The organism is Nitrospira sp. (genome assembly GCA_029194675.1).
Classification (GTDB): domain Bacteria; phylum Nitrospirota; class Nitrospiria; order Nitrospirales; family Nitrospiraceae; genus Nitrospira_D.
Genome location: JARFXP010000001.1, coordinates 171949 through 229619, shown reverse-complemented (window position 1 = coordinate 229619; position 57671 = coordinate 171949). Strand labels below are relative to the sequence as shown.

Genomic DNA, 57671 nt, shown 5'->3' with positions numbered 1-57671 from the left:
ACGTGCCATGGCTCCCTGATAGAACTGGCATTGATAGTCTCGCAGTTGCCGTTCCTTGTGCTTCTTGCTCAACACCTTCCGAAGCTGATCGCCGTCTTCCACCGAGAATCCACCCAGAGCCACCGCGACCTTCATGACATCTTCTTGGTAGACCATGATGCCGTGTGTTTCAGAGAGAATCTCATCAAGGATGGGATGTGGAGAGGTGTAGTGCTCGCCGTGAGCGCGTCGAATGAAGTCTTCGGTGAACGTATTCGCCGCCGGACGAATCAGGGAGGACACGACAACAAGATATTCAAAGACATCCGCAACGGCTCGTCGCTCTGGAGGCATCCCTCCCCAGAGCTTCTTGAGTAACAGCCTGGTCGCGGGAGACTCCACATAAAAGCAGCCCATCGTCTCACCGCGCCGAATTAGATCATTGCTGGCCGGATCAGTGATCGGATCCCAGGTCGCATAGTCGATCACATGTCCCGTATTCCGGGCGACGGCTGCGATGGCGTCACGGATGACGGCGAGCGAGCGATTGCCGAGGAGGTCGATCTTGACCAATCCAGCCTCTTCTGCCTGGTCCTTCTCCCATTGAATCACCGGCAAGTTGGAGGCGGAGATCTCCACCGGGACATAGCGCCGGATTTCATCCGGAACCAACACGACGCCACCGGGGTGGAGTCCCAGATTTCGGAAGTGCCCGTCCAACTGTGTCGACCAGTAGAGGATCTCCGGCCAGGGATTTCTCAAGTTCAACGCCCTGCAGACATCCCGCGCCCAGTCTTGCACGGTCTTGCCTGGTTGCACCTCGACGAAGTCGGCTCGACGCTGGAGAAAGTTCAACGCCTTGCCGATCTCAGCGGCTGGCAGGCCATAGACCTTTGCAATCTCGCGTAAGGCGGCACGGGTAGCTAGCGTGTTCTGATTCGCCACCATCGCGGCATGCTGATGTCCATACTGCTTGAATACCCATTCCAGAATGGCCGGCCGTTCGTCCCAAGGGAAGTCCACGTCGATGTCAGGTGGATCGTGACGGCCAGGATTGAGAAACCGTTCGAACAAGAGGTTATGTCGAATGGGATCCACATGCGTGATGCCCAGACAATAGGACACGATCGAGGCCGCAGCCGAGCCACGGCCACACGTTCTCGGCGCTTGGCGGACAATTTCATCCACCACGAGAAAGTAGTCGGCGTAGCCCTTGTCACGGATCACCGTGAGTTCCTTTTCGACCCGCTGTCGGATTGTCGGAGACAAAGTCCCATAGCGCCAGATGGCGCCTTCGTAGGTCTTGCGGTGCAGCGTCTCAAAGGCGGTATCCGAGGACAGCTGACGGAAGGAGGGAAAGATGGTCTGTTTGAAGTCCCAGTCGGTGTGGCACTGTTGGGCAATCTGTCGCGTGTTGGTGATAGCTTCCGGAACATGTGGTAGATGTCGCGCAAGCACCGATTCAGGCATGAGCCACTGAGAGGGGAGGGCACAATGATCGGCCTTGAGACGTGAGAGCGTCGTGTTCTCCGCAATAGCGCGTAGCAGCCGATGGGCCTGATAGTCTGCCGGCTGGATGAACGCCGCGCGAGTGGTGGCCACTGGCGGCAGTCTGAGTCGGCGGCTCAACGCGACCGCATCTTGGAGAGCTGGCCCTGGCGTGAGCTCGACGTAGAGATCGTCTGCTGACTCCGCCTGCCAAGCGGCCAACGCAATAGGATCATCGGACAACATCACCAGTCCGCTTCGATGTTGCGCAACGGTCTTGATGACATCAAAGGACGCATCACAGTGACGAGCCGACAGAATCCGACAAAGATTGCCGTACCCTGTAACGGTCTTTGCGAGGAGCACGGCCCGGTGCTGACCGGAGACGAGCTCCGCGCCCAAGATCGGCTTGAGTCCATGCTCGCGCGCGACATCGAGAAAGCGGATCGCGCCGTAGAGCCCGTTTGTATCCGTAAGGGCGAGAAAGTCCTGTCCTTGCTGTTTGACTGTCTGACAGAGGGCCTCCACTGTCGGGACGCCCCACATCAGAGAATAAGATGAATGTGTGTGAAGCTGGACGAAGGCCACTCAGCTACTCCTGCCATACCGAATGACCTGCTCACCAAACCGGGCATGCAGGGTGTCCAGGGCGACAGACAGTTTCTTCGCTCGGTCCTGTTTGCGCTGCTCATCAAGTGGTCGAGCATCGAACAGCACGCCTTGCTCGGCATAGCCGGTGAGACCCGCCATGCTCAGGATCATGGCTCGCAAGCGAATCCGCCGACGCATGCATTTCTGAAAGAGTGAGAGCACCACCTGTGACAGGTCACATTCCCAGCAGGTCTCGGGAGTGACACGCTCGTGTTTCGTGACTTCGAGGTGATCGCTGTACCGGATCGTGAGGGACAGACGGCCACAGACACGACGCTGACTCCGCAGCGTCCGGCAGAGCCGTTGCAGCGCATTGAGCAATTGACCGGTCAGCACGGGATCATCGATTTCATCTGGATCGAGGAGGACCGTCTCTTCGAGATGAGGCTGACTCGCCGGCGGCGACACCGGCAATGAATCGATCCCTTGTGCCCAGCGAGAGAGCTGGCTCGCATAATCCCCTAACGCGACCTCTAGGGCATCAAGAGGATTCTCCGCCACGTCGCCAAGTGTGTCGAGGTTCAGGTCATCCAGCCTGGTCAACACCTGCCGCATGCAGGGTCGCTGCAAGTCTGGGAGGGTACGTACCGAGAGCGGGGCCATGAAGACCGGCTCAGACCCAGGCCGAACATCGTATAGTTCAGAGGGTTGAATCAGCATCGCCGCGGTCTGTGCCACGAGCTTGTTGCTGCCCACGCCGGCGACCCCGTCCAGCCGATACTGAGCGAGAATTTCGTGCTGGACCTTCGCTGCCACATCATATGCTGGTCCGAAGAGTCGTCCAGTCCCAGTCAGATCCATCACGAAGGAACCGGGCTGAACCGGTTCCCAGACCGGAGCATAGCGTCTCACGACCTGAAGCAGCGATTCCTCCGCCGTGCGGACGCGAGCAGGGTTTGGCGAGAGGACGTGCAGGGATGGACAGACCCGTCGCGCTTGCTCGACGGACATGCCTATCCCAAGGCCAGCACCTTCGGCTTCGGATGAGATTTCACACAGGATGGCACGGGACGTATTTAACGGAGCGATGGCCAGTGGTTGAGTTGAGAAGCTGGGATCATGCAGCCGCGCGACGGCGATTTCAAAGGCAGGAATTCCGAAGCAGACAATCTGGCGATCCATAGTGCCAACAGCCGAGGCCTCACTTTCGGAGATGGCGGATGACGCCGACGACGATGCCTTCGATTTGGAAGCTGTCCGACGGCTTAATGATGATGGGCTGCATGGCGTCATTGGCCGGATGGAGTTCCACCGTGCCCGCCTTACGGTAATACGTCTTGATTGTCGCCTCGCCATTCACCAGGGCAATGACGGTCTGCCCATTGCGGGCCGTGGCTTGCTTCTGGACCACGACAATGTCACCCGAGAAGATGCCTTCATTCTGCATGGATGTGCCTTTGACCCGAAGGGCGAAGGTCTCGCCACGCCCGACCATGCTTTTCGGTACCTCGACTCGTTCCATCTGAGGAATCGGTTCGATAGGCGCCCCTGCCGCGACAACACCGGCCAGCTGAATCTGGGAGGAGCTGAGTTGCATCAGGGCCAGTTCGACGGTGGTGGGGATCGGCACGATCTTCTGCTCGTACCGATTGATAGTCTGCCGCGTCACATTGAGGGTCTGCGCAAGGGTGTCTTGAGTCAACCCGAGAACGGTCCGCACCTGTTTGAGTTCATGAGGCTGCATGTAACAAAATGTTACATGGCTTATGAAGCGCTGTCAACTGTCTTCCCCCTACCTTTTCGGTATGGTCATAAATTCTGAACCCTCTCATAAGTGCCACTCCGGAGAGTTGTGTAGGTACGTCGATCAGTTCGATCGACCAAATGTGTCGTGCATGAGGAAGAGGGCTGTTGAAGCGCCATGAATAACCTTTTGACAATGGATGAGGCCGCGAAGTATTTAGGCATATCCAAATTGACCCTGTACGGATGGGTCTCTGCGAGGAAACTGGGGTACGTCAAAATCGGACGGCTGGTGAAGTTCAAGCAAGCTCAGCTGGACGCCTGGATCGATCAGCACACGATCACACCACGGAGAGACAGCCATGGGACTCACTAAGCGGCGCGATAGTTACTATGTGGAATTTCCAGTGATCGAAAGTGCGGACGGAAAATCGTTGGTCCTCGCGAGTGGTGTGCCTGGTGCCCGTTGGAAACGCTGGAAGGTGGGGTGTCTCAATAAGACTGTTGCCAAGGAGATGGAAGCCACCATCAGGACACGACTCCTCCTCGGCCACGAGAAGACCGAACAAGCCAAACCGATCCTCTTCAGAGAATGGGCGAAGGCTTACCTGGAGCTGGAAACCGTTCGAGGACTTCGTTCCTTCGTGGGCCGATCCCATAGCATCAACACCCATCTCATACCCTTCTTCGGTCATCGGATCCTCTCTGAGATCAGACCGGAAGACATAGAAGCCTTCCGCAGCCAAAGAAAAAAGCCAAACGGCAAAAGGGCCAGCACTCAGACCATCAACCATGATCACATCGCCCTGAAGCATTGCTTGAATGTGGCCATCAAGCGAGGACTACTCCAGGCTAACCCTGCTTCACGGGTAACCATACCCAACCCACAGAACGAGCGGGACCGAGTTTTGACCGAGGACGAATGGAGCCGGTTACATCACTCTGCAAAGCCACACCTCCGCCCGGTGCTGTTGACCGCCTATCAACTCGGCCAACGGTTCGGGGAGATTGTGTCTCTGACGTGGGACCGTGTTGATCTCCGTCGGGGATTCATCACCCTTCGAAGTCAAGACACGAAGACCAAAACCGGGAGGCGTATTCCCATGACCGCAGACGTTCGATCAACTCTCCAACGCTTGGCCAAAATTCGCCGTCTGACCAACAACCACGTGTTCACCTACAAGGGCCGACCGCTTCAACGTATCAGCCGATCCTTCAGGACCGCGTTGAGAGATGCCGGAATAACTGACTTTAGATTCCATGATCTCCGTCATTGTGCATCGACAAACCTACGACGCGCCGGTGTTGATACAGCAACCGCGATGAAGATCGTGGGGCACAAGTCTGAGAAGATGTGGAAGCGATACAACTCAATCGAAGAGAAAGACTTGACGGATGCTGCTGTGAAGGTGCAAAAGTACCTTGACGTTAACACCCTAATAACACCAAGCGACATGGCCGTTGAGGGTCATTCCTCCAAGTAGTTGAAATATTTGAGTGCGCCCGTAGCTCAGTCGGATAGAGCATCAGCCTTCTAAGCTGAGGGTCGCTGGTTCGATTCCAGCCGGGCGCACCAAACCGCACTTCGTGCGTACCGCGTGCTATTCATGGTTTTATCGTGATTATTGCACGCGGATAAACACCTCCAGTGACGAGAGGGTTCTAATTCTGCTTGCTCGACCCGGAGCCTATTCTTCTATTATGGCGACGGGATAAACCCCTCCAGCGCTTGATTCTATGCTTGATCGAGCCGAATCCTGTTCCCTAGCAACGACCCGGCTGTTTCTATCAGGAGGTCATAATCCTTAGTAAATTGCATGGCCTGGCCGGGATCTCCCAGTAGACATTCTGCGCTCGCGTCCCCTATAGTTTGAACATGATGTGATCTTCTTTTTGTCTTTGAAGAGGCTGATATTTCATGCGCCGAATCCTCCGACCCCAAGTCCTGGTAGGGACGTTGGTGGGACTGATTGCTCTGTACTCGCTTGTCGGGTTTGTTCTGCTTCCCTATCTGATTAAGTCGTATGTCATCCCCAAGGCCTCGGAACAGATCAAACATCCCATCGTTCTTCGTGAGGCCGCCTTCAATCCCTTTACGCTCTCACTTCGTCTCACCGGTCTGGAAGTGCGGGAGCAGAACCAAACGGCGATGCTGGGTTTTGAGGAGCTGTTCGTGAACATGCGCGCGACCACGCTGTTCTTTCAAAAAGTAGCGTTCGACGAAATCCGTCTCATCATGCCGTTCGTGGCGGCCAGGGTGAGCTCTGAGGGGAAGATGAATCTGATGTCGTTGGTTCCACCGCCGGATGAAACTGTGCAACAACCGACCCCTCCATCGGCGGAACCCAAAAAGATGATGCCGGTGGAGATCGAGCTGCTGGAGGTCAGTCAAGGCATCCTGGAGTACCGCGATGACTCCAAACCAAGACCAGTCTTGATCGATGTCGTGCCGTTTGGGATCGTGGTACGAAACTTCAGCACGGTTCAAGTCGAGGGAAGCGAGAATGCCGATGCCTTCAAGGCGGAGATCGGAAAGAGTGGAAAGATTTCTTGGGAGGGGAGGATGTTTCTGGAGCCGGTGGAATCCGACGGCCGGCTGAATGTATCTGGAATCAGGCTCAAGACGCTGTATCAAGCCGTGCAGGACCAGTTTCAGTTCGATGTCTCGACGGGCACCCTCGGCCTATCCGCCTCGTATCACTTTGATCTTCGCGGTCAGGCTCCTCAGGCAACGGTCAAGAACGGCAAGGTGTCCATTCAGGATCTCGCTATCGTGGAACGGGGTGGGATTGATCCAGTTGTGACTGTGCCGACGTTTAATGTGGAGGAGATTCAGCTGGATCTGCAAAAGCAGACGATCGATGTCGCCAAGGTATATTCGGCTGATGCCCGGTTCGAGGCCTGGATGGATCCAGGTGGGGTCATCAATTTCCAACCTCTGTTCACCCCTGTCGGTGGAGAAGATGACATCATGGAAAAGCCCACACCTGCGAAGAGCGAGCGAGCCAAGCCTGCCAAGCCCTGGTCGATCACGGTGGAGGAAGTTGCGCTGCGAAACTACGGAGCCGCCTTTGAAGACCGAACCCTTGAACGTCCTGGACATGTGGCTGTGGATGCGATGAATGTCACCGTAAAGGACATTCAGATCCCATTCAAAAAATCGTTTCCCATCGACCTGTCGTTGAAGCTGAATGAGACCGGATCCATCAATTTGAAGGGGAAGGTCGGACTTGCACCTCCGGCTGCCGATACGGAGCTGAATCTGAAACATGTCGAAATCCGTCCCTTCCAACCCTATCTGGATCGGTTTCTGAATGCCGATGTGCCGAAGGGGGCGATCGATCTCGCTGGATCGATGCATTTCTCCAAGGAACATGCGAACGAACCGTTGATGCGATTTCAAGGAAATCTGGCGGTGAATCAACTGGCGGTCGCGGACCGCATGGACCTCGACAATGTTCTCACGTGGAAAGCGTTGAATGTGAGCCGCATCGCGCTGGATGTGGAGCCGACGGCGGTGAAGATCGGAGAAATTATCTGGCAAGAGCCTTCCGTCCACATGGTGGTGGACTCCGAAGGCCGACTTAATCTCTCGCGTCTCGTCGTCACACCTCCGCCTGGCGATCAGACGGCGGGTCCAAGAGAATCTGAAGGGGAGAACACGCAAGCTAAGAAAGGGGATCCTGTGCCGGTCACCATCGACCAGGTCAAGATAGGCAAATTGGCCGCAACGTTTCAGGATGTGTCTATTGAACCACACGTGAGAACCAGCCTCACGGAGTTCGGCGGGACCATCAAAGGACTGTCGTCGAAGCAACTGCAGAAAGCCGACGTCAACCTGAGAGGCAAAGTTGGAAGAGCGGCTCCCCTAAAAATAGTCGGAAAGATCAACCCCCTGAGCGAAGATGCCTTCACCGATCTGATAGTGTCCCTTGATGGGATGGATTTAACGCAGGCCGGACCGTACATCAGTAAATATGTGGGCTATGGATTGTCGAGGGGGAAACTGTCGCTCGATTTGAAATACAAGGTGTCGCAAAAAGTATTGGAAGCGGAAAATCTTGTCCATGTCGATCAGCTGACGTTCGGTCAGACGACGAATAGTACGGACGCCACGTCGCTACCCGTTCCGTTGATTGTGGCGCTCCTCAAAGATCGGAAGGGCCTCATCGAAATCGATATGCCGATTCGCGGCGATCTTAACGATCCGGATTTCAAGTATGGGAAAGCGGTCATTTCGACGTTGCTCAATCTCCTTGGCAAGGTCGTCGCTTCGCCGCTCGCGTTAATCGGCAAGCTTGTGCCCGGTGGTGGCGAGGAAGATCTTCAATTTATCGAATTCCACCCCGGAAGCGCCTCGCTGGCTGACAGTGAGCTGACAAAGCTCGATGCACTGGAGAAAGCGTTGGATGAGCGGCCGGGACTCCGGCTCGATATCAAGGGGACGAGCGATTCGACGCGTGATGTGGCGGTGCTGCAAAGGAGGAAACTTCAAGATCAGCTTTTTGTGATGAGCAGCCGTGTAAAACCCGACCCGAGAGAGCTGTCGCCGAACGAGGAGCAACAGGTGGTGGAAAAACTTTATGCAAAACTCCCCACACTTGATCCATCAGCGACACAGGCCGAATTCACGCAGCTGACGGTGGAAGAAATGAAGAGAAAACTTGCGGCGGCCATCCACGTTTCCCCAAGCGACTTAGAGGCGCTTGCCCACCAGCGCGCCGAGGCGATCCGCCATCATCTCCTGGATGGTGGAAAACTCACAGAGGAGCGAGTCGCTCTTCTCGATCCGGGCGTTGCTGAGTCCGGTCATGAGAAGGTGCGGACTCAGTTGTCACTATCTGCCGGATCGCATGATCGGCCCGCGTCAATCCCTGAGATGCCTTGAAGTTCTATCGTGGTTCCAAACCCGGTTACTTCGCGCTGTACCGCATCCGCGTCCCGTGGAGAAGAGACAGTTCAATCTCAGAGGCGCTCAGTTCCTTTGGGAAGAGAGCGCCTGAAATTTTGCACGCATTGATACTGGCCCCATCCAAGTTGGCCTTGCTCAAGTCGATGCCTCGGAGATCGGACTGCCGAAAATAGCAGTCGCTGAAATCCAGCCCGTCGGCATCCAAGCCGCGAAGGTCAAGACCGCGCAGATCGCACCCCCGAAGATCGCATTGTTCTCCGGAAGCTTTCTTGGCGTTGAACTCCTTGACGCAGCCTTCGCGCAGCATGAGGTACATCGGGTTCTTTGAGATATGGAGTTTTGTATGCGATGTGTCTGCGCCGGCCATGTTCGGCTCCGTTGATAGGAGTTTCTGAACCCCCTATCGGCTGGAGAGGCGAGAAGCTTGAGCTAAGGTGAACCAAAGTCGCCCTGAGGTGGAGATCAAAGTTAAGGAAGGAATCAATGGCTTCATCTCGACCTTGGCCTCAGCCGTAACCTCGCGGGTGCCCCCTTGAACTCACCCGTTGAGGCACAGTATTGTACCGGTTGCAGTAGAATCTTGTTATAGGCGATCGCGATACAAGGAGGTATCCCATGGCTATACGATTGGGCGACGATGCCCCGAACTTTACGGCAGAAACGACCGAAGGCACGATCAATTTTCACGAGTGGCTGGGTAATAGTTGGGGCGTTCTCTTTTCACATCCCAAGGACTATACCCCGGTTTGTACGACTGAGCTGGGGACGATGGCTAAGATTTCGCCCGAGTTCAAGAAGCGGGGGGTGAAGGTCATGGCGGTCAGCGTTGATCCCATGGATTCGCACAAGGGTTGGATCAACGACATCAACGAAACTCAAAGAACGACGGTGAATTATCCCATCATCGCCGATCCGGACAAGAAGGTCGCCACGCTGTACGATATGATCCATCCCAACGCCATCGACAATATGACGGTGCGCTCGGTCTTTATTATCGGTCCTGACAAGAAGGTCAAGCTCACCTTGACGTATCCCGCCTCCTGCGGCCGGAACTTCGATGAGCTGGTGAGGGTGATCGATTCACTCCAACTGACATCGAAGTACAAGGTCGCTACCCCGGTGAATTGGAAGGACGGCGAAGATTGCATCATCACTCCGGCGGTGAGTGATGCCGAAGCGAAGGATCTCTTCCCCAAGGGATTCAAGACCGTGAAGCCCTATTTGCGCTATACCCCGCAGCCGAATCGGTAAACATCGAATTGTTTCCAGCTGAACCGGCAGAAGGTGCTGACGCGCCTTCTGCGCCGTTCACCTAACAATTCCTCTGGAACATACCTCTGCCGGTATTGCTGGTTCAAACGCACCGGGCTGGAAAAGATTCTTGACGTCTTTCGATGACCTAGGCATCCTCGTCATGCGGATACACTGGAGTCTGTGTTTGGCTGTCACCAAGCGATGAAAAGGATTAGAGAGTCATACGAGCACGAGGCCCGCGTCGCGGATCTTTTTCCACGAAGGGGTGCGCAGAAAGATGTTGAAGTCCGACAGCATCCCGGGAAATGAGTTACCGGCCTCCCGCATATGTGGATAGGTCTGAAATGCCTGTCGCGGGATGGCGTCTCTAATCAATTGCTCCAACCACCGGGCCTCCGGTTCCCGCAGAGAGATGATGTGATCCTGCCTGGAACCGGTGATAGTGAGGGTTGCTTTCTTTCCAACCGACTCACAAGCTACCGGTCCACCCACCCAGACCACACGCCGTTCTAAGTCTGAATGATCATCGATCGGCCGCTTGTTGAGCACTCGTCTCAGCCATGTGGGAGCTACATGAGGGTGTGGAACCTCGCCGTCGAACCACTGCCGAACATCGAGATCGAGTCCCCGTCGTTCAAGGTAATTCAGGAGCGATCGTCGCAGCCCCTCACCGAGCCAGCTCGGTGCTTCCCCTCTATCATCGTGATGCAAAAGGTCATTTTCTGCGAAGCCTCGAAATTCAGGCCCGAGAATGCGCAAGCCATGGGCCGTGGGATCCAGCCCCACCGGGCTGTGAGCGGTGACTGTGAAACGATGCCAAAAGGCCGATTGAAGGAGATCTGCCGCGACAAGCTGGCGGACTCGCTCAAGTGAATCGATGGTTTCCTGAATCGTCTCCGATGGACAACCATACATGAGATAGGCGTGGATCAGGATGCCGGCCTTTTTGAACCCGGCGGCGACCAGCGCGGTCTGATCGACGGTGATGCCCTTCTTCATGTTGCTCAGCAGCCGGTCTGAGGCCGCCTCAAGCCCCGCTGTCACGGCGATACAACCGGAGGCGGAGAGAAGGCGGCAAAGGTCCGACGAAAAAGCAGTCTCGAAGCGGATATTCCCCCACCAGGTGATACCGATCCGTCGCTCCAAGAGGGCAAGGGCCAGTGACTTCAATGCTGATGGTGGTGCGGCCTCATCAACGAAGTGAAACCCTCTGCGGCCCGTCTCGGCGACGAGTTGTTCGATTTGCTGGATGAGCCGCTCGGTCGGTGTCATCTCGTACCGACTAATGTAGGTGAGCCCTATATCGCAGAACGTACATTGTTTCCAATAGCAGCCGTGGGCCACGGTGAGTTTGTTCCAATGGCCTTCCGACCAGAGGCGATGCATCGGATTGGTACTGTCGAGAATGGTCAGGTAGCGATCCAGTGCCAGGCCTCGATAGGTTGGACAATCGATGTCGTTCATCGTGACGTCACGTGACAAGGGATCATCGGCATAGACCACGCGATCGTTCTGGCGATACATTGTGCGGCACAGCGATCGACGGGGACGCAGGCCGGAAATATGTTCGATTAAGGAAAGGAGCGGCCGTTCGCCATTGTCGAACGTCATAAAGTCGACATAATCGAACACACGAGGGTCGGTAACCCGGCGCAATTCCGTGTTCACATAGCCGCCGCCGATCGCCACAGGCAGGTCAGGGCGGTGCTGCTTGAGCATCTTTGCAATGAGGAACGTCCCATAGAGATTACCTGGAAACGGTATGGAGAGACCGACCAGCAACGGGTTGACGCGGTTGACGTGTTCCCAGAATGCCTCCAGGAGCCATTCATCAGTCAGACTCGGTGGCTCAGCCAAGGCGGTGGCGATTTGATCAAACGATGAGGCACTGCGCCCGATATGCTCTGCATACCGGCTCAAGGCAAAGTGCGGTGTGATGGTGGCTTGCACCAAATCGGCGAGATCTTCGAGGAAGAAGGTCGCCCATTGTTTGGCCCTATCAGTCACTGATACAGAGCGCGAGAATTTCCGACGACCTCGGAATCGCGGGCCCTGGGGCAACAGCCCGGGTTGAATCAAGCGAACGGCGTTGTCGGGCGTTTTGCCCTGCAAGAAGGCGACGACCGGTCCGATCATTTCCACGTAGGTCTGTTCATCCCTCATCATGGCGACGGCTTCCTTGGGGAGTGAGTCCTCCCGGCCGTGAAGTTGTCGGAAGACTTTCCGTAGCCCCTCTGGGCTGAATAGGCGCAGCACCATCTCGATGCCCAAGTCGGCTTGCTCCGCCTCGATTCCACGGGACTGCAGAAACCCGGTCAAATAGGCGGTGGATGGGTAGGGAGTGTTCAGTTGAGTCAAGGGAGGAATTACCAACAAGACACGAGGATAAACCATGGCCTCGACATAGCATACGGATCGGCGGGAAAGCTACGTCTAGCAGGTTGGGGAAAACTCGATATGTGTGCTTCGACAAGCTCAGCACGAACGGAAAACCTCAGTACATTCAAATGACCGCTCCGTTCGTCCTGAGGCTCTCGAAGGATGAACGGAGGGTTTTTCCGCAGCCTGCTAGAAAGGTGAAGGGTCCGGGATGCCACTTGACGTTTGACAAATGGGGGCAGCTATTTCTTTATGTCAAGAATACTACCGAGCAACGCATCTGCCGTTCGCAAGGTCTGGAGATTCGCTTGAAAGCTGTGTTGAGCCACGATCTGCTGCACCACTTCTTCACCCAGATCCACATTCGAGAGCTCGACTATGGTTTGATTGCCACCTGTGTCGCGAAGCACGCTTGGACCGGATGAGTCGTCTTTCTCAACAACAGGGAGGACCCCACCGCTCGGGATTTCGACGAACTCGGTTCTCGATTTCTTGAACCCGTCGGTGTTGACATTGGCGACATTGTGCGCCACGACCTCGATCTGTTTGCTGAAGGCAGTCAGACCTGAGAGTGCTGTATGAATGGCGGAAATCATGCGGCACCTCCATTTAATTGAGACTGAGATCCAGAGGAAGGCGCCGGGGGAATAGGAGAGCGTGACTGGTCAGATCATCGATCGTGTGGCAGCTAGGCTGACCCTGGAACATGTTCCGTCCCTGTTAAGGTCCCTCGGCTTTGCGTCCCACCCTCTCGGGTGGTTTGCCTTTTTCGCCCTGTCGAAAACTGTATCGGCGGTTTGATCTTAGACTTGAGCATGTGATTTAGGCCAAGTGTAGGAGAGACCCATCTACGGTAACTGCGGACGACCGCCACGAACCGGTAGAATCGAGCATATACGGTGCAGTCGGAATAAACCGTGATTGGCGTACGACCTTGGGTCCTTTGCAGCATGACTTGTTCAAAGTTCTCAATTTAGAAGATACACGTAGGTGCCGATAAGGTATGGCTGATAGACGGAGTGCTTTGTGGCTATGAGGCAACAGTGATGCAGGTCAACGGATGACGGTTCCTGCCGCACCCATTCCCGAGCATCCTTCCCATGGTGCGCTGGCTTGGCTGCCGACCCGAGAGGATATCTCCCTCATTCTCGAGACTTCGACCGAAGCGATCTTTATTACGGACCAACAAGGTCACATCCTATTTCTCAATCTCGTAGCCCAACAACTTGTCGGCAGAACACGTGATGTCATCGGACAGGGGTTTCACGGCCTTTTTACGTGCCTCACGACAGGCAAGAGTGATGTGGCCCAGTGTCCCTTCACTCGGCTCATGAACACCGGCGAGCCTGTCGTGATTCCTTCCCACATTTGGAATCGAGAGGATGGAACTCAATTCGAAGTATCACTCTCGTTCTGGCCGAGAACCCAACATGGAGTACCGGTCGGTGCTATGGTCGTGGTACGTGATGTGACCGATACCATGGAGATTCAACGGGATGTCCAGCGCGCTGCCCGGCTGGCCGAAGATGCGCCGAATCCTATCGTGGAGTTTGACGCGACGGGTGCCATGCTCTACGCCAACACCGGCATGCTGAATTTGATGGGGCAATGCGGACTGCTCGATGCCGGGATTGAGGTGATGTTCCCAGATAATCTATCGGTGATGCTACATGAGTGCCTCGTGACCAATTCCACGCTGTTGCGGGTCGAACATGTCGTGGCCGATCGAGTACTGGCCTGGTCGCTTTTTCCCCTGAGAGAGGTGGAACTGGTCCGCGCGTATGGCCTCGATATCACATCGGATGTGGCCTTGCGCCGTGCGAAGGAAGCCGCTGAAGAGTCTGCGCGGGCGAAGGGAATCTTTCTCGCCACGATGAGCCATGAGCTTCGAACCCCCATGAACGGAGTGCTGGGATGCACGCAGCTTCTCAAGGACACATCGTTAACAGGTCAGCAGCGTGAGCTGATCGAGACGATGCATCGCTCGGCAGAGGCGTTGTTGACGCTGGTGAGCGACATTCTCGATTTTTCAAAGATCGAAGCCGGCAAGATGACTCTGGAAGTGGCCGATGTCAATCTGCGCGCACTGATCCGAGACGTCACGACGTTGGTGGAGGGGTTGGCCGCCCAAAAGAGTCTCACTATTTCGGTGAAGATCGATTCCGATGTCCCGGATGAGTTTCGAGGCGATCCGATCAGGTTGAGACAGATTCTCTATAATCTCGTCGGGAATGCGATCAAGTTCACGAAACATGGAGGGGTCAGGATTGCCGTCTCGCTGAGGCCGGAACCGGCGGATAACTTGGAGACAGTGGTTCTGCATTGGAGCGTGCAGGATACGGGCATTGGGCTAACCCCGGAGCAACAAGGCCAGCTGTTTAAGGCATATGCCCAAGCTGATCCATCGACCGCGAGACGATTCGGGGGAACAGGCCTTGGTCTCATGATCTGTCGCCAACTCGTTGAGTTAATGGGAGGGACCATCACTGTCAACAGCCGGGTCGGTCATGGCAGCACGTTTGTCTATACTACCAACCTCCTTCCGGCCATTCATCGAGACTCCACGGCATCTTCGCTGAGCACGGATCAACGTGGCGCAGGAGAACAGGTGAGGGGACTGCGCGTCCTGGTCGCGGATGATAATGAAATCAATCAGGTTGTCGCCTGTAAGTTTTTGCAAAAGCTTGGCTGTCAGGTCGAAGTGGCTCGTACAGGCTGCGAAGCCGTGGATGCCATCACTCGAACGGCGTATGACGTCGTGTTGATGGATTGTGAGATGCCCGAGATGGATGGCTATGAAGCCACCAGGGAAGTTCGTCGTCGCGAGGAAGGGACGCTGAACCATCTGCCGATCATGGCCCTCACCGGTCATGCATCCGACGAAGATGCCCGGAAGTGTCGCCAGGCCGGGATGGATAAAGTTGTGACCAAGCCGTTGACGTTGTCGGCGCTCCGCGCCAATCTCCAAGAGTTGTTACGGCACGCCGATTTTTGATTTCAGAGAGCACAACAATACCTCTCCCGTCCGATATCGGTGGACTCTGCCGATCTAGTTCGGTACAGTAGGCGCATGAATACCAGTTCCGCGTCTGATCGATTTCTTCTCTATGGCGACTTCAACTGTCCTTTTTGTTACGCGCTGCACGAACGACTGCACGAGTTGAATTTGATCGACCGGTGTGAGTGGCGCGGAGTACAGCATGCGCCGCAGTTGCCTCGTCCCATGAAGCCGTGGAGCGGCTCGTTGGGGACCGAATTGCGGCACGAAGTCGCGATGGTGCAGCGGCTGGCACCGAGGTTGCCGATCGCGTTGCCGCCTGGGAAACCGAATACTCTGCCGGCGATCGAACAGGCGGTTGCACTCCTACGAGAGGATTTACGGAAGGGGATGGACTTTGTTCAGCACACCTACCGTGCTTTCTGGTGCGACAGTCGAGACATTTCTGATCCGTTGATTTTGAAGCAGTTGGCGGGAGAGGATTTCGCCGAAGACATTGATGGGCAGAATCAAATCATCGCACAGAAATGGGAAACGGCTTGGCATGCGACGGGTCAAAATGGAGTTCCCCTCCTCGTGTCTCCCGACGGCGATCTGCTCGTCGGTTGTGTATCCGAGGAGCAGGTACGACAGTTCTTCACGTAACCGATTTACCAGGATGCTGAAAAAGTCCTCCAGCGGCGTTCTCGCCTCGCTCAGAGGCTCAACGTACCGAAGCGTACGCCTCGCCTCTTCGCTCGCTGCGGCCTTGCTGGACGGCCTTTTTGAGCATCCTGACGTTATTCTGGTTTTAGCGTTGAACGGAAACTTCCGTCATTTGTTTTGGCATCAACCGAGCTTTCCGCAGCCTGTTATGCTAGGAGCGGAGAGCTAGTTCTGTTCGGGAACGTCAATTCGGCAACCGCGGATTTATCCAGGTCACCTTTACCCATTTCAATGAGTCGTCGGTATTGGCTCAACGTCGCCTGCGCGAGTGGTAGGGAGAGGCCGACCCGTTTGGCCAGGTCCAACGCGATGGCCGAATCTTTGGCGGCGTGGGCTGCCGAAAAGTAACAGTCGTGGGTACGTAGCTGCATATCTTCTCCGTCGGTTTCCAATACTCTCGAAGCCGCTCCAGTCTGGCTGAATACCTCACGCAGAAGAGTCAGATCGATTCCCAGCGCCGCCCCCAGTCCTAACCCTTCGGCCAACGCAGCGGTATTGCTGTTCATCACCATGTTGACGAGCGCTTTGACCTTTGCCGCTTCTCCGGCTGGGCCGATATATCGGACCGTCGTGCCGAGGGTCTCCAGCAGGGGGAGAGCCCGATTGAACACGTCCAGCTTGCCTCCGCACATCAGATACAGGGTACCCTCGCGCGCTTGGGTTATGCTGCTCGCCATGCACGCTTCAAGGGCCGCGCCACCACGCCCTTCAACCGCCTGTTCGATGTCGATATGGAGCGCCGGTGTGAGAGTCGCACAGTTGAGGAACAGCCGATCTTTGGCGTGAACCATCAGCCCGGTCGGGTCCTGTTCCGCGTAAATCTCCCGCATCGCAGCGTCATCCGATACGACGGTGATGACGATATCCGATATCTCAGCAACACGCGCCGGTGATCTGGCCGCCTCCGAGCCAAGTTCCTGTGACAGGGATTCCGATGCGTCGGTATGGCGGTCCTGAACCGCCGCGATGCGGTATCCCCCTTGTTTCAATCGTCGGGCCATATTGGCGCCCATTCGACCTACTCCGATGAAGCCGATGCGAGCTTGGGTGTCTGCCATGAGAGAGCATCCTTTCCGGATCCATGCGACCAACGATGGGGCTAGAGCTGATGGTCCTCTGTCGGTTCAGAACGAACTTCGGTCCATCGAAGGTTGGCCTTCCCATCGCTCGTGGTAAATCCATGGTCATGAAAGGCGATGATGCTGACGCGTTGTTGCTGCTTTTGAATAGGTCGGAGTTGGGGAATGCCCTCTTTGGTTTGCACGGTCCCACGAAGTGTATCGACAATCAGCAAGTCGGTTGCGGCGGAGGGTTTGATGGCCCACACGAAGGCGGCGGAACCTCCGGCATAGGTACCGGACCCCTCCCATTGGCCGACTAAGTCAGGATCGACCGTCTTGATTTGGAAAACCGGTACGCTGGTGGCTTCGCGTCTGAGTTTCCATAGTTCGGCTGGAATGCGCGTTGGGTTTTGATCGATCGAGAGTCTCTTCCAGATCGCCTGAACACTGCCGGTGCTGGTGAACGAATCCGGTGTCGTCTTGCGGTATGTGCCTTTCCATCCGAGGCCCTTGAACGTGTTCGCTCGCTCGAGTGACCACAGACCTGCTTCAGCGTTCAAGATACCATCAAACTGCATCATCGATGAGAGCGACCACTTCAGATTAGGCTGAATGACGAGGAGCATGTCGTGCTGCGTCGTACCCCGTGTGACATGCGCGTGCCAGGTGCCTACCAGGCTTGTCGGGTCGAACGACGTCGCTTTCTTTGGTCCGGCCTGGATGTCAGAAGGGGTGGAGAGCATGTGCGTCATCGGAGCCGACGAAGCGACGGTCTCAGCGCGGGCTCCGCGGCTGGGTATGTGGGTTGAGGTGGAGGCTGAGGCTGCGGTTGTGGCTGATGGAGGGAGAGGCGCGGTTGAGGACGCTCCGTACCGGGCTGCAGCGGTCCTTCCCAATTGAGTGACTGACTCACCGAGCTGTTTCTGTCGGGTCGAAGCAACGATCACGGTCACGAACGCGTCTTTGTGCATGAAGGTCAGTCTGGACAAAGTCGGGGAGGAGTCAATTCTTACCGCCCCATCGCCCAGCCCGGGAATGAGATGGCTGTCACGGCGCAGGCGCTCCTTATTGAACCATGTCCGCCGTTCCTTCCCAGGTGATTTATCAAGTTGGACCGTGACGGCATTTCCCTCATTGCGCTGGGCTTTGAAGATACAGGTTGTCGAATCGGTCAGCGCCCCATCCTGAACCGGTTCCCCAAGCGCCCCTTCTGCGTCTGCAACGGTCACTAAGGAACAAGGGGATGACTTTGACCCGAACAGGCTGAATGAATCACTGCACGAAAGCAGCAAGGGAGCCAGTCCGAGAAATGTGTAGGGTAGTACTCGTGAGAACATCGCAACGTTGCTCCGATGGTCAATGGTTGCGGATTGTACCGTGAACAAGTTGATGAGTGCCAGCGGTGCTCGATCAGGATGTTGAAAAAGTCCGCCATCGGCGTTCCCTGCCTTCGCCGGAGCGGCTTCGCGCAGGCAGGTCGCATCGCTTAGCGGGCTCAACGTACGGTCCAAGGTACGCTTCGCCTCTTCGCTCGCTGCGGCCTTTTTGAACATCCTGCCACCCGCTACACTATGCGTGTGCTGGTACGCAGGAGTCCTTTGGTCGCGAGGGGAGGGTGGCGGCACACAACGATCAGCCGGCCACGAATCTCAAGGCCACGCCGTTGATGCAGTACCGGAGACCGGTGGGCCTCGGCCCATCCTTAAACACGTGGCCCTGGTGTCCCTCACATCGCGCACAATGGACTTCCGTTCGGGGCATGAAGAGTTTGAAATCGGTTCGGGTTTCGATCACGCGCGGATCAATCGGCTGCCAGAAGCTGGGCCAACCGGTACGGCTGTCGAACTTGTGCTCAGATGAAAAGAGCGGAAGGTCACAGCCGGCGCAATAATAGACCCCTGATTGATGATTCTCATGCAGTGGGTTGACAAACGCTCTCTCCGTATCTTCGTGCCGCAAGACACGATAGGCGGCAGTCGGCAGCTGTTTTTTCCATTCTTCATCGGTCTTCGTGACCTTAACGATGGAATCGATCTGAATAGTAGGCGGCATTGGATTTCTCCTTCATCGGTAGTGTGATGGCTTCTCAGTCGGACAGTGTACCGAAATCTTACAGGGCTCCTAAAGCGGTCCGGCCACCCTCCGTGAGGGGACAATAAAATGGTACGGTTCAGAAACCGAGAATGCAAGGGCTCAGGGTAAGGTCTCATTCATGGGGGTTCTGCGAAGTAGCTTCCGCATTTCTCTGAATGAGGGATGGGGCTCTGTCAGTTCCGGGTGAGCAAGGTCGACCTGAATGTCATAGAGAGATGAGTTCACGTTCTTGATTTGGGCGACGGGGTACCAACATTCATACCGTTGTTCCCAGCAGTCGCGATATGCTAGCCGCAAATAGCATCGGCTCAATACTTTCATGCGGATCGGTGCATCTTGGCCCAGGACGATAGGAACTGAGTGGCGGTGATATCGAGGGCCGTTGGGATGAATGCGTTGGACCTCAAAACGTCCCTCCCATCCTGCCAATTGGACGATGCAATCATGGGCCACTCCATAGCCCACGTTTTCCACCTCCGGCGTCAGCGTGATCACTTCTCCTGCGTTCATCGCGGACATGTTGGTGATGCGAAGAGCCGGTTGGTGATGTTGAAATTCGTGCTTGGTCTTCCCGACGAATCTATACAACACAAAAGCACCCGCGCCACCGATGACGAGTACAACGAGCAAGGCGATGAGCAAGACCCAGTCCACGGCGAAGTCGTCCTCAGGAAGCCTGTGCCTTTCGATCGGAGACGGAGAAACCCTACGTGGAGGAGCGGCGAGTGTCAACCAACAGTCTGCGGATGTAAAGCCGTCACTGACCGGCCTCTGCCGGTACATCTATTCCTTCTGTCTATCACGCTTTAACCTAGGCGGGGCACTATAACGAACAGCGTTATAAGAAGATAGGCTTGGGTGATGGCAACATCCAGAAATGCTTAAGCGGCCTTGCGGCTGTCGGCCAGAGCGAAAAGTTTATCGGTTACCGCGATATTCTCTTTGATCTTCTGAGCGAGGGCCGTGCCTTTTGCAGTAAGTTGGAGCTTGACGATCTTCCTATTCGAGTTGACCTGTGGCTTGCGTATCCACCCCTGTCGCTGAATAAGCTGGACGGTCTTGACCGCTGAGAGGTTCTGAAGACAGAGTGCCGAAGCGATCTCCATTACCTCGCACTGAGGATGCCGGTCAAGATAGAGCAACATACTTGCCTGGAGAGGAGAGACGCTAAGCGGGTGCAAGCGATGACGGAAAAGGCCCTGAAGACGGAGCACGGTTTCGAGAGAGGAAGGCTTGTCGTTGTCACTTTGAAATGAATTCACAGAAGAAGTATAGCTGAAGATCGTAGAACCGGAAAGGAATAGCAACAACTCTCGTGAGTTCTTTTCTATCATCAGTCCATTCGTGCCTCATCATACTTAGCGCATCGTTCCTTTCGCCAATCGTTGCCCCATCCTGGTGGACAAGTTTAAGTGTCCAAGCCACTCTTGTGGCCCCCGGCGATGTCTGCTTCATGAGAGAGGACATTGATGGTGATGGCTCGCATCGAATGCGCCAACAACGTGGGCCTCTATGTTTAAGCCCGTCGCCTACGTGCGTGAGGGTGGTGCTGGCTATCCCGACGGGTAGCGGTGTTCACGTGCTTTCGGTAGCGCGAGGCGGCGCGCCCATGTGCGTTATCCGACCGAGGAGCCAGGAACCTGGCCATCCACGATCTGTTGACCATAGACAAGGCACTGGGCCGTGGCTTCATCCTCAGTCGCATACCGACCAGTCTTCACGAAGTGACGACTGTCCTCGTCGTCGTCAACAGCCCATGAAATGAAGACATTCAATTCCCATTGGCCGGTATCCACGAGCTGCCGGGGCGCAGGTTGAATGGTGAACCCCTTATAAGTCACGGCCTGGGTCATTTGCTGTTAGACCTTATCTAACAACTTCCCCTTCGGCAGCTGGCCCTTCTTTTCAAGCGGTGCACCAGAGGGTTTTGGAACCCCAAAGCCTACCGATTCATCCCGCACTGGCCGCCAGAGGAGCCCCCCCTGGGGCTTCCAAAAGAAATGCGCCTCACCCGGGACCCATCGAAAAAGGAAAGCCTGACAGACAATTGAACCAGTGATGCTTAGAGCTTCGTGCCGATAAATATATAGCTGTTGGTCCTGGCACTGTTGAGGGCCGCACTGTACAGCCGGTTTGTCGCGGCATCATAAAAGGCAACCCCATTGACCGTCTCGGTTCCATGGCGACAGGCGCCACCGCCGAATGTCACAGAGTTATTAAACACATTTCCCTTTGCACGAGGAGAAAATGTACCAGCAAAGGTGCATCCATCTGTTGAATGACCTGAAAGAGTACCGGCTGAATCCACTGTAACAGTGACCGTTTGATTGTCGGCACGGAGCCCAGAATAGTTCCCGGCCAGAAGATTCATGGTCGGGGCCGACTCATAGTCAGCATCGTACGTACTCGTAAAGCTCCCTGTGTCACCGTTGAAGTAAGCGATCGTCCCGTGAAAGCTCTTTTTCTGCACATAGGTGCCACTCATCGTGGCCGCATGAATTCCAGCGCCTTCCAAACTGAAATCCCTGGTGTTAGAGGAACCGAAGGAGCCGGAGTGCGAAGTGCCAGTCCCCTGAACCAGTCCAGCCAGGACGTTGGGCTTGCCTCTTGCTGTATAGAAAACCCAATACGAGCCGTCATCGAGGACAAGTCCACCGACTGTGCGACGTGTGGGAGTCGCGCCCGTCCAGAGACCTTCAGCCGATGTTGCCGTGGGCTGCGGCATAGAAGAAACGTTGCTCTCGCCATACCCGCCGCCACAGGCAACGGCAACGAACCCACTATTAAAGCAGCTTGCCAGACTACCACAGGCAACGAGCCCACTCATACAGCAGATGGCCAGAAGGCATCGAATCGTACTCGTCCATTTCATGCGCATGGTTGTTCAGGATGAAAATACGCAAATTACGCGGGAAAATATGGCGGAGGGGGCGAGATTTGAACTCGCGGATGAGTTACCCCATCTCCGGTTTTCAAGACCGGCACGTTCGGCCGCTCCGTCACCCCTCCAAACCAACCTTCGGTTGACCCGGCGACTATTCATCGATTTTTCGTAATAGAGTCGCCGGATAAAACCATTTTAGTGTTCTTATAATTAACCAAGCTCGCTCGACCCGGAGCCTACTGTTCTTTCAGACAATTACAAGCTTTTCGATGAAGCCGGCCTTCTGACATGCTTCACGAAATCCTCGGACGGCAGTATACGGGGTTCCGTTGGGCTTGGTAAACACCCATTCGCATTTCTTCGGGTGTTGTTTTACAAAGGACGGATCAGCTAGTTCATCGAAATCGGCTGAACCGACGGACGCGACGGATGGCGCTGCATCACCCGGATGAGGTCAGGGTAGGGTGGCGTTTGGAGTTGGTACTTGCTGATTTTTTCGACGCCATCGATAACGCACCGACGATCGGCGCTATCGAAGAGGGCCTGGGCATCGGTCGGACTGAGCTTAAGGTAGGCGACGATGTCGGCCCTGCTGACCCACACCGGAAGGCGCTTAAAGCGCGTCGAGGGGCGAATCGACTGGTGATGGATCGAAGTATGACGAGGAACGGGAGCAGGACGCTTGGGCAGACAGACTCCAACACGAAAAATTAAATCCAAACGGATCTAACAATTTAGTGTTGTAGTCTTACGCGACTGGGGACGGCCTATATGGCCGACAACTCCCCGAATCAAAGCGTCTGCCGGTGCAAGGCTCAGCTTGATCCGTACGAAGGAAGGTGGGCAGGCAATTCGCTCTCCGGTTTTGTTCTCACCCACTCGGCATCAAGGCCGAGGCCAAACAATTCCGTCAATCCCACCTATCGAGACGCTGTACTCCCACGTCTCGACTCGAACGGAACCTTACTATGGTCGATGGACGAAAGCTAATAGTGGAGACACCTAGGTGGTGAGAATATGTCTATGGCAGTACGGAGAGCGCCGAAAATGTAAAAGCTGTCAGAAACAACTCTCACTCTGCGACAGCCCCTGTCGTAACTAGGGCCCAATGCGCGTGATGAAATTCATAGATCCAGCTACTACTGTCGAGATCTTCAGGCGCCACTCCATAGCGATATACGAATGCGCCATCTCCAATGGTGTGCATATTAAGTAATCGAGTTTCCTCTGTATCCATATCCGGAGTTCCAGTCAGCATATTGACTGATACAGGTACCCTGGCAGGAAGGATACGGCCCGTGTGATAAAAGTACAGACCGCGTGTTGTACGTTCAAAGACACGCTTGTAGGGTTCAGCGGGAAGAGTAAATGCAATTCTTGTAGTAGAGGAACCATCCTCACTCACGACAGCCATCTCTTTTACGGTTGAAAGAAACGCCTTGCGGAGCTTGGTTTTTCGCAAAATTGTTTTGTGTGCGCCATCTTCCCAGAGTTTCTTCGAAGCTGAATTCTCCTTTCCGATCTGGGCACTTATATAAAAGCGTAGATCCTCGTCGTCTGACGATGCGCCGTTATTGCAAGTCCGACAAGCGGGGACCGTTCGAAGTTGCGCGTTCACGACACCCTTGAAAAAACCTTTAGGTGGAACGTGATCTACGGTTTCCGCAGGCATCATGCCGCAAAGGACGCATGTCTCGCTCTTAGGAGGTTGCATCTGCTTAGCTTTCTAATACAGAGTTGAGCCGAGCCATATCAAATGCTATGGCTGAGCGGTGCGACCACCAGGCGGTGATATTCTTGCCTTTTACAGTGGAGGAGAGCAAGTACAGAAAACGTGTATTTGGCGACGCCTACTTGGAATTCTACCCGAAGTGCGGTAGCCTCATGCCGCATTGGCAACACAACTCCATACCTACAGCAACTCGCGAATCAGTCTTTATGAATGAAAGTGCTTACTTAAAAAGCGATATACCGCAACAATTTTAGAAGCCTGAGGGAAAGGAAAGATGGTAGCTCTTAAAGCATTTATCGGCCACAGTTTCACTCCCGATGACGAAGATGTAGTTCGCGTCTTTCAAAAATTCTTTAACGAGCTCAAGGCAACAAATCCCGATTTCTCGTGGGTCTCTGCTGAAGCAGCACAGCCAAAAGAACTTGCCGATAAGGTATTAGCATTGATGCAAGACAAAAACCTATTTATTGGTATTTGTACAAAAAAAGAAGCGGCAATTCTTCCCGAGGAACTGAAGCCAACGTTATTCGGGAAAGATCTTATGGCGAGAGAGGAGTCCTTCAAGCCAAAAACATCGGATTGGATCATTCAAGAAATAGGCTTAGCAATTGGGAAAGGCATGGAGCTAATTTTATTAATCGAGAAGGGCCTGCGACTGCCAGGAGGTTTGCAGGGCGACAAGGAATACATCCTTTTCGACCGTGCATCTCCCGAAAGATCATTTGTAAAACTAATGGAAATGATTAATTCGCTAAACCCAAAAGCTATAACAGTTACGAGAGTAGAAGGAGAAGTACGAACAGCACCGGAAGAAAAAGATGTGAAGCCCAGCCAGGAAAAGGATTGGCTTCAACCTGATCCACTCTGGGACAGAGATAGATTCGAACTCGCCTTGATGCAGACAATCTTTATCGGAGACAAAGATAGTGAACAAGCAATTGATCAAGCGTATTTGGCGACGGAGGAAGCAAAAGATTCGAAAAAGCGCGCTAGTTGGGAGGCCTATCATGAGCTTGCTCTTCTGAGAACGGGTAAAGGTGGTCGCCTCACCACGTTGGATCAATTCGCTATAGACCATCCAGATAATGCCGACGTTGTGATGTATAGAGCACAAGGTTATCAGCGGTACGGGGAGCAGGAAAAGGCAGCTCAATATTTCGAAGTAGCCGCTCAAAAGACTGAAAACGAATTGGAGAAATTGGGAAGGTATGGTGACTCTGCAATTGCGTTTGCGGCCGCGACACGACGAGATCAAGCGCAACGTATTGTTGAGAAAATGAAATCAATGACACCACCACAAGAAAATGGTGAATTGACGATTCTTTACACGCTGAAGGAAATCACCAAAATTGAGAAGTCCGATGATGAATTTTGTAGCTTGACGGAGAAACTGCTTGATCTTCGCCCCGACGACATCGACCTTCGATTTGAATTGGCTTACAAGTACTCTGACAAGGGAGCTGAGGAACTTTCCTTATATCATTATCTGAAGATTCCATATCGAGAACGTACTCCTATCACGTGGAATAACCTTGGCGTACAGTTCGATCATTTTAAGCTGGCTAGTAAATCAGTGGAGGCCTATCGGGAGTCCGAGAAACATGAAGAGACACTAGCAATGAGTAATCTGGCATACAAATTCATAAAGGCTGGCTTCCTGACGGAAGCAGAGGAAATTTGCAATCGGGCTATAAAAATAAAGGATTATCACAAGAATGTTGTTTCTGCGATTGGCAGAATTAGAGAGCTGCCTGAGGAAGAAGGAAAAGAATTAAAGGAGTTACAAAACAAAGCAATCCCGCTCAGCGAATTTTTCAAAAACTATGGCTATGCACTTGCGAAAGAGACGGTAGGAGACCATCAGGGCAGATGGCAGGGGAATGCATGCGAATTAAGCATTACAATAAAAGGGGATTCCTTCAAAGCAGAGGGAAGCTATGAACGCATATCGTATAACAGTCTGGCAGGGCTATTAATAGGTCAACCTGCAAGTCCCAATAAGAAGACAACCTATACTGTAAGGTATGAGGGAACAATACGAGGCAAGGCAGTAAGAGCCACCTATAAAGAGACCAGCGATGATGAACCATCAAGTCGTCCAACTATTCTGGGAGGAGGAATGGATCTGGGCAAGTCCGTGTTAATGATATTGTCTGATTCACTTACAGAGATTCAGATATACGAAAAATCCGAGAAAGAGAACAAGTTCTACAAATTTACACGTCTGAGCTGAGTTTGATTTGGCTGTTTTCTTTCAAGCTTCAGGGTTTAGCCATATTTCAATTAACGGCAGATGAACCGACAAGAACTCAAGAAATGCATTGGATGGACCTTTCAGTTTATGCCGTATCCACGACGAGATTCTTCAACTGGCTCCTGGGAATCCGATATGAACCAGTGGCTTCTCCGTGGCGAGACACCTGACAAGAAGGCTTTTGAGTTCCTTAACGTTATTCGGGATCACACTCCTTTTGTCCTCGACGAGAATCAGATTCGAAAGTTTGACGTGCCAGACGTCCTTATCTTGAGAGGTCAGGTCATATTGAAAGGCGACGCAGTCAGTTACGAACCATTCCATCAAAAACCGTCGTCCAATACGCTGCCGACAATTCTAACGATGTTTTTAGAAGGTTTTGAAGGAAACTCCTTACCAACATTCACATGCCCATCTTTTGAAGCTTTCAGATTCTGTGTAAAAAACAAAGGCCAACAAACAGTCAGAGATTTCCGCAGTACACTCTACATTCCACAAGCTTTCAGATTTCCGTCAATGCCATTAAGGAATTTGAGCAAGAAGGGCGAATCGACAATCAATGATACGCAATACGTAATCTATGAGAACTTGACCCAATCTCCAATCTATGGAAACGAGCAGATCCGCATAGGGGAATTGATTCTTCAGGGTGATCCGGCTAATCACACAATTCTTTGGAAAATTCGTTGTGATGACGGAATCTTTCCCAAGGAGGATGAATACGGCGAGATTAAAGTTTGTCTGGTACCACTTGGTAATCTTGTAGACGAAGCTGTTCGAAACGCTTACAAAAAATAATGGTCTGCGACCACCAGGGCTAACAGGAATACCTGTTTTGGGTAAGCCGTTACCGCCACTCGCCTGATTCACCCCTTCCGTTTCCCGCGTTTGGGCGTGTCATAGACCAACGCGGCCCGTTCCTGCTCGGACCACAGTCTGACGCCATAGACTTCTTGTAATTCCAACGTGGCTTTCTCGTCGCCCTTTCTTGCCTTTCGAAACAGCAGCTGCCGATGCAGGTCTTCTTCTTCTTGACTCAGGGACCACTGTGCTCCCATCTCGACTCCTTTGTTGTAGTTTGCTCTTTCTGCGAGGGCCTCTTAACGGAGGCGGGTTTGTACACGAGTTAGATTCCCAATTCAAGGTGTTATGGCCAAGCCGATAATCATTGATAGGCCTTCACAATCTGGTCGATGGAAGCGGTTTCCTGATATTCCCGGTGTTTCTTGAGCGCGGCGAAGTCGTGCTCGACGGGGTTCAGGTCGGGCGAATAGGGTGGCAAAAACAACATCAAAGTTAAGGGGTCGGATACTTTTTAAACCAAACGTGCTGGACCTGGAACGTTCTTTAGTGGAGCACGACGGGGTAAACTTACTCTCGTTTAATGCTATCCATTCCTCCCATATATGGTCGCAGCACAGGAGGTATTTCAACCGAGCCGTCAGGCTGCTGGAAATTTTCCAAGATGGCCACCAAGGTTCGCCCGACGGCCAGTCCGGAACCATTGAGCGTATGGACAAAGTCGGCCTTCACCTCTTTCTTTGCCCCGGTTGGCCGATACTTGATGTTCGCTCGTCTGGCTTGAAAAGATTCAAAATTGCTGCAGGACGAAATCTCTCGGTATTGTTGCTGAGAAGGCAGCCATACTTCAATGTCATAGGTCTTCGCTGCAGAAAATCCCATATCACCTGTACAAAGGGTGATGACGCGATAGGGAAGATTCAAACCCTGCAAGATCGACTCGGCATGACCCGTCAGCTGCTCAAGCTCTTCGTATGAACGATCCGGTGTCGTAAACGCCACCAGCTCCACCTTGTTGAATTGGTGGAGCCGAATCAGGCCTCTCGTGTCTTTTCCATAGGACCCTGCCTCTCGTCTGAAGCAAGGAGTGTAGGCCGTATAGCGGAGCGGCAAGCAGTCTACTCCTAGGATCTCCTCACGATGCAGGTTCGTCACCGGCACTTCGGCGGTCGGAATCAAGAAGTACTCTTCATCTCGCAGGCGAAAAAGATCCTCCTCGAACTTGGGAAGCTGACCGGTTCCGGTCATCGATGAACGGTTGACCATGAAAGGAGGAATCACCTCTCGATATCCATGTTGGGTTGTGTGCAGATCAAGCATGTAGTTGATCAGCGCTCGTTCCAGCCTGGCACCTGCCCCGGTCATGACGGAAAACCTGGCCCCTGCAATCTTCGCGGCTCGATCGAAATCCAAGATCCCGAGGTTCTCGCCGACTTCCCAATGAGGTTTGGGGGGGGTCGAAAAAGACGGGAGGGTGCCCCATCGACGGACCTCGACGTTTTCTGATGCATCAGCCCCTACCGGAACCAAGGCATGGGGGAGATTGGGGATGCGAAGCGCAAGGTCAGTGAGCGCCTCCTCGACCTTTCGGAGTGTTCCCTCGGCGTCCTTAATGCGATCCCCCAACTGCTTCATCGCCGCCATGGCTTCTTCAGCCGGTTCTTTGGCTCGACGCAGCCGAGCAACCTCTTCCGAGCCCTTATTGAGTGCGTGCCTGAACTGCTCGACCTGCGTCGTAATGGCTCGTCGTTCTTCGCTCAATTTCTGGATATCAGCCCACGAGACGTCGTTCCCGCGTCGTCCGAGAGAGGTGCGGATATGGTCGAGGTGTTCGCGGAGATATTTCAGATCGTACAAGGGTCACACTTCACGAAGGCGGTTGGAATTTAGCACCTGGGTCGAGGAGAGTCAATGAAACGACCGGTGACAACTCGAGGCAGCCGGACGTGGACGAAGCATCTCGATCCGTTCGCGTGATCCTTCGGATGATTGGATCTACTAATGGTGGATCACAAGAGCCGGCACCCTCGTACTCAGACGAGTCAAGCAAAGCCATCCATGTTCTCTCGTTCCTTGCGTCTATCGCATTTCCCACTGATTGCCCATCAAGCCCACGCGAACGCGACGTCGGGTGGGATCGTCGTGTGGTTTGCCATCAATGCTCATGCGGATATCGGCATTGATGTTTCCCACCAGATAATAACTGTGTTCCACGAGACCTTTGACGATCGGTGTGCAATCGATCTGATGGACCTTGTTATGGATATGAGTCGGTCGCGCCGGCCCGTTGGAGCCCAGACGATCGGGATTGCCTTTGGTGTAATCCGACACGACCAAGGCGACATCGCCACGATTATGGTAGACGCTGACACTTCTGGCCAATTCATGCGCTCGCCACAAGGGTTGGCCCTCTTCCAATGCCGTGTCGTCCACGTCGGGCGCGCACAGAAATATATGCTCGAACAGTCTGGGTAAGGCGTTCCCCGGGGTGAAGGCGTCGCACCGCTCAAGGGCGTTCTGCAACAAATAGTTGCCCATGGAATGACACAGTAGGTGAAGGTCCTGTTCGCAGAGCTGTTCATCCGAGCGGCGCAGGCTTGCGAGAAAATCTCGTACCTTGAGAATGCCGCGGCCGACAGCGTTGCCGGATCCGGCCGCTTCCGAGCGATCCGATTTGTAGGAGGTGAAGGGCAACGCCATTCCGTCCGACGGCCACGTGAAGAGCACCACTTGCACGTGCTGTTCGGCATCCCTTTCGGGACTGTGGTTCAGCATTTCCTGGAGCGACAGGGCCGTGCCGACGGCGTCGGTCCAGGAGACATTGAAGCCATGGATAAAAATCACGACATCCGTGTTTTTGCGCATGATCGTTTGCAAATCTGAAAAGGCTGCTTGGGAGCCGAGCTTGATGTTGTCCTGTTGTTGTTCGGCGACCGACCGATTGATCTTTTCCCGATAGGCGACGATGTCGGCGGACTCGGCGCACTTGGAGAGGTATGTGATCAGCCCCTCGCCGTCCCCCCGTCCCATGGGTTCGCAGTCCGTCTCAAGATACTTGGTGAGTTTGGCTTCATCGACCTTGACGATCACACGACCGAAGCGGAGATTCTCGATCCCGTCATCACTGAATTTCTTGCCGTAGCCCTTGGGGCGCCAGCGATCGTCACCGAGGTAGTTGCGGTTGGTTGCGTAAAAGAGTCGTAGCTCGGCCATCGGGAGGGCTCCTTTCCTGACAAGGTGAGGTGCGACCGCCGCTCTCGGGCAGCGCCGGGCGTGATGTGCTTAGCTGCTTCGACAGGGAAAGTCAAGAATGGACCGTAGGTTCTTCTCGGTGAGCGCGGATGCTTGATCTCAACGAGAGGAGGGTCTTTTCTCAAAGTGAAGGGAGGCAGTATTTCTTTTCCGGCCGGACGAACCTCACTGAGTCCTTTGAGGAGAAAAGCTCGAACCTTTTCGCGCGCGTCTCGCGATGGCCGTCCCGCCTCGCCATGCTCGCTCCACGAACCGATCAATGTGCTGTGAGCCTTGGCTGGCTTTCCTTTCATCCGGTACTCGATTTCTCCATCGAATTGAAAACGGTCAGGAAAACGCTCCCGCAACGTGTTCATTTTATCTGGATGCGAGATGCAGTCAGTTTGGAACCTCAATCCGAAAATCTTGGCCGTGCTGCGTTCGGCGTGAACGATATCTTCTGAGGAAATGCCTAGAGACTTGTGGTCGGCATCCGTGTACCACCAGAAGAAACGGAGGGGCAAGGCAGGCTGCGCCACCACCACCGCAGCGACCTGTGGGTGATCAAGCAGCGCAACAGGGATCGAACCGGTCATGCAGTTGCCGATGATGCCGATGGACTGTTGACGGTGCCGCTCTCCGACCTTCTGCACTACGCCTCGCAGCCAGTTCACAATAGGAGCGCTTCCTTGAGACGGGACGCCCCATTCACCGCCGGGGAAAAACTCCATTGATCCCCGGAACCAATAGGCCCACAATCCCTTCGTAAGTGAAAACTTGCCTTTCTCGCCGAATAGCAGCGGCACATACACGGTGAAGTCCTTCGAGAGCTCCTCGGCATAGGCAAGTGTCCCCGGAGACAGGCCAGTCAACTCATGGAGCAACAGCACCGGAGGCTTGTCGGTGCCGTCGTGCAGGCAGAGCACCGAATGGGTCATTCCCCCGCCTGAAAAGGGTTGGCCGAAACACTCGACCCAATTCCGAGTAGGCGTACCTTCTTCTTTCGTATGCGGCGCGCACATCCCGAGCTGCGCGGCTCCACAACCTGCCTGAAATATAAGTAGCACGGTGAGGAGGGCTTGTACGAGAGAGAGGCGTGGTTTGCCGGTCTCGCATTTCCGACGCAATGTGTTGCAGCTCCTGACGTGCATACCGTGAAGCAAATCAGCGGAAGATTGCCGGCGTCCGAGGACCGGCGCAAGACCCTCGTATGTCCTTACGCACATTGGTAGGGCTACGGGGCAGTCGCGGCCTCGGCTAACACCTCCTGGGCATGGTACAGGTCTGCCGCCCCGACAGGTTTGTGGCCTTTGTACAGCGTCACCGTCATGGCCGTCCGACGCGAGAAGCCAAGCACGTCGGCGCGCTGAGCCAGGTGAAAAAAGTCATACCCCTCGCGGAGGGTCAGCTCAGCACAGCGTCGACGCAGATAGCGGTCCAGCTGTTCCTGCGAGGTGAAGGCGCTCACGCGATATTCCACTCGGTAGACGTTCTCTTGGAGCTGCTCAATCTCTGTCTGTTCCGCCTCACCCAGCGACGTATAGCGTCCGGTCGCACAACCGGCAAGAGACGCGGCCAGCATCACCACCGTGACTCCTGTCTTCCAAATCTTGGGCCACATGGAAGGTGGTCATCGTAACGAGACGAGTCCACGAGATCAACAGCAGCCGTACTCTTTCGTCTTTGCTTCAACGGGAGCCGCGCGAGTCCGGATGGAAAGCGATGAATAAGACTGTCAGGAACAAGGGGAAAAATCGGCAATCCGCTCGTCTACCCGTCACCGTAGAGTTTTACTCAATCCCGCTAAGTTTCGGTGATATGAGCGGCCCGCTCCTTCTGCACAGCGCCCAAACGCGCAATAGGGTCACACCTTGTCATTTGCTTCGAATACCCGCGGTTTCATAATGTTGTGAGGGGCCAAACAAGTCCTGACCCTCATTTCAGGTGCTCAGAGTTCTGGGTGATGCACGGTCCAAGATCTGACCCCATCCACATTGTAACGCCTCGCTGCGGTAACATCAACGCGCCGACCTTGGAGAATACCAGCAGAAGGAGCCGTTCGTTGCACCGATCTTCTCCCGACCGCTCAGAGACCAGTCTGGTGCCTGGCTCTGGCGCCTCTCCACGCTTCATACCGTCAGATATGCGTATGACGCCAGAGGTGTGCCGTGCGGGAGAACACTTACAAACGTGATTGGACGGAGGACGACCGGATAAACGATAAGGTCGGGGTCGACCAACCAAGACTGGCACCCTCGTGCAAGCTCTGATACTGGCAAAATCTAACGAGAACGTACCCGGGTTCCCCGATGTCTAGATGTCTATAGGGGTAAGGCAAGGTGTTCGGACCGGCTCCCGGGAGCCGGTCCGGCTGATGCTGAGAGTACTAGGGGCCAAAGGAATTGTAATTTTGGCCACTGTCCACGGCGGTGTCTTTGATGCTCTTGGGGACGGAGACCTTGACCGTGCCGGTACAGCTGTCCCCATCAGGATCCGTCGCCCTAAATTGCACCGTATAGACACGCCCGTTCCCAGAGCCCGCCCGCTCGGCACGCAGCAGGATATTGTTTCCTGACTCGAAGGCGTCCGGACCCGTGTCCCCATCGCCCAAACCGTTGATCGGCTCATCCTGGGTCACCCGGAGATAGGAGATGGTGACGGTGCTGTTGCTCGGATCAGTGATGCCCAGGATGCTTACTTCTGCCATCGTGTGGTTCGGCGGCCAGAGCACTGCAACACTGGGCTGTGCCAAAGTACAGACGGGTGGATCGTTGACATCTTGAACCGCGACCTGCACGGTGTCGGCACCGCCGCTCGCCTGCCCATCGTTGACCACGAGTTGGAAGGTCAACAGCCCGCCACCAGGACCGACATTCGGTGCAGTGAAGGTCGGATTCGGAGTGTTCGCTCCCGTGAGTACCACGCTTGGCCCACCGGTCTGGCTCCAACTGAAGTGGAGGGTATCCAGATCAGGGTCGGTGCTGTTGCTCCCATCCAACGTCACGAGCGTATTCTCATTTCGGGCTTGATCCAGTCCGGCGTTACTGACCGGCGGCTGATTCACGTTCGAAATGAAGACGGAGACGTAATCGGCATGATTCGAGCCCCGCGCATCGGTGACAATGAGTTCGAAGTCCACCTGCCCCCCACTGGCCCCGACCGGCGGTGCCGTGAAACTCGGGGTGGCGCTATTCGGATAGGCCACCGTCACCGTAGGCCCAAAGATCTGGAGCCAGGTATAGGTGATGGATTCGACATCCGGATCGTAACTGGCACTTCCATTGAGCAAGACCGGACTGCCTTCTTGCACCGTTTGGTCCAGCCCCGCCTCAGCCACTGGGGGACGATTGACGTTCATGATATGGACATTGACCGTATCGGGATCACTGCAATTGCTGGTGGTCCCTTCGCACACGATCAGCTGAAAGGTGACGGTCGCTCCGGCAACGGGCACGTTCGGTGCCGTGAATGTCGGATGGGCTGTGGTGGGCCCAGTGAGTGCCACGGTCGGTCCTCCAGGAACCTGGGTCCAGCTGTAGGTCAGTGAGCTACCGGTAGAAGCGCTCCCATCCAATGTCACCAGTGTACCCATCAGCACTGGCGGTGCAGGTGGCGTCGGCGGGACGGTCACCACCGGTTGATCTGGTCCGGCGTCGGCGATGGGCTTGTCCACGAGCTTGGTGATAAAGGCATCACCAAGTCCTGCGTGTCCCCCTTGGCTCGCGGACAGCACGGGAAAATTCGGGGAAGCTGTCTGCCCTGTGACGTAGGCCCCTCCGGCGCCGTCCACCGCGATGCCATATCCCTCATCCATTTGGCTGCCACCCAAGTAGGTGCTGTAGACCCGAGCCCCCATGGTATCGAGCTTCGTCACAAAAACATCTTCAAATCCTCCGAACAGCCCTTGGCTCGCCGACAGCACGGGAAAATTCGTGGAGGATGTCCACCCCGTGACATAGGCCGATCCTGCGCCGTTCACCGCGATGCCACGTCCCTCCTCGGTATTGCTGCCACCCAGATAGGTGTTGTAAACGCGAGCCCCCGTGGCATCGAGCTTGGTGACAAAGGCATCAATATTTCCTGCGTATACTCCTTGACTCGCAGACAGCACGGGAAAGTTCAAGGACGATGTCCGCCCCGTGACGTAGGCCGCCCCGGCGCCATCCACCGCGATGCCACGGCCTTCATCATTATTGCTCCCCCCTAAGTAGGTGCTGTAGACCCGAGCCCCCGTAACATCGAGCTTGGTGACAAAGGCATCTTCAATTCCTCCGACCACCCCTTGGCTCGCCGACAGCACGGGAAAATTCGTGGAGGATGTCCACCCCGTGACATAGGCCGATCCTGCGCCGTCCACCGCAATGCCACGTCCAAAGTCGGAACTGCTGCCACCCAGGAAGGTGCTGTAGACTCGCGCTCCTGCGGCATTGAACTTGGTGACGAAGGCGTCAGACAATCCTGCGAATACGCCTTGGCTCGCAGACAGCACGGGAAAGTTCAAGGACGATGTCCGCCCCGTGACGTAGGCTGCCCCGGTGCCATCCACCGCAATGCCATATCCCTCATCGATATCGCTGCCACCCAAATAGGTGCTGTAGACCCGCGCTCCCGTGGCATCGAGCTTGGTGACAAAGGCATCAAAACCTCCTGCGAATACCCCTTGGCTCGCGGACAGCAGGGGAAAATTCGAGGAAGCTGTCTGCCCCGTGACGTAGGCCGTTCCGGCGCCATCCACCGCGATACCATGTCCAATGTCGGAACCGCTGCCACCCAGGTAGGTGCTGTAGATCCGAGTCCCCGTGGCATCGAGCTTAGTGACAAAAGCATCAACAATTCCAGCAAATGCTCCTTGGCTGGACGACAGCAGGGGAAAATTCGGAGAGATTGTGTCCCCCGTGACGTAGGTCGCCCCGACGCCGTCCACCGCGATGCCACGTCCAATGTCGGAACTGCTGCCACCCAGGTAAGTGCTGTAGATGACCACCGGATCGATCACCAGCGGTTTCTCACGGTCATATGCGGCAAGCTGAATCTGCACATGAGACAGATTCCCTGAAGAGGGTACATAGTCCCCCGCCACCAGAGTCTTGTGCCCATCCTTGTCAAGTTGATACACGATCGGCTTCTGGACACATACGTCACCGAGGGCGGTTGCCAGCAACAAGTCGCCGCTTTCAGCCACCGTGATGTCTGACGCGCCCTCGAAGGCCAGCTTGATCTGGTTTGGATCTGCCCCTGGTGAGACGATAAAGTCATATTCCAACTTGCCCTGGTTGCCATAGTAGGCCAGATCGATTCCCGGATAGGCGTCTTTGTAGTGGACCTTTGCGTAGGTCGGGATGTTAGTCCGCCATTTGGCCGGATCGTTGCCGATGAAGTAGTTCACGATCCCTGGGAGTTGATCCATTCCATCAATGGTCGGCGAGGGGTTGGCTCCTTCGAGCTTCATCCGGACCACGGCCTGGTGGATTGGAGTGGGCTTGGCCATAGCCAGCGGATCGCGTCCCTGTTGATCAGGCCCCCGCGCCGTTGTATTCCGCTGCAGGAGCACCATGACTGATTCAGTGGGCGTCAAGAACAGGGTATAGCCCTTTCCTCGTGCAAGGAACTTGACCTGGTCATTGAGCTGGCTCTGATTAGCCTCAAACTGGAGCGGTATGCCCAGCATCTGAGATACGCTTGGGAGATATTCGGATGTTGGGGTAGTCGGAGGCGACACAGACGCCGCTGCAAACCCCGACGTGGCGGTCATGAAGACGGTGCACAATAAAACAGCCATGATTCTACTGCATAACATCATGAGTTTCCCTCCTGGTGGTTACTCGGTACGCAGGACCTAGCTCTTGTAGTGAAATAACTCCCATATGGCACGACTGATTCAGATATGGTTCTCCCTATCAATGCCTAGAATTCGCTCATCCCTCCCGGCTCGTATTGCCATTAATGCAAGTCTTTACGTATAGGAATCTAATATGCAAGTAGGGGGCCGCAATGAACCGTGCAGGAATAGCTTGTATTTTGAGGAATGGACCGGCTGTTCCCGTCGACAAACCTGAGGTGAATCTATTTCGATACTGAATCCAATTAGGTTCAGTGGCCGTTGTCGGTGAAAAACGTGTATTCGATGCCGTAGCTATTGATGCCGTCCCGAGGCTTCAATCACGATTATGACGGAACGGTTGTCGCTCTCCTTCGGAAGTCTCAAAGGTGATCATAACTGAAGAAACTCCCCCCGGTGGGGGTTGGAAAATTTCAGAGGGGGTCCCCCGAATTTGCACTCACCGCCTGACATATACAGCAGAAAGAAAACCGGAGTGGCCCAAATACGATCCACGCGACACCGACCACCCAGTCCGAGGCACGAAAACCACGGTGCGCAATACGTAGTACGTGTTACGTCTCACGGATGGCCGCACCCGGGCTTAGGAAGGATAGAAGCAATACCTAAGGTACTGTAAAGGCTTGATTGGCGCTGGATACAGCGGACAGGAAGGGGAACAAGTAGTTCATCTGTGAAGCAGAATGTGCCCCTGACGCAACTAACCTTAGACTAGGGCGTGTTAACACTATCAGTCGTTGTTATGAGATACTGCGTCCATGGAAATCACCGACACCCAGTAGCGTCAAATCGAGCGATGTTTGCCGACACAACGCGGCAATGTGACGCTCGACAATCTGCACGTCCTGAACGCCATCTTGTACGTCGCCGAGCAAGGGTGCAAATGGCGCGGTCTGCCCAAGCGGTTCGGCAACTGGCACACCATCTATACTCGCATGAATCGTTGGTCGAAGAGCGGGGTGCTGGATCGCGTCTTTGCACAGTTACAGCATGCACAGATCATCCGCGTGAAAATCGAAGCCGTCGCCTTGGACAGTCCCATCGTGAAGGTCCATCCGGATGGCACGGGGGCGTTAAAAAAAACGGCCCGCAAGCCATTGGTCAGTCCCGCGGCGGATGGACGACCAAGATTCATCTGGTTGCCGCGGATGCTTGAACGGCCATAGCGTTTGGTCTGTTCCCGGGGCAAGCCCACGATGCGCCCGAGGGACGAAAGTTGCTGCAACGCTTGGGGAGAATGCCGCGTCCGATCCACCTGGTGATGGATCGAGCGTATGAAGGCAATGAGACGCGGCAAGGCGCCTTGGATTTAGGATATGTTCCTGTGGTGCCGCCCAAGCACAATCGACGCGCCCCCTGGGAATACGATCGAGTCCGATATAAGCGACGCAATGAGATCGAACGGCTGTTCCGCCGGCTTAAGGGATTTCGGCGCATCTTCTCGCGGTTTGAAAAACTCGATGTCATGTTCATCGCGTTCATCAATTTTGCATTGATCGTCGAAGGCTTGCGTTTGTGTTAACAGGCCCTAGAAAGAAGAGCTACACGAAGTGAATCTCTTTCGATTCAGGGAGTATCTGAAAGGATTCATTCTGAACGACCGGCCGACCGAACCACCATTTTCCTACACCGTACTTGGGAGCACATTGATGAAAACCTTGAGTTCTAACTCCAAGTGCAGCACTGCAAGCCCGGATCGGCATTGGTGTTGCGCGAAAGGAAGCTGCCGAGAAGCGATGTCGGCGGATTCTGTGAGAAGGGCTGACCGGAGCTGGCGCACTCGGCCGCTGGCTCTGATTCCAGCCAGCGAGAGTAGGGCCTTTTTTGACGAACAATCCGCTCCTGCTCAGCTAGCCCACATTATGCCTGAGCACTTCTGCTGCAATTGTGGTGAGCTACCTGCCTTCGACCACGATGATGTGGGTTGGTTGCAGATTCATCTCGCGATGTATGCCCGGGCGATGCCTATGCCTGCTGATTCAATCTCGTTTCGGACGAGCCGAACGAATTCGACTGCCTGCGGTGTGTCGGCGTGAATGCACAGACTATCGGCATGCAGGGCGACGCGCCGCCCATCGATGCTTGTGACGTAGCCACTTAGTATCTCACAAAGTTGCCGACGAACTTGCTGTTCGGTCTTCAGGAGAGCGCCTGGTTGAGAGCGCGGTACTAATGAACCGTCCGACCGGTATGCTCGATCGGCAAAGGCTTCCTGAACCATGGTCAGACCGGCGTTCTTTCCGCTCTCAACCAAGACTGATCCAGCAAGGGCGAAGAGGAGCAGGTGTCGGTTGAACGATGCGACGGTTCGGGCGACGGCATCCGCCACTGTCCGATCTCTAGCCGCCAAGTTATAGAGCGCGCCATGAAGTTTCACGTGGGTGAGTGTCAGATGATCCAATGCCAGCACCTCGGCAAGAGCCGTCAGTTGTGTCGTCACCAGTGACTCGACTTCCAGCGGAGAGGCCTGACGGTCATGTCGCCCGAAACCTTCGGCGTCAGGAAAACCGGGATGTGCCCCGATTGCAGTTCTGTGTTGTGCGGCTAACCGGGCGGTCCGGCGCATGAGCGTGGGATTGCCGGCATGTATGCCACAAGCGATATTCACCGAGGTGATCAGCGGCGTAAGTTTGGCCTCGAGTGCCAGGAACTCTTCGCTCTCGTACTCACCCATGTCGCTGTTCAAATCAATAGCCGTCATGCTGTGCCTCGCGGCTCAGGCGATCGAACTCGTTCCGGTCGATGGGTCTGAATTGGACCAGGTCGCCTGGCTTCAGCAGAAAGGGGATTGGGTTGGTCTTGCAATATATGGGCATGGGTGTTCGGCCGATCAGCTGCCATCCGCCAGGCGTGGTGATGGGATAAATCCCGGTCTGACGATCAGCGATGCCGACGGATCCGGCTGGGACTTTCGTCCGTGGGGTCGAACGGCGAGGCATCGTCAATTGTTTAGGGACCAGGCCCAGATAGGGAAATCCTGGGCTGAACCCGAGCATATAGATTCGGTAGCGAATCGATGCGTGTAATTCGATGGCTTGAGCTGGTGTCAGGCCGGCGAATGCTGCGACCTCCTCCAAGTCAGGTCCCCATTCGCCGCCATACAAAACGGGAATCTCATGGATGGTGCCATTCGATCTCGTTTCGTTTGGACTGGGTCGAGGCAGCCTGCGTAGGTTCTTGATCAGTATAGGAAAACTCCACTGAAGCGGGTCGAAAAAAACGGTGACTGATCGGTACGTGGGTACAATATCCAGGATGCCACCCCACCCTTGATCGCCGACTATCTTCGCAAATGCGATGGTCCGTGCATTGATCAGCGGATCGATCTTGTCGCCGAACTCGATCGTGATCGCTGAATCGCCAAGCGGCAAGATGCGGAACATCCCTTTGGAGGTTCGACTTCGACCTTTTGCCTGATTGGATGGAGGCATGAGTTAGGACACCAACCCACGGAATCACGGAACCGGCATCAACGAGTTTTGGTTGTGGCTAGGATGGATTGGGCGGCGGCAATACCGGAAAGAGCCGCGCCTTCCATGAACCCCTGCCATTCATAAAACGAGTTCGTGTGTTCACCGGCGAAGAGGAGATTGCCGACCGCCAGTCCCTCCAATCCTGCCATGGTCGTGAACTGTCCCGGTTTGTAGCAGGTATAGCTGCCTCTCATCAGCGGATTCGAAGGCCAATGTTCGAGGTGCGCAAGATACTGTCCCTGCATGAGTGTGGCAGCGCCGAGTGTGTTTGGGTATACGATATTCAAACCGGTCAAAAACCGTTGCGCTTCTGTCTGGACCATATGCGGGTTCAAACCTGCACCTCGCGCACCGCCGGAATAGTCAGTCAGTACGCCTCTGGTCTCTGTGCCCCGTGAGGGATTGGTTTCCCATGTCGTCTGTACATTCGCGAGATCTGCATAGACGGTTCCGTTCGATCCCAACACGCGCCAGGGTCGGCTGGAGAAGCCGATCATCAGCTTGGCATTGGTGCCGTAGCCGAGTCCTTGAATGGTCGTCAGCTGATTTGGAGGGATCGCGAGGCTGGGATCGAGCTCCACTTCACGCAGCAGAGTAAAGGGGATGGCCAACACGGCGACATCGTGTGTTTTGGCAACGGTGCGGCTGCCCATCTGGAACGTTAGTTCGATTCGCCCGTCGCTCAGGCGGCGGACTCGTACAAGCCGGCTGTCATGAGTGAGCTGTCCGGCGAGGTGCTGCGTCAATCCTTCGACGATGCGGTCGTTACCGTCCACCAGATGGTATCGTTCGTCGCTGGCACCGAACGGGGTGAACGTGGAACGGCTGTCGGCGTGAATGAATAAGAGAAAATTTAGACAGCTCTGTTCTGTGGCGGCAAGTCCATATTCCGCCTCATAGGCCGCCACAATGGCGGCCTTGGCCACGGGTCCAGCTGGGACGCCGGCTCCGTTCCGCCCTTCCAGATAGGCCAGCAGATCCGTACGGTCCAGCGCCACATCATCGGGTGTGTGTGAACGGGCCGTGACTTCTCGGGAGAGGCGATTGAGGTCCCTCCGCATCACCGACACGAAGTCACGAAATTCCGCCACAATCGCGGCTTCTGAATACCGTTGTCCGAAGAAATGATAGAAGCTCTCGCCCGGCTGTTTATTGACATCCTCCAGGGCTAGACCGAATCGTTTGGCGTAGCCCAGCATAGTCTTGTGCAAGTTGTCGATCAGCTCGCCTCCGCGTTCCGCCACCTGACCGGGGAAGAAGCCTCGTAACGACCAACAGCGGCCGCCGGTACGAGTGGCTGCGTCATAGATGGAAGTCTGGATGCCGCGGGTCTTGAGTGTATCGGCACAAGCCAATCCGGCGAGCCCTGCACCGACGATACCGATGGAGAGGGAGGAAGGGAGTGGCTTGGCATCGGCGATGCGGAGCGGAAAACCCGTGATCGTCCCGAGAGCGAATGTTGCGCCGGTCGCCCCCGCGCCGAGCAGAAACTGGCGGCGGGAAATCGTGGGAGAAGCCTTGGCCTGAGGGGATGCTTGGAGCGTTCCGACGGCATCGACGTCCGAACACCCTCGCTTGTCGGCCAGCAAGGCGGCCGTCATCAATTGTGCGAATGAACGGAATGCAGCGCTTCGAGCCATCGAACCATCTCCCGGTTGGTGGCCAATCGAGGGTGGGTATCTTACAGAAGGGCGGGGGAGGTGAAAAGAGGAGAGATGGAGGTGGCCGTTACCGATGGCTGCCGCTGGGCTACCGTCGCGAAGCCATTGATCGATCGCCTAATCAGAAGCTTCCATCAGACCCTTTCCAACGCATCGACATAATCCGGAAACGCAATTCGATTCAAGGAAAAATGATCCCATCTGTGACGCCGTAGGCGAGAGCGTAACAGATGAAGATTCCGGAACCACCGGCCGTGCCCGCTATGAGAGTGGCTGTCCAGGTATCTTGTGAGACTCGCTGAGCCAAGATGGTCAGGAGGATGGCGATACCGAACTCGCCTAGGATGATGTAGTAGGGGGTGTAGGAGAGCATCCGGCAATTGCTGTACTGCCACCAGTTGATGTACCGGGCCATTTCTTCGTAGTACGGGATGTTGATCGCGCCCAGAAGGCCGATGCCCAGCAATCCCCAACCGCCGAATCGATTCCAGAGCCATAGTCCGACATATCCGAATTGCACCGCCACGATTTCCCAAGCAAACGGCATCCAGATGGGCGAGCGCCAGAGCATCGGGCCGCCGCCGATGGAATAGTCCAAGGTCTTGGTGTAATCGACCAGCCAGGCATCTGCAGCCAGCTCCGTGAAGCCCACGGCCAGCCCAAAGACCATGAGTCGCGCAAGGAAGAGGTCGCGATGTTTGGCAATGAACCGGAGCAAGATGGCATTATCGATGAGATTCAGTGCGACTCCGGTCTTCCAATTCGACCAGGGTGCGAACGTCAGCAACCATACAGCGATAATATTGAGGGCAATTGTGAAAATAACAATGAGCAAACGTCTCCGCGCAAGTGAGCCTTGAGTCTCATGAACGAAGCAGGTTTTTGATGAAAGGTTGAACGGTCGCCGGAACAGCGCTTCTACCCGGGATGAAATCATGACCTCCCTTATGTGATGAAGGCTCATGACCTGATATACGAGGACAAAATGAATCCGGATGTCTTATGAGACAAGCCAATCGGGTTAAAGCTATTGTGGAAGGATAAATGGCAACCAGAGCGGGGACCGGCGCGAAAAAGCTCGGCAACGAGGGAGCGTCAGCTCCCTCGTTCACTTTCAATCAGCACAGGCCGCGATGAACTGAGGCGGTGTGAAAAATCGGGGAGGACCATGGTCGATTGTTGCAGTTCATCGACCACCGGATGAGAACCCATGTCGATCGAACCCTTGAAGAACGCACCTTCTTCCATCGAAAACGAAGGGGAAGAAATATCGCCGAGCAGGACCGCCGGCTTGAGCAGCTGAATCTTGCTGGTGGCACTCACGTTGCCATGAATCTTTCCTCTGCTCACAATGGTCTCGGCGATAATCGAACCTCGGATGACCGCATTTTCGCCGATGACCAGCATTCCTTTGGCGTGGATTTCTCCTTCGATGGCACTATCGAGTTGAACGGTACTGTGAAAGTGGACGATGCCTTTAAATGTGACGTCCTTCCCTAAAACAGTAAAGTTTCCGTTATCCGATTCCATCTCCCCTCGCTTTTTGTCCCACATGATGATCCTCTTTCGGAGTGGTTTCAAGAAAAATAGAGGCCCACCATACAGGAGTCAGAAGCAAGAATCAAAGGCAGATTTTTGGAATGCGGCATAGGGAGAGCGGAAAGATTTTCCTGGTAGAGAATGGATCCTGAGTTCCTGTGCTGTCCGAACGAAGTCCTGCGATGGAGTATTCGGTGAGGATCGCGTATGATCCAACCGGTCCGCAACCGGTGGGGCAGGGAGTCAGACAGGATGGATGGCGATGCATCATCTCGGTGGTTAGTCGGTATCGGCTGTATCAGCGCCGGATTTGGAGTGGCAGCCGGGGCCTTCGGGGCTCATATGCTGAAAGACTTGTTGGATCAGTCGATGCTGGCCGTCTACGAGACGGCTACTCGTTACCAGATGTATCACGCCTTCGGCATGGTCCTGAGCGGCTTTGCTGCTCGCATCGGGCGCGATGCCGGAGCAGTCAAAGCCGGGTGGATGTTTCTGGCCGGGACGCTCTTGTTCTCCGGGAGTCTCTATGGAGTGTCGTTGTTGGGAGTGCGCTGGCTTGGTGCGGTGACTCCGGTTGGAGGCGCGTTATTCATTGTCGGCTGGGGCTGGTTGGCTTGGCGCGCGTGGCGTGGGGCAGCAAGCTGACTACCGCTGACAGGGGGCTGTACGCTTGCCGCTGATTGCTCCCCATCCTCCCATGTTGTTCACAAATGACCCTTCGATCTTCGTATTGTCCTTGATGAACAGTAAACTGTCTTCTTGTATCTGCCCGTTCTGCTCCCATCGCAGGTAAATGCCGTCGCCGAGAATGATCATTTCCGACAGTGCGGGAATAGTGCCCGGCACCTGTCCGTCAGGAGGAAAGACCATCGAGTGTTTCTGCTCTTCGTGGTGCTGGTGATTGTGAATGGTCCACTGCCAAGTCCCACATAGCCGAGCCCGACCTTTCGCCTGCCTGATGCGGTCCTTCCAGCCATAGACTTCCCACCAAGCGGCGATGGCCTGCTGGCTGGATTCAAATGCCGTGCGTTCGGCTGCCAACAGAAGTTCTGTGTGTTGACGACCGGGTGTTGGTTGAGAGGTTCGAAGGGTTTGGTCCTCCTGGGTGATGCGGAGCAAATCTGAAAGCGATGCGCTTCGGCTGCGAGCGCGCAACCACTCTTGTCGTGCAGCAGAAGGGGGAAGCACGGCAGAGGATGGTTCTGTCTCATGACCGATTGAATCGGCCAACTGCCATGCAGCCAGCGCTGCCATCAACTCATAGACCGTCTGGGATAGTTCGGCCAACTTCAGCTCATTGACCATTTTACTTGGGAGTCGTTTTGCCCCCAGCGCTCCTGCCGCATCTCTCAGGCCGAGAGCAGGGCCGACGGCCGTGGTGAATAGTGTCATGGCTTTCTCGTCCGAATCGATCGGAACGAACTGGTCGGGGTGCTGACCGACCTGTTGGGCCAGGAATGTCGGTGACGCTCGTTCCTCAGCGAGTCCGGGCGACAGCGTGAGAATTGACAGCCCCATGAGGAGAAAGAAACCGGTCATGGTAGGGCGACGCCGGCTGCGACCTCGTCGATGGCCGAGGGTTTTCGAGCCATCAACCTCTGTGCGAGTCTGAAAACGAAGCGGCGGTCTATTTCGGGTCATGTTCCTTGAAGGCAAGATTTCAAGAAGCTCGCAGTCCGCTCCCAGGCGAGGGCCGAACTGTCGGGATCATAGGCCTGTGGCTTCATGTCATTACAGAAGGCGTGAGCTGCATCGGGGTAGAGATGAATCTCAACTCGCTTGGCATATTCGGCGGCTGCGCCGCGCAATTGCTCGACGTCGTCCTGCGTGGCCCAGGTGTCCTTTCCTGCTTGGTGATACAGCACCGGTGAAAAAAGATCTTTCATCAATGCGTTGGGAGTGACCGCCTTGCCGTAGTAAGAGACGGCCGCGCGCAGCCGTTTCCGATGGCAGGCGAAACGGAGCGCGTAGGATCCCCCCATTCCATAGCCCACGACTCCATGCATATTCCCCTTCGCGAAGTGGCGTGTATTGAGATATTCACAGCAGGAATTGATATCCGTCATGATATGCGCGTCGTTCTGACGTTCCAGCAGAGCGGCCGCGACGTCATCGTCGGCGGTGACCATTCCTCCCAACCGCCCATAGAGATTCGGAATGATGACCGCATAACCTTCACAGGCCAGACGGGCGCCGACATCCTTCATCTGTCCGGTCAATCCCCACCGATCATGCAGCAGGATGAGCCCTGGATAGGTCCCCGGTTGTTGCGGCCAGAACAAGAGACTATCGATTTGGTGTTCCTTCGGCACCTTGGTCTTGAAGTAGGGATCGACCATTTGATCGGTGCGCGTAGGGATCGGCACGCCGCTTGAGAAACGCGCGGTTCCTGTTCCGATCTGTTCTAACGAAAAAAGGGCGCGGTGTGTCGTAGGCATGGCGGGAATGTCTTATCGGAGCGGAATTGCACTCAACATGCGTTACTATATGAAGCTGCTTGCGGGAATGTCAAATGAGCGGCGTTGACTGATCGAGGCTTCCGTTTTACTCTGAATCAGTCGTGAGGGACTCGTGAATCAGGGTCGCATTGGTGTAGGGTTGATCGGGGTGGGCAGGCATGGGCTTCGGTATGCGCAGCACATCGTGCGCGACCTCCCGGCTGCTTTTCTGAGTGCGGTCTGCCGTCGACATCCTGAGCAAGGGTTCGATGTTCCCGGAGCCCCACCGGTCAAGATCTATGGGGAGGCCCTGTCGCTGATCGCCGACCCCATGGTCGACGTGGTCATCGTTGTCACTCCTCCCATATTCTCTCTGGAGATCTGTCGGTTGGCGGTCCAGGCCCGCAAACCCATCCTGATTGAAAAACCGTTGGGGACCACTTCGTCCGATGCTTATGCGATGGTTGCCTTAGCTCGTGAAGCTGCTGTGCCGTTGATGACGGCGCAGACCCTCCGATACGACAATACGATTCAGCACATGAAGCTGCTCCAACCTTGTATCGGGCGTTCGCAACAACTGAACTTACTGTTCCACATTGAGGTACGACAAACAGCTCCCGACCATGTCGCGGGTTATGGGGGGCGGGGTGCGCTGCTGGAAATCGGTGTTCACATGCTCGACCTGGTTCGGTTCATGATCGGTGGAGAGGTACAAGACGTGCGGTGCACGATGGACCAGCACCCCCCACATGCGCCGGAAACGAGAGCCTCGGTTGATCTCACCACGATCGGGGGGACGACCTGCCGGATAGAAGTCGCACGAGTCTTAGGGGCGCGTGCCGGTCGAGCGATATGGATTGGTTCACAGGGGTGCGTGGAAGCCGACTGGATGCAACGTCGAATTCGCTGTGTGGATGATGCCGGTGTTGAGACGATGAATGCCACCCCTCCTCCGTCCCAGACCGTTCTTGCCACTCTCACGGCCTTTTTGCAGGCGGTGGCAAACAATGGCTCAATGCCCATCACGGGGGAGGATGGGTGTCGTGCCGTGGAAATCGCCGATGCCTGTTACCTGTCGGCGCAGGCGGGAGGCAAGCCGGTCACCCTTCCTCTTTCACACTAAGGTTCCGCGCACACTAAGGTTCCGCGACGATGTGGGTATCCGTCTCTTCCACGCCGTCGATCGCATGGATCTTCGTGATGACGACATCGGAGAGTGCCCGTTCATCCTGGACGCTGATAAAGACAAAAATATCCGGACGGCCGAAGCAGGAGTGAGCCTGTTCCACGCCGGGTATTTGTTTCAGCGCGCCGACCACCTCCTTGGTCTTTCCCGTTTTCACTTTAATGAGAATGTAGGCTCTTGTCGCCATGTGTCCCTCCTTGTAGGTTCGGTCGTTCGTAAAATCCGCTTCGTCGCGAGGCGAGCGTGATACGTAGTGTGTAGTTGGGAATACGTAAGATGTAGAACATTCATATCTTTGTCGTGGTTGCGGGATGCAAGATACGCTTCACGAGATACACGATTCACCGTCCCGCCGCCCCCGGCATCGTCTTTCGATGGTGATCAAAGACCTCTTCAAAACGTTGCCCTCGCGCGGTGAGCGCCGACCGGCCCTCTCGTACGAGCTGCATGAATCGCTTGAAATCGTCGACCGATAGGTTGAATTGTCCAAAACCGGTTGCCAGCCGCTCCAGCTCTTCCGCAGAAGTACGCTGGTCCGCGTCCGCGAGCGCTTCCAATATTTCCGCGGTCCATCCGCTTGCACGAAATCGTTCGAGAAGGAGAGTGGCTTCCTCGCCGTACTTGCCGCCAACGGCATCGCGCAGAAAACCCTGTACCGACGCATCGGTGCTCTTACTAAACGCGGATTGGAACTGGATCACGGACTTGATGACGCGATCGGCTTCTTTGGTGCCCTCCGGTGGAAGCACCTGTGCTTGTTCGAGCGTCGCGAGAACTGCCATGGCCGACCCGACAACAGGGGATGCGCTTCTTGCGTGTTGCGCCGGAATCCCGGGGATTCGGCTCGCCGCGGAGGATGGAGAAATGCTGGCCACGACGGAAAAAATCAGTATAGATAGCGGAATGAAAGCGATGAGCAGGCAAGGCGACCGGTTGGATCGTAACCGATTCGAAGCGATGGCTCCCTCCGGGCGAAACCAGAGGCACATGGGCGGATTATACAGAGTCGGTGAGAATGGTGCTAGAGAAGATCCCGCAGCCGGTTGCTCTATTGAAATCCCCTAAGAGACTTCCTATAATCACCCGGTTTGGCCGCGGTCTAGAGTAGAAAGGCAGTATTTTCATGCTTGCCAAGGTTGCGAGCGCGGCACTCGTCGGGCTGGATGCCCATCTCGTCGATGTCGAAGTCGATATCGCCGGCGGCCTGCCGCAGTTCTCGGTTGTCGGGTTGCCTGACGCGACCGTCAAGGAAAGTCGCGACCGTGTGCGCTCCGCGCTGAAAAACACCGGGTTTCACTTTCCTGCCAAGCGAATTACCGTGAATCTGGCTCCCGCCGGGGTCAAAAAAGAGGGCTCGGGGCTCGATCTCGCCATCGCTGTCGGGATTCTCGTCGCCGAAGATGTCATCCCTCAGGCCATGCTGGAAAAGCGTGTCTTGATCGGAGAACTGTCTTTAGACGGTCGGGTGAAATCGATCACCGGGGCCCTATCGTTTGCGCTCGCTTGCCGGTCCGGATACGAGTTGTTACTGCCCGCCGATAACGGCCCCGAAGCCGCGCTGGTGGAAGGAGTGAGCGCCTACCCGATCCGCAGTCTTCCGGAAGCTGTGGAGTTTCTCAAGGGAAGTCAACGCATTGTTCCAACTTGCTCAAACCAAGATTTGCTGGAATCAGCCAGGACGGCGGAGGATGAAGACTATTCAGACGTTCGAGGGCAGGAGCATGCGAAGCGCGCACTCGAAGTCGCGGCAGCCGGCGGGCATAACGTGCTGATGGTCGGTCCGCCTGGTTCCGGCAAGACGATGTTGGCACGGAGGCTTCCCTCGATCCTTCCGTTGTTGGAATTGCAAGAGGCGATTGAAACGACGCGCGTCCATAGCGTGGCCGGGCAACTGACTCCGGATCGGCCCTTGCTGGCGGTACGCCCGTTCCGAGCTCCTCATCACAGTATCTCGGATGCCGGGCTGGTGGGAGGGGGCACCGTTCCAAAGCCTGGGGAGGTCTCACTGGCGCATAACGGCGTGCTGTTTCTGGATGAGTCACCCGAGTTCAAACGGGGCGTGCTTGAGGGATTGCGGCAACCGTTGGAAGATGGACATGTGATCTTGACCAGAGCGAGCGGAACCCTGAAATATCCTGCTCGCTTCATGTTGATTGCCGCGATGAATCCTTGTCCTTGCGGATATTATGGGGATCGAACCAGGCCCTGTATTTGTACCGGCACTCAGATTCGTCGGTATCGCTCGAAACTCTCCGGGCCGCTGCTCGATCGGCTGGATATTCACCTGGACGTGCCGCCTGTTCCGGTGCGCGAACTACGCACCGAACTCCCTGCTCCCGAAGGATCGACCTCGATCAGATCACGTGTCATGGCGGCCCGCGAGCGCCAACGGCGGCGGTACCGAAGCGACGGCATCTACACGAATGCCCAGTTGAAGCCGCGGATGGTAAAGCGGTATTGTGGCCTGGGTCAACCAGCCCAAGACTTGCTTGAACAAGCGATGGCCAGGCTCCGACTGTCGGCGCGGGCGCATGGTCGCATCCTGCGCGTCGCTCGCACCATTGCCGACTTAGCTGACGCTGATAAGATTGAGGCCGTCCACATCGCGGAGGCTATTCAATATCGTTCATTCGACCGCAATCCTGACGTGTGAGGCTTCAGTGGCATCGGTAAAAGTGTTTCTCTGGTGGTTTGTCGTGGGAGCGACGATGGCCCTGGCCGTTATCATGGTGCAAGGCGGCATCAGAGAAGTCATGCAGGCTCAAGGGTCCGTCTGGGAACTGAAACTCGTCGAGGTGCTGACCACCATCATGGGCGGAGGATTGCTGGGAGGCTGTGTCGCGTTGATTCTGAATCGGATTAAAAAGTCTTAGCAGGATGCTGAAAAAGTCCGCCAGCGGCGTTCTCGTATCGCTCAGAGGCTCAACGTACCGAAGCGTACGCCTCGCTTCTTCGCTCGCTGCGGCCTTGCTGGACAGCCTTTTTGAGCATCCTGAAGGTATTCTGGCGTTGGCACCGAACGGACACTTCCGGCTATATTTTCGGCATCAACCGAGTTTTCCACCTGTTAAGACATAAGCGCTCCTTAACTCACCTCCGTACAGATTCTTCATGATCCGTTCCCTGCCATCCACTCGCAAATCAAAGCATTCCTTCATTCTTATCGCCTTATCGTGATACGAAGGAGAGGCAATCTCCACTGAGTGCTGTGTAGTTCCTGCTGGTCGAGAGAGTAACCGATGCCGCGCAATGATCAAGTGACCAGGCAGTGGCATGTGCTTCGATTGCTGGAATCGCCGCGCGGCGTGACGCTGGATGAACTGCGCAAGCGGCTGCCCGCCGACTATAGTCGCCATGCCCGGACGGTCAGGCGCGATCTGGAGGCGCTCGAGTCAGCCGGATTTCCTCTCATCAGTGAACAGATCGACGGCTCTGTACGATGGCGCCTTATGGATGGAGTGCGTCAGGCTCCGGCCTTGTCGTTGTCGCCGACTGAACTGATGGCGCTGGTGATGAGCCGGGCGCTCCTCAAGCCGTTGGCAGGCACGCACATTCAGGCAGCCCTGGATTCGGCCATGGCGAAAGCTTCGAGCCTTCTGCCTCCAGTATCGCTCGACTATATGCAACGAGTCCAGAATGTGTTTGCAGTCGGCCTTGGCCCGCACAAGACCTACAAGCAACATCGAGAGACCATTGATCGGCTCACCCAAGCGGTCGACAAGCACCGGACCGTGCAAGTGCGCTATTTCTCGGCCTCTCGTACCCGCATGACCAGGCGCGAGATCGATCCCTACCGGCTCTGGTACGCGTCAGGCGGACTCTACCTGATCGGCTACTGCCACCTCCGCAAAGAACCGCGCATGTTCGCCGTCGAGCGGATCACATCCGTCACGCTGACCGATCATCCCTATCAATTACCGCTCGGCTTCGATTTGGATGCGTTCGTGCAGGATGCGTTGACCGTCATGCGCGGCCCGCGGATCGAGGTGGAACTTCTGTTCGATAAACCGACTGCTGCCTGGGTGAAGGACCGTGTCTGGCATCCCAGCCAGCGGCTCCTGCATCTGAGCCGAGGGCGGCTGCGAATGACCTTGTCCCTTGCCGAGACCCGGGAACTGCTCGGCTGGATTCTGAGTTTCGGCAGCGGTGTGACGGTAATCCGGCCTGAGACCCTGCGGAAAGCCGTGAGGGAGGAAGCGAAAAGGATCTGGACCGATGAGTGATCTCCCAACTTGTTTCACCAAACAGACCAGAGAGACCAGATAGACGAGACAGACCAGACCGACCTTCTTCGAGGAGTGACCTCGGATGTCACAGTCCTGTGTGACAATGCGGCATGATCACGTTGCACAGGGAGGTGGCCATGCGATATGCGACAGGATTCACAGCGGTGATCACGATGCTCCTGTGGACGGCTGTCAGCCACGGCGAGCCAGGCTTCGATCCACGCTACGAGCGGGACTATAACATCTTCAACCCTGTCACAAAGTACCAGCCGGACAATCCGCTCAATCCCGTCAACGCTTACGCGCCGGATAACCCGTTCAATCCCGTAAACCGGTACGATCCCGGCAATCCGACCAACCCGATCAACCAATACAACCCAAATAATCCGTTCAATCCAGTGAATCGCTATCGACCGGACAACCCATTGAACCCGGTGAACAAATTTAATCCCGCCGTGCCGTTCGCACCGTTGGGCGGCGGGGGAATGGAGAAATGAAGGCGAGCTATTTCTTCAGCCACCGGACGGTGATGAGGTGCTCGACCTTAGAATCGTGCGCCGAGCGCATGATTGGCCTCCACAAGAAATCCAGCCTTTTAGCGCTAGCCCTATTGGAAACGGTTGGTCTTTGCGCTACAAAGCATGCGCCGCCTATATGTGGCTGAAGGAAAGGAAGTTGCATCGTGAGATTGGCTAGTTTTGAAACCATTGTTCGCGCGCTAAACGAGGCCGGGGTGCGGTATCTCGTCGCCGGTGGGCTTGCGGTGAACGCCCATGGGTATCTGCGCTTTACGAAGGACGCCGATTTTGTTGTCCAATTGATACCGGACAATATCAAACGAACGTTTGCCGCTCTGGCGTCACTTGGCTACAAACCACTGGTACCGGTCACGGCGGAGCAATTTGCCGATCGAGCCACGCGCGAGGGCTGGATACGCGAGAAGAACATGCAAGTGTTGCAACTTTGGAGCGATCGTCACCGGGAGACATCGATCGATATATTCGTGCAGGAACCCTTCCCGTTTGAGGAGGAGTATGCCAACGCGCTGATCAAACCTCTGTATGGGGCCATTGATGTGCGTTTTGTCAGCATCCCCACGCTGATCAAGATGAAGGAGGTCGCGGGCCGGGAGCAGGATAGGATAGATATCGAACACTTGCGCATGAGGTTGGAAGACGATGCCGGACAATGAATCACACACACCAGAATTCGACTGGCGCCTGACCACCTTCGAAGGCGCGCGCCGTGAACAACTACGCCGCTGGGCGCAATTGCCGCTGGAACAGATTCTACTGGCCATCGAGGAAATGGAGGACATTACTCAATTGCTCGCCTCGACTCCTAGTCGAGACGGCGAATCTCCGGATGAAAAACATAGGCTGTGAATGAGCAAGGGGCGTCAGGAAGCGGGAGATGATGAAGTCCAAAGCATAGGACAATCCACATGAACAATCGAGACGCATTTGTACGCTGGTTCGAGCAAGCGACAGGCCATGAGCCTTACCCATTCCAGATTCGTTTCGCCTGTGCCCCGACACTGCCTGAATTGGTAGATGTGCCGACGGGAGAACTCGAATGATCAAATTTGAAGAAGCTTTCAAGATTCTGACGGACACGGGGGGGTCGTTTCCTTGGCAGAGAGAGCTGTACGAGAAGTGGTTTAGTGATGGAAAGTTTCCCTCTTCGTGCAACTTGCCGACCGGCTTAGGCAAGACATCAGTCATCGCCATATGGCTCATTGCCCTGATGAACCAGCCTGAGAAAATGCCACGCCGCCTGGTCTATGTCGTAAACCGGCGGACTGTGGTTGATCAGACGACCAGTGAAGTCGAGAAAATCCGCAGAAACTTGCCGAAGCTGAAGAATGTACCGGTTCATGCTCAGCAGCTGGCGATCAGTACCTTGCGCGGTCAGTTTGCTGACAACCGGGAATGGTCGGCTGATCCTTCTCGACCAGCGGTGATCTGCGGCACGGTGGACATGATCGGAAGCCGGCTGCTCTTCAACGGCTATGGGATTGGATTCAAGTCAAAGCCGCTGCATGCTGGGTTTCTTGGACAGGATGTACTGCTCGTGCATGACGAGGCCCATTTGGAACCTGCCTTTCAGAGTTTGCTCGTCGCGATTGAAAAGGAACAAAGGGAAGGCGAGCGATCGGAACAAATGCCTTGGGCCAAGCTCAGTGTGATGGAGATGACTGCAACATTACGTGAAGATGAAACGGATGAGCAGCGAAAGAAATCGTTTGAACTAACCGTTGATGAAAAGAATCCACCAGGCGTTATTCCTGATCCGCCGACTAAATCGATCCATCATGTGTGGCGTCGGCAGAAGGCGAAGAAAGCGCTTAAGCTGCATCCGGAAAGAAGTAAAGGGGTCGGATACCTTTGTCTGGGAAGCAACACTCGATTCAGTAATGCTATCCAAATCTACTTTTACTTCTCGTGGGGCCTGCGCCTGTTCTGTCAATCCCTCCGCACATCCGCTACAATGCCGGCATCAGAAAGGCTGGCCTCGATGCGTCCGGTGTTGTTCTGAGGCGCCACGTTGACCTTTGGCACTCCCGTGAATGGTCCTACCGCGTTGAGCTGGTCGAGCCACTTCGGCTTCGGCGAGTTTGTGGCGGTCGATGAGGGAGCATGGCTACACCGGTATCTGCAGGAGTAGACGGAAGCCGACTGAAGACCATTGTCGATCGGTTGCGTCAGGACTATGGAGCAGAGCGGGTCATTCTTTTTGGATCGACGGCACGCCGGCTCCAGCCGCCGCCGCGTTGCCGACACCGTCGTCACCGGCGTAAGGGGGAGGAGCGTTTCACAGAAAGATTATCCCACTGCGTCGGCAGAAAACATTGCACAGGATCATCGTCATTGTTAAGGAGGTGTCCGATGGTTGCATTGTCCCGTGTCGCATTGCTCATCATGGTGGCCCTGCTGGTCGGGTGTGCGTCGACCAAGCAAGGGAGGTCGATGGAAAGATCCGGCTTTCTTGGCGATCTGTACCCACTGATGCAGAAAGGCAAGGAGGGAGAGGCGCTCCTGGTGTACAAGAGTCCGCGCGTGGCCCTCATCCCACGCGGCACATACAAGAAGCTGCTCTTGGAACCGGTTACCATGTGGGGGCCGCCGGCTGCGGAGCATAAGACCGCTCCACAGAAGGAGCTCCAGGCGGTGGCCGACATGTTGTACGGCCTGATGTACGAGAGTTTGTCGAAAGATTACGAGATGGTTTCGGTGCCGGGGCCGAATACTCTGCGTATTCAAGCGGCCATCACGCGGGCTGATCAGTCCTATGTCGTCCTGCGCGCCGTCTCCACGATCCCCGCTCCGATGAATTACGTCGCCCTTGCCTCGTTCCTGAAGGACCTCGGGACCGGAAAGCCTCTCTTTGTCGGAGAAGCCAGCATCGAGGGGAAGATTGTGGATGCTCAAACGGGTGAAGTCCTTGGCGCTTCCGCCGACCGCCGGGTCGGCAAGAGGCATCTGGATGCTCATTCCTTCGACTCTTGGGACGATGTGCATCAGACCTTAGCATTCTGGGCGGAGCAGGTGCGGTATCGACTGTGCCAGGAGCGAGGCGGATCCAACTGTACGCCGCCGAAGGAGTGAGGGATGGTACCGCCCTCGGGTGAATTCTGCTTATGAGACGGCGTTGATTCCGTTTTGCGAAGGAGGTTTTCCCTTGCTGCGGTTCAAGATCATGTTGCGAAGAGTGTCCCTTGCGTAGGGGTGGAGGTGACGAACGGATGTCAAATGATTGAAACGATCAGGTTCAAAAAACCTGCAAGCCTATCGCTTGACCTTACGGGAGCAAATCCGCGACGGCGACTGTGGTTGTGGTGGCGGCCAGTGGAGCAATGCTGTCGGAAAGAGTGAGCTGCTGGGATGAGCGGTACACACTTGCTTGACCGGGAACAGCCACCGGATCTCGGTACACTTCCAGACAACGCTCGGCGAGGTTGACGATCCAGTAGTCTGGGATACTTGCGCGTGCGTAGATGGCGCGCTTGCGGTCTCGGTCCAATGAAATGGTGGTATCGGACACTTCGACGACAAGCAACGCCGACCGTGGGTGTTCGTCGCGGTAGTCGTCAGGCGTTCCAGGAACGACCGCCAGGTCCGGCTCCGGTTCTGAATCAGGGTCGACGATGAGCGGCATTTGCACTCGCACCCAAACGTTCGATCCGAAGAGACGTTCGAGTGCCCGTTCTGTTTTTCCGATGGCTGATGCATGTGGACTGTTTTGGGGAGTCATCGTGAGGATATCACCCTCAATTAATTGGACGCGATCATCCTGACTGAAAATCCCCACCTCGGCCATACGGTCGTATTCCCGGCGGGTCCAGCGCTTTATGTGTACGGCGGGAGCAGCCATAGTTTGCCTCGCTTCGGCTGAGGGCGAGTCTAACAAAGCACCACTCTGATCACAAGCTACCGACTCCGTCTAGCGGGCTGCGGAAAACCCCTCCGTTCATCCTTCGAGAGCCTCAGGACGAACGGAGCGGTCATTGAATATACTGAGCTTTCCGTTCGTGCTGAGCCTGTCGAAGCACGCAAATCGAGTTTTTCCGCAGTCTGCTAGAAAGATTGTTGTGGGATAGGATTGAAAATGAGGGAGCTTCAGGGATACAAAGGACGGCTGAAGGACTACTACATTGAGGCGCAAGGAACATGGATATCGAAATCGGCTCCAATCTCTACCGCAATTCTAACGGCACCATCGAAGTCGAAGGTGTGCCGCAAGTCCAACTGGCCCGACATCCTTCAACCGGGGATCTCCTGGTGACTTTTGCGCTGTTTGACGCGAACGGCCGAATGCTGGCGAAGGTGGTGGACAGCACCATGATGTTCAATGAACGGCGCGCCTATGAATTGACGAAGACGAACCAAAGCGTGGCAATGAAAGAAACCGAGTCCGGTAAAATTCTTCTCCATGTCGAAGTGAAGGCCTCCGACGTAATTTCTTTGTCGCGAGGAGAGTTTCACACGATGAAAGGCCGCCTGCTGCACGTCTCGCCGACGGAGTGGAAGCTTGAGAAGCAGCAGAAGAGCGGGCTTACTCAAGACACCGACGGAGGCGCTGTGTCTATCGGTTAGGCGAAGCCGCCGGCTCGGTCGTCGTCGGCACCACGATCAGGTCTCCGTTTTTCATATCCACCGACGCCGTCTCACCATCCCGCAACTCTCCCTTCACCAGCAACCTCGCGATCGGTGTTTCCAATTCCTGCTGAATGAGGCGCTTGAGCGGTCGTGCGCCGTAGACCGGGTCATAGCCGCGTTCGCCCAGGTGACTGATCGCGTCAGGGGTGAGTGTCAGGGTAATCCGCCGTTCGGCCAATCGATTGCGGAGACGCTCCAGCTGAATTTCCACGATCTTGATCAAGTGCTCGGTGCCGAGGGGGTGAAACACCACGAGTTCATCGACCCGGTTCAAGAACTCTGGGCGAAAATGTTGACGCAGTTCGCCCATGACGACCGTTCTGACCTGCTCATACGATGCGCCTCGTTGTTGCGCTTCGAGAATGTGCGGGCTGCCGATATTGGAGGTCATGATCAACACGGTGTTCTTGAAATCGACCGTGCGGCCTTGTGAATCGGTCAGTCGCCCATCGTCCAGCACTTGCAACAAGACATTGAAGACATCGTGGTGCGCCTTTTCGATCTCATCGAACAGGATCACCGAGAATGGGCGCCGTCGAACGGCTTCGGTGAGTTGACCGCCTTCTTCGTAGCCGATGTAGCCGGGAGGCGCGCCGATGAGGCGGGCGACCGTGTGCTTTTCCATATATTCAGACATGTCGATTCTGATCAGATTTCCTTCGTCGTCGAACAGAATTGCGGCCAGCGCACGGGCCAATTCTGTTTTCCCGACCCCGGTTGGGCCGAGGAACAGAAATGAACCGATCGGACGATTGGGATCTTTGATACCAGACCGGGCACGAAGCACGGCGTCTGCGACGGCTCGAACGGCTTCATCTTGTCCTACGACACGTTGATGCAACAGTTCCTCGAGTTTCAACAGTTTGTCGGTTTCCCCTTCGAGCAAACGAGAGACGGGAATACCGGTCCACCGACTGACCACGGCGGCAATCTCGTCTTCATCAACCTCTTCCTTCAGCAGTTTTGTCTCGTCCTGTTTCTTCCCTAACTGCTGTTGTTCCAGCTCCAATTCCCGCTCAAGCCGAGGCAGCTCTCCGTACCGCAGTTCAGCCACCCGATTGAGGTCATAGGCCCGCTCGGCTTGATCGATCTTCAGTTTGACGTCTTCGATCGCCTCACGGGTTTTGCGAAGGCGTGAGACCGAGGTCTTTTCAGATTCCCATCTGGTTTTCAGGGTCTGCAGGTCGCGTTGCTTTTCGTTCAGCTCGGTCTCGATAGCGGCCAAGCGGGCGGTGCTCGCCGGATCCGTTTCTTTTTTCAAGGCTTCCCGCTCAATTTCCAGCTGGAGCACCTTGCGTGAAACTTCATCCAGCTCAGCCGGAAGGCTGTCGATTTCGGTCCTGAGCCGCGCGGCGGCCTCATCGACCAAGTCGATGGCTTTATCCGGAAGAAACCGATCGGAAATGTATCGATGCGACAATTTCGCCGCCGCGACCAGTGCGCTGTCCTTGATCCGCACGCCATGGTGGACCTCATACCGCTCTTTGAGGCCGCGCAAAATGGAAATGGTGTTCTCCACGGACGGCTGGTCGACCAGGACCGTCTGGAAGCGACGTTCCAAAGCGGCATCTTTTTCGATGTGTTTCCGGTACTCGTCGAGCGTCGTGGCGCCGATGAGGTGCAATTCGCCCCTCGCCAGCATCGGTTTCAACAGATTGGCCGCGTCCATCGCGCCTTCAGCCGCTCCGGCACCGACCACCGTATGCAATTCATCGATGAACAGCAGAATTTGACCTTGGGAGGATTGAATCTCCTTGAGCACGGCTTTGAGTCGCTCCTCGAACTCGCCTCGAAATTTGGCCCCAGCGACAAGTGAGCCCATGTCCAACGCGAAGAGCTTCTTCTGTTTGAGACCTTCGGGAACATCCCCTTTGACGATACGAATCGCCAGTCCTTCCACGATCGCGGTTTTTCCGACCCCCGGTTCGCCGATGAGCACAGGGTTGTTCTTCGTTCGACGGGAGAGAATCTGAATCACACGCCTAATTTCGTCGTCGCGACCAATGACGGGGTCGAGCTTGCCTTGTCCCGCCAATTGGGTCAG

General features: G+C 55.4%; 53 protein-coding genes, 2 tRNA genes, 1 pseudogene and 1 riboswitch (2 of these 57 only partly in view). Of the genes and pseudogenes, 23 read left to right on the top strand and 33 right to left on the bottom strand.

Features of this window, described 5'->3' with window-relative positions; genetic code table 11:
- The 3 genes in view from P0120_01050 to lexA are tightly spaced (at most 19 nt apart) and all read right to left on the bottom strand, a layout consistent with a single transcriptional unit that may run on beyond the window.
- Window positions 1-2055, bottom strand: partial view of a DNA polymerase III subunit alpha gene (locus P0120_01050; GenBank protein ID MDF0672915.1) — the 5' portion only. Its footprint begins 978 nt before the window's first position; only the first 2055 of its 3033 coding nucleotides appear in the window; its start codon is at window positions 2053-2055; its stop codon lies off the left edge, out of view.
- Entirely contained in the window at window positions 2056-3240 is a 1185-nt protein-coding gene (locus P0120_01045) for a hypothetical protein (protein MDF0672914.1), read from the bottom strand. It abuts the gene before it with no gap.
- Window positions 3241-3259: 19 nt separating this feature from the next.
- Window positions 3260-3802, bottom strand: coding sequence for a transcriptional repressor LexA (gene lexA, locus P0120_01040; GenBank protein ID MDF0672913.1), 543 nt, complete (start codon window positions 3800-3802; stop codon window positions 3260-3262).
- Window positions 3803-3979: 177 nt separating this feature from the next.
- Here lexA and P0120_01035 point away from each other — a divergent pair, with 177 nt between their 5' ends.
- The 4 genes from P0120_01035 to P0120_01020 all read left to right on the top strand — a co-directional run bounded on the left by P0120_01035 (window position 3980) and on the right by P0120_01020 (window position 8689).
- Window positions 3980-4177, top strand: coding sequence for a helix-turn-helix domain-containing protein (locus P0120_01035; GenBank protein MDF0672912.1), 198 nt, complete (start codon window positions 3980-3982; stop codon window positions 4175-4177).
- Window positions 4164-5285 carry a tyrosine-type recombinase/integrase gene (locus P0120_01030; GenBank protein MDF0672911.1) on the top strand — a complete coding sequence of 374 codons (1122 nt, stop codon included), beginning with the start codon at window positions 4164-4166 and terminating at the stop codon, window positions 5283-5285. The genes P0120_01035 and P0120_01030 overlap by 14 nt, the downstream gene beginning before the upstream one ends.
- Before the next feature lie 15 nt (window positions 5286-5300).
- Window positions 5301-5377: transfer RNA gene (locus tag P0120_01025), tRNA-Arg, on the top strand.
- 342 nt (window positions 5378-5719) lie between these two features.
- Entirely contained in the window at window positions 5720-8689 is a 2970-nt protein-coding gene (locus P0120_01020; GenBank protein ID MDF0672910.1) for a DUF748 domain-containing protein, read from the top strand.
- Between the two features lie 25 nt (window positions 8690-8714).
- On the opposite strand, the gene P0120_01015 is transcribed toward P0120_01020, so the two are convergent.
- Window positions 8715-9080 (bottom strand): pentapeptide repeat-containing protein, encoded by a 366-nt coding sequence (locus P0120_01015; GenBank protein ID MDF0672909.1) that lies wholly within the window; start codon window positions 9078-9080, stop codon window positions 8715-8717.
- A 248-nt stretch (window positions 9081-9328) separates the two neighbouring features.
- Between P0120_01015 and P0120_01010 the strand changes: the two genes are divergently transcribed.
- The gene (locus P0120_01010; protein ID MDF0672908.1) at window positions 9329-9964 is read left to right on the top strand and encodes a peroxiredoxin; all 636 of its coding nucleotides are present in this window, start codon (window positions 9329-9331) and stop codon (window positions 9962-9964) included.
- A 222-nt stretch (window positions 9965-10186) separates the two neighbouring features.
- On the opposite strand, the gene P0120_01005 is transcribed toward P0120_01010, so the two are convergent.
- Both P0120_01005 and P0120_01000 read right to left on the bottom strand, forming a co-directional pair.
- Window positions 10187-12361 carry a radical SAM protein gene (locus P0120_01005; protein MDF0672907.1) on the bottom strand — a complete coding sequence of 725 codons (2175 nt, stop codon included), beginning with the start codon at window positions 12359-12361 and terminating at the stop codon, window positions 10187-10189.
- A gap of 227 nt (window positions 12362-12588) precedes the next feature.
- Window positions 12589-12942, bottom strand: coding sequence for a flagellar basal body rod C-terminal domain-containing protein (locus P0120_01000; GenBank protein MDF0672906.1), 354 nt, complete (start codon window positions 12940-12942; stop codon window positions 12589-12591).
- A gap of 84 nt (window positions 12943-13026) precedes the next feature.
- Window positions 13027-13121: riboswitch (cyclic di-GMP riboswitch) on the bottom strand.
- A 285-nt stretch (window positions 13122-13406) separates the two neighbouring features.
- Here P0120_01000 and P0120_00995 point away from each other — a divergent pair.
- Together P0120_00995 and P0120_00990 are read left to right on the top strand one after the other, a co-directional pair.
- Window positions 13407-15341 (top strand): ATP-binding protein, encoded by a 1935-nt coding sequence (locus P0120_00995; protein ID MDF0672905.1) that lies wholly within the window; start codon window positions 13407-13409, stop codon window positions 15339-15341.
- A 75-nt stretch (window positions 15342-15416) separates the two neighbouring features.
- A complete protein-coding gene (locus tag P0120_00990) occupies window positions 15417-15989 on the top strand; it encodes a DsbA family protein (GenBank protein ID MDF0672904.1) in 573 nt (190 codons plus the stop codon).
- 206 nt (window positions 15990-16195) lie between these two features.
- Here P0120_00990 and P0120_00985 read toward each other — a convergent pair whose 3' ends face one another.
- The 8 genes from P0120_00985 to P0120_00950 all read right to left on the bottom strand — a co-directional run bounded on the left by P0120_00985 (window position 16196) and on the right by P0120_00950 (window position 22213).
- Window positions 16196-17107, bottom strand: coding sequence for an NAD(P)-dependent oxidoreductase (locus P0120_00985; protein ID MDF0672903.1), 912 nt, complete (start codon window positions 17105-17107; stop codon window positions 16196-16198).
- A 41-nt stretch (window positions 17108-17148) separates the two neighbouring features.
- Window positions 17149-18663 (bottom strand): hypothetical protein, encoded by a 1515-nt coding sequence (locus P0120_00980; protein ID MDF0672902.1) that lies wholly within the window; start codon window positions 18661-18663, stop codon window positions 17149-17151.
- A gap of 79 nt (window positions 18664-18742) precedes the next feature.
- Window positions 18743-19162 (bottom strand): peptide-methionine (R)-S-oxide reductase MsrB, encoded by a 420-nt coding sequence (gene msrB, locus P0120_00975; protein ID MDF0672901.1) that lies wholly within the window; start codon window positions 19160-19162, stop codon window positions 18743-18745.
- Window positions 19163-19303: 141 nt separating this feature from the next.
- Complete coding sequence (locus tag P0120_00970) at window positions 19304-19858, bottom strand: hypothetical protein (GenBank protein MDF0672900.1); 555 nt, start codon at window positions 19856-19858, stop codon at window positions 19304-19306.
- A gap of 227 nt (window positions 19859-20085) precedes the next feature.
- Complete coding sequence (locus tag P0120_00965) at window positions 20086-20349, bottom strand: hypothetical protein (GenBank protein ID MDF0672899.1); 264 nt, start codon at window positions 20347-20349, stop codon at window positions 20086-20088.
- Between the two features lie 471 nt (window positions 20350-20820).
- Window positions 20821-21057 carry an HlyU family transcriptional regulator gene (locus P0120_00960; protein ID MDF0672898.1) on the bottom strand — a complete coding sequence of 79 codons (237 nt, stop codon included), beginning with the start codon at window positions 21055-21057 and terminating at the stop codon, window positions 20821-20823.
- A 209-nt stretch (window positions 21058-21266) separates the two neighbouring features.
- Complete coding sequence (locus P0120_00955; protein ID MDF0672897.1) at window positions 21267-22031, bottom strand: hypothetical protein; 765 nt, start codon at window positions 22029-22031, stop codon at window positions 21267-21269.
- Window positions 22032-22123: 92 nt separating this feature from the next.
- A tRNA-Ser gene (locus P0120_00950) sits at window positions 22124-22213 on the bottom strand.
- Window positions 22214-22517: 304 nt separating this feature from the next.
- On the opposite strand from P0120_00950, the gene P0120_00945 reads away from it, so the two are divergent.
- Window positions 22518-22802: a hypothetical protein gene (locus P0120_00945; protein MDF0672896.1), complete on the top strand. Its 285-nt coding sequence runs from the start codon at window positions 22518-22520 to the stop codon at window positions 22800-22802.
- A 358-nt stretch (window positions 22803-23160) separates the two neighbouring features.
- Here P0120_00945 and P0120_00940 read toward each other — a convergent pair whose 3' ends face one another.
- Complete coding sequence (locus P0120_00940; protein ID MDF0672895.1) at window positions 23161-23763, bottom strand: hypothetical protein; 603 nt, start codon at window positions 23761-23763, stop codon at window positions 23161-23163.
- Between the two features lie 331 nt (window positions 23764-24094).
- Here P0120_00940 and P0120_00935 point away from each other — a divergent pair, with 331 nt between their 5' ends.
- Window positions 24095-26053 carry a hypothetical protein gene (locus tag P0120_00935; protein ID MDF0672894.1) on the top strand — a complete coding sequence of 653 codons (1959 nt, stop codon included), beginning with the start codon at window positions 24095-24097 and terminating at the stop codon, window positions 26051-26053.
- Window positions 26054-26161: 108 nt separating this feature from the next.
- A complete protein-coding gene (locus P0120_00930; protein MDF0672893.1) occupies window positions 26162-26872 on the top strand; it encodes a hypothetical protein in 711 nt (236 codons plus the stop codon).
- A 68-nt stretch (window positions 26873-26940) separates the two neighbouring features.
- Here P0120_00930 and P0120_00925 read toward each other — a convergent pair whose 3' ends face one another.
- The 7 genes from P0120_00925 to P0120_00895 all read right to left on the bottom strand — a co-directional run bounded on the left by P0120_00925 (window position 26941) and on the right by P0120_00895 (window position 35885).
- On the bottom strand, window positions 26941-27132 hold the full coding sequence (locus P0120_00925) for a hypothetical protein (GenBank protein ID MDF0672892.1): 192 nt from the start codon (window positions 27130-27132) through the stop codon (window positions 26941-26943).
- 107 nt (window positions 27133-27239) lie between these two features.
- Entirely contained in the window at window positions 27240-27356 is a 117-nt protein-coding gene (locus P0120_00920) for a transposase (GenBank protein MDF0672891.1), read from the bottom strand.
- Window positions 27357-27445: 89 nt separating this feature from the next.
- Window positions 27446-28732: a serine--tRNA ligase gene (gene serS, locus P0120_00915; protein ID MDF0672890.1), complete on the bottom strand. Its 1287-nt coding sequence runs from the start codon at window positions 28730-28732 to the stop codon at window positions 27446-27448.
- Between the two features lie 222 nt (window positions 28733-28954).
- Window positions 28955-29740: an alpha/beta fold hydrolase gene (locus P0120_00910; GenBank protein MDF0672889.1), complete on the bottom strand. Its 786-nt coding sequence runs from the start codon at window positions 29738-29740 to the stop codon at window positions 28955-28957.
- 221 nt (window positions 29741-29961) lie between these two features.
- A complete protein-coding gene (locus P0120_00905) occupies window positions 29962-31044 on the bottom strand; it encodes a hypothetical protein (protein MDF0672888.1) in 1083 nt (360 codons plus the stop codon).
- Between the two features lie 296 nt (window positions 31045-31340).
- Window positions 31341-31727 carry a hypothetical protein gene (locus P0120_00900; GenBank protein ID MDF0672887.1) on the bottom strand — a complete coding sequence of 129 codons (387 nt, stop codon included), beginning with the start codon at window positions 31725-31727 and terminating at the stop codon, window positions 31341-31343.
- A gap of 765 nt (window positions 31728-32492) precedes the next feature.
- Window positions 32493-35885 carry an SBBP repeat-containing protein gene (locus P0120_00895; protein MDF0672886.1) on the bottom strand — a complete coding sequence of 1131 codons (3393 nt, stop codon included), beginning with the start codon at window positions 35883-35885 and terminating at the stop codon, window positions 32493-32495.
- An 848-nt stretch (window positions 35886-36733) separates the two neighbouring features.
- Here P0120_00895 and P0120_00890 point away from each other — a divergent pair.
- Window positions 36734-37467: pseudogene (locus tag P0120_00890) on the top strand (IS5 family transposase).
- Window positions 37468-37881: 414 nt separating this feature from the next.
- Here the strand turns inward: P0120_00890 and P0120_00885 are convergent.
- The 5 genes from P0120_00885 to P0120_00865 form a co-directional block, all read right to left on the bottom strand.
- On the bottom strand, window positions 37882-38646 hold the full coding sequence (locus P0120_00885; protein ID MDF0672885.1) for a LamB/YcsF family protein: 765 nt from the start codon (window positions 38644-38646) through the stop codon (window positions 37882-37884).
- On the bottom strand, window positions 38633-39376 hold the full coding sequence (pxpB, locus tag P0120_00880) for a 5-oxoprolinase subunit PxpB (protein ID MDF0672884.1): 744 nt from the start codon (window positions 39374-39376) through the stop codon (window positions 38633-38635). Before pxpB ends, P0120_00885 begins: the two co-directional genes overlap by 14 nt.
- 38 nt (window positions 39377-39414) lie before the next feature.
- Window positions 39415-41058: an FAD-dependent oxidoreductase gene (locus P0120_00875; GenBank protein MDF0672883.1), complete on the bottom strand. Its 1644-nt coding sequence runs from the start codon at window positions 41056-41058 to the stop codon at window positions 39415-39417.
- Between the two features lie 202 nt (window positions 41059-41260).
- Entirely contained in the window at window positions 41261-42016 is a 756-nt protein-coding gene (locus P0120_00870) for a hypothetical protein (protein MDF0672882.1), read from the bottom strand.
- Window positions 42017-42174: 158 nt separating this feature from the next.
- Window positions 42175-42633: a polymer-forming cytoskeletal protein gene (locus tag P0120_00865; GenBank protein MDF0672881.1), complete on the bottom strand. Its 459-nt coding sequence runs from the start codon at window positions 42631-42633 to the stop codon at window positions 42175-42177.
- A 192-nt stretch (window positions 42634-42825) separates the two neighbouring features.
- On the opposite strand from P0120_00865, the gene P0120_00860 reads away from it, so the two are divergent.
- The gene (locus P0120_00860) at window positions 42826-43263 is read left to right on the top strand and encodes a DUF423 domain-containing protein (GenBank protein ID MDF0672880.1); all 438 of its coding nucleotides are present in this window, start codon (window positions 42826-42828) and stop codon (window positions 43261-43263) included.
- On the opposite strand, the gene P0120_00855 is transcribed toward P0120_00860, so the two are convergent.
- The gene (locus P0120_00855; protein MDF0672879.1) at window positions 43264-44157 is read right to left on the bottom strand and encodes a hypothetical protein; all 894 of its coding nucleotides are present in this window, start codon (window positions 44155-44157) and stop codon (window positions 43264-43266) included. It abuts the gene before it with no gap.
- Between the two features lie 98 nt (window positions 44158-44255).
- The gene (locus tag P0120_00850; GenBank protein ID MDF0672878.1) at window positions 44256-45056 is read right to left on the bottom strand and encodes a dienelactone hydrolase family protein; all 801 of its coding nucleotides are present in this window, start codon (window positions 45054-45056) and stop codon (window positions 44256-44258) included.
- Between the two features lie 133 nt (window positions 45057-45189).
- Here P0120_00850 and P0120_00845 point away from each other — a divergent pair, with 133 nt between their 5' ends.
- A complete protein-coding gene (locus tag P0120_00845; GenBank protein MDF0672877.1) occupies window positions 45190-46179 on the top strand; it encodes a Gfo/Idh/MocA family oxidoreductase in 990 nt (329 codons plus the stop codon).
- Between the two features lie 13 nt (window positions 46180-46192).
- Here the strand turns inward: P0120_00845 and P0120_00840 are convergent, their stop codons facing one another.
- Both P0120_00840 and P0120_00835 read right to left on the bottom strand, forming a co-directional pair.
- Window positions 46193-46429 carry an Lrp/AsnC ligand binding domain-containing protein gene (locus P0120_00840; protein MDF0672876.1) on the bottom strand — a complete coding sequence of 79 codons (237 nt, stop codon included), beginning with the start codon at window positions 46427-46429 and terminating at the stop codon, window positions 46193-46195.
- 154 nt (window positions 46430-46583) lie between these two features.
- Window positions 46584-47024: a hypothetical protein gene (locus tag P0120_00835; GenBank protein ID MDF0672875.1), complete on the bottom strand. Its 441-nt coding sequence runs from the start codon at window positions 47022-47024 to the stop codon at window positions 46584-46586.
- 341 nt (window positions 47025-47365) lie between these two features.
- Here P0120_00835 and P0120_00830 point away from each other — a divergent pair, with 341 nt between their 5' ends.
- The 9 genes from P0120_00830 to P0120_00790 all read left to right on the top strand — a co-directional run bounded on the left by P0120_00830 (window position 47366) and on the right by P0120_00790 (window position 54076).
- Window positions 47366-48895: a YifB family Mg chelatase-like AAA ATPase gene (locus P0120_00830; protein ID MDF0672874.1), complete on the top strand. Its 1530-nt coding sequence runs from the start codon at window positions 47366-47368 to the stop codon at window positions 48893-48895.
- Between the two features lie 7 nt (window positions 48896-48902).
- On the top strand, window positions 48903-49115 hold the full coding sequence (locus P0120_00825) for a hypothetical protein (GenBank protein ID MDF0672873.1): 213 nt from the start codon (window positions 48903-48905) through the stop codon (window positions 49113-49115).
- 366 nt (window positions 49116-49481) lie between these two features.
- On the top strand, window positions 49482-50465 hold the full coding sequence (locus P0120_00820; GenBank protein MDF0672872.1) for a WYL domain-containing protein: 984 nt from the start codon (window positions 49482-49484) through the stop codon (window positions 50463-50465).
- A 140-nt stretch (window positions 50466-50605) separates the two neighbouring features.
- A complete protein-coding gene (locus P0120_00815; GenBank protein MDF0672871.1) occupies window positions 50606-50965 on the top strand; it encodes a hypothetical protein in 360 nt (119 codons plus the stop codon).
- A 185-nt stretch (window positions 50966-51150) separates the two neighbouring features.
- Window positions 51151-51660, top strand: a complete 510-nt coding sequence (locus tag P0120_00810) for a hypothetical protein (protein ID MDF0672870.1) — start codon at window positions 51151-51153, stop codon at window positions 51658-51660.
- The gene (locus P0120_00805; protein MDF0672869.1) at window positions 51647-51853 is read left to right on the top strand and encodes a hypothetical protein; all 207 of its coding nucleotides are present in this window, start codon (window positions 51647-51649) and stop codon (window positions 51851-51853) included. Before P0120_00810 ends, P0120_00805 begins: the two co-directional genes overlap by 14 nt.
- Window positions 51854-51912: 59 nt before the next feature.
- Window positions 51913-52047, top strand: coding sequence for a hypothetical protein (locus P0120_00800; protein MDF0672868.1), 135 nt, complete (start codon window positions 51913-51915; stop codon window positions 52045-52047).
- Entirely contained in the window at window positions 52044-53006 is a 963-nt protein-coding gene (gene cas3u / locus P0120_00795; GenBank protein ID MDF0672867.1) for a type I-U CRISPR-associated helicase/endonuclease Cas3, read from the top strand. Before P0120_00800 ends, cas3u begins: the two co-directional genes overlap by 4 nt.
- 350 nt (window positions 53007-53356) lie before the next feature.
- Window positions 53357-54076 (top strand): DUF3313 domain-containing protein, encoded by a 720-nt coding sequence (locus P0120_00790; protein MDF0672866.1) that lies wholly within the window; start codon window positions 53357-53359, stop codon window positions 54074-54076.
- 193 nt (window positions 54077-54269) lie between these two features.
- Here P0120_00790 and P0120_00785 read toward each other — a convergent pair whose 3' ends face one another.
- Window positions 54270-54842, bottom strand: a complete 573-nt coding sequence (locus P0120_00785) for a Uma2 family endonuclease (GenBank protein MDF0672865.1) — start codon at window positions 54840-54842, stop codon at window positions 54270-54272.
- A gap of 296 nt (window positions 54843-55138) precedes the next feature.
- Between P0120_00785 and P0120_00780 the strand changes: the two genes are divergently transcribed.
- Window positions 55139-55564 (top strand): hypothetical protein, encoded by a 426-nt coding sequence (locus P0120_00780; protein ID MDF0672864.1) that lies wholly within the window; start codon window positions 55139-55141, stop codon window positions 55562-55564.
- Here P0120_00780 and clpB read toward each other — a convergent pair.
- On the bottom strand, window positions 55554-57671 hold the 3' portion of the coding sequence (gene clpB, locus P0120_00775) for an ATP-dependent chaperone ClpB (GenBank protein MDF0672863.1). The gene runs 498 nt beyond the window's last position; 2118 of the gene's 2616 nt are visible here — the last part of the coding sequence; its start codon lies off the right edge, out of view; it ends in the stop codon at window positions 55554-55556. The two genes, P0120_00780 and clpB, sit on opposite strands and share 11 nt — an antisense overlap.

What these genes read in the sequence shown, in the direction of transcription:
- msrB (MDF0672901.1), bottom strand. Translation starts at nt 19,162, where the DNA reads ATGCCGCCTACTATTCAGATCGATTCCATCGTTAAGGTCACGAAGACC.
- P0120_00855 (MDF0672879.1), bottom strand. Translation starts at nt 44,157, where the DNA reads ATGACCGGTTTCTTTCTCCTCATGGGGCTGTCAATTCTCACGCTGTCG.
- P0120_01035 (MDF0672912.1), top strand. Translation starts at nt 3,980, where the DNA reads ATGAATAACCTTTTGACAATGGATGAGGCCGCGAAGTATTTAGGCATA.
- P0120_00780 (MDF0672864.1), top strand. Translation starts at nt 55,139, where the DNA reads ATGGATATCGAAATCGGCTCCAATCTCTACCGCAATTCTAACGGCACC.
- P0120_00850 (MDF0672878.1), bottom strand. Translation starts at nt 45,056, where the DNA reads ATGCCTACGACACACCGCGCCCTTTTTTCGTTAGAACAGATCGGAACA.
- P0120_00925 (MDF0672892.1), bottom strand. Translation starts at nt 27,132, where the DNA reads ATGGGAGCACAGTGGTCCCTGAGTCAAGAAGAAGAAGACCTGCATCGG.
- P0120_01010 (MDF0672908.1), top strand. Translation starts at nt 9,329, where the DNA reads ATGGCTATACGATTGGGCGACGATGCCCCGAACTTTACGGCAGAAACG.
- P0120_00865 (MDF0672881.1), bottom strand. Translation starts at nt 42,633, where the DNA reads ATGTGGGACAAAAAGCGAGGGGAGATGGAATCGGATAACGGAAACTTT.
- P0120_00885 (MDF0672885.1), bottom strand. Translation starts at nt 38,646, where the DNA reads ATGACGGCTATTGATTTGAACAGCGACATGGGTGAGTACGAGAGCGAA.
- P0120_00840 (MDF0672876.1), bottom strand. Translation starts at nt 46,429, where the DNA reads ATGGCGACAAGAGCCTACATTCTCATTAAAGTGAAAACGGGAAAGACC.
- P0120_00815 (MDF0672871.1), top strand. Translation starts at nt 50,606, where the DNA reads ATGCGATATGCGACAGGATTCACAGCGGTGATCACGATGCTCCTGTGG.
- P0120_00930 (MDF0672893.1), top strand. Translation starts at nt 26,162, where the DNA reads ATGCCGTATCCACGACGAGATTCTTCAACTGGCTCCTGGGAATCCGAT.
- P0120_00990 (MDF0672904.1), top strand. Translation starts at nt 15,417, where the DNA reads ATGAATACCAGTTCCGCGTCTGATCGATTTCTTCTCTATGGCGACTTC.
- P0120_00820 (MDF0672872.1), top strand. Translation starts at nt 49,482, where the DNA reads ATGCCGCGCAATGATCAAGTGACCAGGCAGTGGCATGTGCTTCGATTG.
- P0120_00940 (MDF0672895.1), bottom strand. Translation starts at nt 23,763, where the DNA reads ATGATGCCTGCGGAAACCGTAGATCACGTTCCACCTAAAGGTTTTTTC.
- P0120_00955 (MDF0672897.1), bottom strand. Translation starts at nt 22,031, where the DNA reads ATGAGTGGGCTCGTTGCCTGTGGTAGTCTGGCAAGCTGCTTTAATAGT.
- P0120_01000 (MDF0672906.1), bottom strand. Translation starts at nt 12,942, where the DNA reads ATGATTTCCGCCATTCATACAGCACTCTCAGGTCTGACTGCCTTCAGC.
- P0120_00980 (MDF0672902.1), bottom strand. Translation starts at nt 18,663, where the DNA reads ATGTTCAAAAAGGCCGCAGCGAGCGAAGAGGCGAAGCGTACCTTGGAC.
- P0120_00900 (MDF0672887.1), bottom strand. Translation starts at nt 31,727, where the DNA reads ATGTGGCCCAAGATTTGGAAGACAGGAGTCACGGTGGTGATGCTGGCC.
- P0120_00895 (MDF0672886.1), bottom strand. Translation starts at nt 35,885, where the DNA reads ATGGCTGTTTTATTGTGCACCGTCTTCATGACCGCCACGTCGGGGTTT.
- P0120_00835 (MDF0672875.1), bottom strand. Translation starts at nt 47,024, where the DNA reads ATGGCAGTTCTCGCGACGCTCGAACAAGCACAGGTGCTTCCACCGGAG.
- P0120_00965 (MDF0672899.1), bottom strand. Translation starts at nt 20,349, where the DNA reads ATGTTGCTCTATCTTGACCGGCATCCTCAGTGCGAGGTAATGGAGATC.
- P0120_00830 (MDF0672874.1), top strand. Translation starts at nt 47,366, where the DNA reads ATGCTTGCCAAGGTTGCGAGCGCGGCACTCGTCGGGCTGGATGCCCAT.
- P0120_00870 (MDF0672882.1), bottom strand. Translation starts at nt 42,016, where the DNA reads ATGATTTCATCCCGGGTAGAAGCGCTGTTCCGGCGACCGTTCAACCTT.
- pxpB (MDF0672884.1), bottom strand. Translation starts at nt 39,376, where the DNA reads ATGCCTCCATCCAATCAGGCAAAAGGTCGAAGTCGAACCTCCAAAGGG.
- P0120_01005 (MDF0672907.1), bottom strand. Translation starts at nt 12,361, where the DNA reads ATGGTTTATCCTCGTGTCTTGTTGGTAATTCCTCCCTTGACTCAACTG.
- P0120_00905 (MDF0672888.1), bottom strand. Translation starts at nt 31,044, where the DNA reads ATGACCCATTCGGTGCTCTGCCTGCACGACGGCACCGACAAGCCTCCG.
- P0120_00875 (MDF0672883.1), bottom strand. Translation starts at nt 41,058, where the DNA reads ATGGCTCGAAGCGCTGCATTCCGTTCATTCGCACAATTGATGACGGCC.
- P0120_00935 (MDF0672894.1), top strand. Translation starts at nt 24,095, where the DNA reads ATGGTAGCTCTTAAAGCATTTATCGGCCACAGTTTCACTCCCGATGAC.
- P0120_00805 (MDF0672869.1), top strand. Translation starts at nt 51,647, where the DNA reads ATGCCGGACAATGAATCACACACACCAGAATTCGACTGGCGCCTGACC.
- P0120_00860 (MDF0672880.1), top strand. Translation starts at nt 42,826, where the DNA reads ATGATCCAACCGGTCCGCAACCGGTGGGGCAGGGAGTCAGACAGGATG.
- P0120_00790 (MDF0672866.1), top strand. Translation starts at nt 53,357, where the DNA reads ATGGTTGCATTGTCCCGTGTCGCATTGCTCATCATGGTGGCCCTGCTG.
- cas3u (MDF0672867.1), top strand. Translation starts at nt 52,044, where the DNA reads ATGATCAAATTTGAAGAAGCTTTCAAGATTCTGACGGACACGGGGGGG.
- P0120_00995 (MDF0672905.1), top strand. Translation starts at nt 13,407, where the DNA reads ATGACGGTTCCTGCCGCACCCATTCCCGAGCATCCTTCCCATGGTGCG.
- P0120_01030 (MDF0672911.1), top strand. Translation starts at nt 4,164, where the DNA reads ATGGGACTCACTAAGCGGCGCGATAGTTACTATGTGGAATTTCCAGTG.
- P0120_01045 (MDF0672914.1), bottom strand. Translation starts at nt 3,240, where the DNA reads ATGGATCGCCAGATTGTCTGCTTCGGAATTCCTGCCTTTGAAATCGCC.
- P0120_00945 (MDF0672896.1), top strand. Translation starts at nt 22,518, where the DNA reads ATGGCGCTGCATCACCCGGATGAGGTCAGGGTAGGGTGGCGTTTGGAG.
- P0120_00960 (MDF0672898.1), bottom strand. Translation starts at nt 21,057, where the DNA reads ATGACCCAGGCCGTGACTTATAAGGGGTTCACCATTCAACCTGCGCCC.
- P0120_00800 (MDF0672868.1), top strand. Translation starts at nt 51,913, where the DNA reads ATGAACAATCGAGACGCATTTGTACGCTGGTTCGAGCAAGCGACAGGC.
- lexA (MDF0672913.1), bottom strand. Translation starts at nt 3,802, where the DNA reads ATGCAGCCTCATGAACTCAAACAGGTGCGGACCGTTCTCGGGTTGACT.
- P0120_01020 (MDF0672910.1), top strand. Translation starts at nt 5,720, where the DNA reads ATGCGCCGAATCCTCCGACCCCAAGTCCTGGTAGGGACGTTGGTGGGA.
- P0120_00785 (MDF0672865.1), bottom strand. Translation starts at nt 54,842, where the DNA reads ATGGCTGCTCCCGCCGTACACATAAAGCGCTGGACCCGCCGGGAATAC.
- P0120_01015 (MDF0672909.1), bottom strand. Translation starts at nt 9,080, where the DNA reads ATGGCCGGCGCAGACACATCGCATACAAAACTCCATATCTCAAAGAAC.
- P0120_00985 (MDF0672903.1), bottom strand. Translation starts at nt 17,107, where the DNA reads ATGGCAGACACCCAAGCTCGCATCGGCTTCATCGGAGTAGGTCGAATG.
- P0120_00910 (MDF0672889.1), bottom strand. Translation starts at nt 29,740, where the DNA reads ATGCGCAAAAACACGGATGTCGTGATTTTTATCCATGGCTTCAATGTC.